Annotated in this window: 51 protein-coding genes, 1 tRNA gene and 1 pseudogene (1 of these 53 only partly in view); 37 read left to right on the top strand and 16 right to left on the bottom strand. The window is 41.9% G+C overall.

Features of this window, described 5'->3' with window-relative positions:
• The 5 genes from nuoM to F899_RS12260 all read left to right on the top strand — a co-directional run.
• Positions 1 to 657, top strand: the 3' end of a protein-coding gene (gene nuoM, locus F899_RS12280) for an NADH-quinone oxidoreductase subunit M (protein WP_004814697.1). The gene continues 957 nt to the left of window position 1, outside the view; only the last 657 of its 1,614 coding nucleotides appear in the window; its start codon lies off the left edge, out of view; it ends in the stop codon at positions 655 to 657.
• A 3-nt stretch (positions 658 to 660) separates the two neighbouring features.
• The gene (gene nuoN, locus F899_RS12275) at positions 661 to 2,205 is read left to right on the top strand and encodes an NADH-quinone oxidoreductase subunit NuoN (protein ID WP_005223070.1); all 1,545 of its coding nucleotides are present in this window, start codon (positions 661 to 663) and stop codon (positions 2,203 to 2,205) included.
• Positions 2,206 to 2,332: 127 nt separating this feature from the next.
• Positions 2,333 to 2,968 (top strand): uracil phosphoribosyltransferase, encoded by a 636-nt coding sequence (gene upp / locus F899_RS12270; RefSeq protein WP_004814701.1) that lies wholly within the window; start codon positions 2,333 to 2,335, stop codon positions 2,966 to 2,968.
• An 83-nt stretch (positions 2,969 to 3,051) separates the two neighbouring features.
• A complete protein-coding gene (locus F899_RS12265) occupies positions 3,052 to 3,345 on the top strand; it encodes a cold shock domain-containing protein (protein ID WP_004814703.1) in 294 nt (97 codons plus the stop codon).
• 209 nt (positions 3,346 to 3,554) lie between these two features.
• Positions 3,555 to 3,917: a hypothetical protein gene (locus tag F899_RS12260; protein WP_004814705.1), complete on the top strand. Its 363-nt coding sequence runs from the start codon at positions 3,555 to 3,557 to the stop codon at positions 3,915 to 3,917.
• An 81-nt stretch (positions 3,918 to 3,998) separates the two neighbouring features.
• Here F899_RS12260 and gigC read toward each other — a convergent pair whose 3' ends face one another.
• Positions 3,999 to 4,877, bottom strand: coding sequence for a LysR family transcriptional regulator GigC (gene gigC, locus F899_RS12255; RefSeq protein ID WP_004814707.1), 879 nt, complete (start codon positions 4,875 to 4,877; stop codon positions 3,999 to 4,001).
• Between the two features lie 85 nt (positions 4,878 to 4,962).
• Between gigC and F899_RS12250 the strand changes: the two genes are divergently transcribed.
• Positions 4,963 to 5,724: a ferredoxin--NADP reductase gene (locus F899_RS12250; protein WP_004814709.1), complete on the top strand. Its 762-nt coding sequence runs from the start codon at positions 4,963 to 4,965 to the stop codon at positions 5,722 to 5,724.
• 178 nt (positions 5,725 to 5,902) lie between these two features.
• On the opposite strand, the gene F899_RS12245 is transcribed toward F899_RS12250, so the two are convergent.
• Positions 5,903 to 6,325, bottom strand: a complete 423-nt coding sequence (locus F899_RS12245; protein ID WP_005223065.1) for a hypothetical protein — start codon at positions 6,323 to 6,325, stop codon at positions 5,903 to 5,905.
• A gap of 150 nt (positions 6,326 to 6,475) precedes the next feature.
• On the opposite strand from F899_RS12245, the gene eat reads away from it, so the two are divergent.
• From eat to F899_RS15680, 7 genes are all read left to right on the top strand, one after another.
• Positions 6,476 to 7,918 carry an ethanolamine permease gene (gene eat / locus F899_RS12240; RefSeq protein WP_005223063.1) on the top strand — a complete coding sequence of 481 codons (1,443 nt, stop codon included), beginning with the start codon at positions 6,476 to 6,478 and terminating at the stop codon, positions 7,916 to 7,918.
• 28 nt (positions 7,919 to 7,946) lie between these two features.
• On the top strand, positions 7,947 to 9,332 hold the full coding sequence (locus F899_RS12235; RefSeq protein ID WP_005223061.1) for an ethanolamine ammonia-lyase subunit EutB: 1,386 nt from the start codon (positions 7,947 to 7,949) through the stop codon (positions 9,330 to 9,332).
• A 9-nt stretch (positions 9,333 to 9,341) separates the two neighbouring features.
• Positions 9,342 to 10,160 carry an ethanolamine ammonia-lyase subunit EutC gene (eutC, locus tag F899_RS12230; RefSeq protein WP_005223060.1) on the top strand — a complete coding sequence of 273 codons (819 nt, stop codon included), beginning with the start codon at positions 9,342 to 9,344 and terminating at the stop codon, positions 10,158 to 10,160.
• 134 nt (positions 10,161 to 10,294) lie between these two features.
• Positions 10,295 to 10,669 (top strand): hypothetical protein, encoded by a 375-nt coding sequence (locus F899_RS12225; protein WP_004814718.1) that lies wholly within the window; start codon positions 10,295 to 10,297, stop codon positions 10,667 to 10,669.
• Between the two features lie 204 nt (positions 10,670 to 10,873).
• A complete protein-coding gene (locus tag F899_RS12220; RefSeq protein ID WP_004891720.1) occupies positions 10,874 to 12,703 on the top strand; it encodes a mechanosensitive ion channel in 1,830 nt (609 codons plus the stop codon).
• Positions 12,704 to 12,771: 68 nt separating this feature from the next.
• Positions 12,772 to 12,939: a hypothetical protein gene (locus F899_RS15685; RefSeq protein WP_005223059.1), complete on the top strand. Its 168-nt coding sequence runs from the start codon at positions 12,772 to 12,774 to the stop codon at positions 12,937 to 12,939.
• Positions 12,940 to 13,063: 124 nt separating this feature from the next.
• Entirely contained in the window at positions 13,064 to 13,216 is a 153-nt protein-coding gene (locus F899_RS15680) for a hypothetical protein (protein WP_005223058.1), read from the top strand.
• Positions 13,217 to 13,246: 30 nt separating this feature from the next.
• On the opposite strand, the gene F899_RS12215 is transcribed toward F899_RS15680, so the two are convergent.
• Positions 13,247 to 14,446 carry a BaiN/RdsA family NAD(P)/FAD-dependent oxidoreductase gene (locus F899_RS12215; RefSeq protein WP_005223057.1) on the bottom strand — a complete coding sequence of 400 codons (1,200 nt, stop codon included), beginning with the start codon at positions 14,444 to 14,446 and terminating at the stop codon, positions 13,247 to 13,249.
• 173 nt (positions 14,447 to 14,619) lie between these two features.
• On the opposite strand from F899_RS12215, the gene F899_RS12210 reads away from it, so the two are divergent.
• The gene (locus F899_RS12210; protein WP_004891726.1) at positions 14,620 to 14,946 is read left to right on the top strand and encodes a DUF4870 family protein; all 327 of its coding nucleotides are present in this window, start codon (positions 14,620 to 14,622) and stop codon (positions 14,944 to 14,946) included.
• Here the strand turns inward: F899_RS12210 and F899_RS12205 are convergent.
• The gene (locus tag F899_RS12205) at positions 14,943 to 15,818 is read right to left on the bottom strand and encodes a 1-aminocyclopropane-1-carboxylate deaminase/D-cysteine desulfhydrase (protein ID WP_005223056.1); all 876 of its coding nucleotides are present in this window, start codon (positions 15,816 to 15,818) and stop codon (positions 14,943 to 14,945) included. The genes F899_RS12210 and F899_RS12205 overlap by 4 nt on opposite strands.
• A gap of 176 nt (positions 15,819 to 15,994) precedes the next feature.
• Here F899_RS12205 and F899_RS12200 point away from each other — a divergent pair, with 176 nt between their 5' ends.
• Both F899_RS12200 and F899_RS12195 read left to right on the top strand, forming a co-directional pair.
• A complete protein-coding gene (locus F899_RS12200) occupies positions 15,995 to 16,174 on the top strand; it encodes an NF038215 family lipoprotein (protein ID WP_005223055.1) in 180 nt (59 codons plus the stop codon).
• Positions 16,175 to 16,285: 111 nt separating this feature from the next.
• Complete coding sequence (locus tag F899_RS12195) at positions 16,286 to 16,909, top strand: LysE family translocator (RefSeq protein WP_005223053.1); 624 nt, start codon at positions 16,286 to 16,288, stop codon at positions 16,907 to 16,909.
• 67 nt (positions 16,910 to 16,976) lie between these two features.
• On the opposite strand, the gene F899_RS12190 is transcribed toward F899_RS12195, so the two are convergent.
• Both F899_RS12190 and F899_RS12185 read right to left on the bottom strand, forming a co-directional pair.
• Positions 16,977 to 18,164 (bottom strand): ammonium transporter, encoded by a 1,188-nt coding sequence (locus F899_RS12190; RefSeq protein WP_005223049.1) that lies wholly within the window; start codon positions 18,162 to 18,164, stop codon positions 16,977 to 16,979.
• A gap of 449 nt (positions 18,165 to 18,613) precedes the next feature.
• Complete coding sequence (locus F899_RS12185; RefSeq protein WP_034434095.1) at positions 18,614 to 19,582, bottom strand: MBL fold metallo-hydrolase; 969 nt, start codon at positions 19,580 to 19,582, stop codon at positions 18,614 to 18,616.
• A gap of 114 nt (positions 19,583 to 19,696) precedes the next feature.
• Between F899_RS12185 and F899_RS12180 the strand changes: the two genes are divergently transcribed.
• Complete coding sequence (locus tag F899_RS12180) at positions 19,697 to 21,577, top strand: P-loop NTPase fold protein (protein WP_005223045.1); 1,881 nt, start codon at positions 19,697 to 19,699, stop codon at positions 21,575 to 21,577.
• Positions 21,578 to 21,591: 14 nt separating this feature from the next.
• Here the strand turns inward: F899_RS12180 and F899_RS12175 are convergent.
• From F899_RS12175 to metG, 3 genes and pseudogenes are all read right to left on the bottom strand, one after another.
• Positions 21,592 to 21,738, bottom strand: a pseudogene (locus F899_RS12175) (hypothetical protein); the annotation flags it as partial.
• 295 nt (positions 21,739 to 22,033) lie between these two features.
• Complete coding sequence (locus tag F899_RS12170) at positions 22,034 to 22,390, bottom strand: hypothetical protein (RefSeq protein WP_004814739.1); 357 nt, start codon at positions 22,388 to 22,390, stop codon at positions 22,034 to 22,036.
• A 138-nt stretch (positions 22,391 to 22,528) separates the two neighbouring features.
• Positions 22,529 to 24,586 carry a methionine--tRNA ligase gene (gene metG / locus F899_RS12165; protein WP_005223043.1) on the bottom strand — a complete coding sequence of 686 codons (2,058 nt, stop codon included), beginning with the start codon at positions 24,584 to 24,586 and terminating at the stop codon, positions 22,529 to 22,531.
• Positions 24,587 to 24,769: 183 nt separating this feature from the next.
• On the opposite strand from metG, the gene F899_RS12160 reads away from it, so the two are divergent.
• The 11 genes from F899_RS12160 to F899_RS12115 all read left to right on the top strand — a co-directional run bounded on the left by F899_RS12160 (position 24,770) and on the right by F899_RS12115 (position 37,844).
• Positions 24,770 to 25,573 carry a hypothetical protein gene (locus F899_RS12160; RefSeq protein WP_005223042.1) on the top strand — a complete coding sequence of 268 codons (804 nt, stop codon included), beginning with the start codon at positions 24,770 to 24,772 and terminating at the stop codon, positions 25,571 to 25,573.
• Between the two features lie 384 nt (positions 25,574 to 25,957).
• Positions 25,958 to 26,707: a hypothetical protein gene (locus F899_RS12155; RefSeq protein ID WP_005223041.1), complete on the top strand. Its 750-nt coding sequence runs from the start codon at positions 25,958 to 25,960 to the stop codon at positions 26,705 to 26,707.
• Positions 26,708 to 26,987: 280 nt separating this feature from the next.
• On the top strand, positions 26,988 to 28,271 hold the full coding sequence (gene apbC, locus F899_RS12150; RefSeq protein ID WP_005223039.1) for an iron-sulfur cluster carrier protein ApbC: 1,284 nt from the start codon (positions 26,988 to 26,990) through the stop codon (positions 28,269 to 28,271).
• Between the two features lie 314 nt (positions 28,272 to 28,585).
• Positions 28,586 to 28,981 (top strand): transposase family protein, encoded by a 396-nt coding sequence (locus F899_RS15440; protein WP_008306679.1) that lies wholly within the window; start codon positions 28,586 to 28,588, stop codon positions 28,979 to 28,981.
• Complete coding sequence (locus F899_RS12145; protein WP_004809604.1) at positions 28,929 to 29,399, top strand: IS5/IS1182 family transposase; 471 nt, start codon at positions 28,929 to 28,931, stop codon at positions 29,397 to 29,399. The genes F899_RS15440 and F899_RS12145 overlap by 53 nt, the downstream gene beginning before the upstream one ends.
• A 229-nt stretch (positions 29,400 to 29,628) precedes the next feature.
• On the top strand, positions 29,629 to 30,222 hold the full coding sequence (locus tag F899_RS12140) for a LysE family translocator (protein WP_004814751.1): 594 nt from the start codon (positions 29,629 to 29,631) through the stop codon (positions 30,220 to 30,222).
• A gap of 125 nt (positions 30,223 to 30,347) precedes the next feature.
• Entirely contained in the window at positions 30,348 to 30,917 is a 570-nt protein-coding gene (gene dcd, locus F899_RS12135; protein ID WP_004814752.1) for a dCTP deaminase, read from the top strand.
• A 235-nt stretch (positions 30,918 to 31,152) separates the two neighbouring features.
• The gene (locus tag F899_RS12130; RefSeq protein ID WP_005223037.1) at positions 31,153 to 33,315 is read left to right on the top strand and encodes a hypothetical protein; all 2,163 of its coding nucleotides are present in this window, start codon (positions 31,153 to 31,155) and stop codon (positions 33,313 to 33,315) included.
• 12 nt (positions 33,316 to 33,327) lie between these two features.
• A complete protein-coding gene (locus F899_RS12125; protein ID WP_005223035.1) occupies positions 33,328 to 34,053 on the top strand; it encodes a hypothetical protein in 726 nt (241 codons plus the stop codon).
• Between the two features lie 29 nt (positions 34,054 to 34,082).
• Positions 34,083 to 36,323: a DUF6160 family protein gene (locus F899_RS12120; protein ID WP_005223033.1), complete on the top strand. Its 2,241-nt coding sequence runs from the start codon at positions 34,083 to 34,085 to the stop codon at positions 36,321 to 36,323.
• A 117-nt stretch (positions 36,324 to 36,440) separates the two neighbouring features.
• On the top strand, positions 36,441 to 37,844 hold the full coding sequence (locus tag F899_RS12115; protein ID WP_005223032.1) for a hypothetical protein: 1,404 nt from the start codon (positions 36,441 to 36,443) through the stop codon (positions 37,842 to 37,844).
• Positions 37,845 to 37,898: 54 nt separating this feature from the next.
• Here F899_RS12115 and F899_RS12110 read toward each other — a convergent pair whose 3' ends face one another.
• From F899_RS12110 to F899_RS12095, 4 genes are all read right to left on the bottom strand, one after another.
• Positions 37,899 to 39,617 (bottom strand): proline--tRNA ligase, encoded by a 1,719-nt coding sequence (locus F899_RS12110; protein WP_005223031.1) that lies wholly within the window; start codon positions 39,615 to 39,617, stop codon positions 37,899 to 37,901.
• A gap of 97 nt (positions 39,618 to 39,714) precedes the next feature.
• On the bottom strand, positions 39,715 to 42,822 hold the full coding sequence (locus tag F899_RS12105) for an efflux RND transporter permease subunit (protein WP_005223030.1): 3,108 nt from the start codon (positions 42,820 to 42,822) through the stop codon (positions 39,715 to 39,717).
• A gap of 21 nt (positions 42,823 to 42,843) precedes the next feature.
• Complete coding sequence (locus F899_RS12100) at positions 42,844 to 43,977, bottom strand: efflux RND transporter periplasmic adaptor subunit (RefSeq protein WP_005223029.1); 1,134 nt, start codon at positions 43,975 to 43,977, stop codon at positions 42,844 to 42,846.
• Between the two features lie 51 nt (positions 43,978 to 44,028).
• On the bottom strand, positions 44,029 to 44,688 hold the full coding sequence (locus F899_RS12095; protein WP_005223022.1) for a hypothetical protein: 660 nt from the start codon (positions 44,686 to 44,688) through the stop codon (positions 44,029 to 44,031).
• Positions 44,689 to 44,995: 307 nt separating this feature from the next.
• Here F899_RS12095 and pilG point away from each other — a divergent pair, with 307 nt between their 5' ends.
• The 6 genes from pilG to F899_RS12065 all read left to right on the top strand — a co-directional run bounded on the left by pilG (position 44,996) and on the right by F899_RS12065 (position 53,570).
• A complete protein-coding gene (gene pilG / locus F899_RS12090; RefSeq protein ID WP_004814763.1) occupies positions 44,996 to 45,379 on the top strand; it encodes a twitching motility response regulator PilG in 384 nt (127 codons plus the stop codon).
• 30 nt (positions 45,380 to 45,409) lie between these two features.
• Complete coding sequence (locus F899_RS12085) at positions 45,410 to 45,778, top strand: response regulator (RefSeq protein ID WP_004814764.1); 369 nt, start codon at positions 45,410 to 45,412, stop codon at positions 45,776 to 45,778.
• 5 nt (positions 45,779 to 45,783) lie between these two features.
• Positions 45,784 to 46,320 carry a chemotaxis protein CheW gene (locus tag F899_RS12080; RefSeq protein ID WP_005223019.1) on the top strand — a complete coding sequence of 179 codons (537 nt, stop codon included), beginning with the start codon at positions 45,784 to 45,786 and terminating at the stop codon, positions 46,318 to 46,320.
• 44 nt (positions 46,321 to 46,364) lie between these two features.
• On the top strand, positions 46,365 to 48,437 hold the full coding sequence (locus F899_RS12075; RefSeq protein WP_004814766.1) for a methyl-accepting chemotaxis protein: 2,073 nt from the start codon (positions 46,365 to 46,367) through the stop codon (positions 48,435 to 48,437).
• Between the two features lie 168 nt (positions 48,438 to 48,605).
• Complete coding sequence (locus F899_RS12070; RefSeq protein WP_005223017.1) at positions 48,606 to 53,105, top strand: hybrid sensor histidine kinase/response regulator; 4,500 nt, start codon at positions 48,606 to 48,608, stop codon at positions 53,103 to 53,105.
• A 3-nt stretch (positions 53,106 to 53,108) separates the two neighbouring features.
• Complete coding sequence (locus tag F899_RS12065; RefSeq protein WP_004891786.1) at positions 53,109 to 53,570, top strand: hypothetical protein; 462 nt, start codon at positions 53,109 to 53,111, stop codon at positions 53,568 to 53,570.
• A 73-nt stretch (positions 53,571 to 53,643) separates the two neighbouring features.
• Here the strand turns inward: F899_RS12065 and dapE are convergent, their stop codons facing one another.
• The 3 genes from dapE to F899_RS12050 form a co-directional block, all read right to left on the bottom strand.
• Positions 53,644 to 54,780 (bottom strand): succinyl-diaminopimelate desuccinylase, encoded by a 1,137-nt coding sequence (gene dapE / locus F899_RS12060; RefSeq protein ID WP_008307515.1) that lies wholly within the window; start codon positions 54,778 to 54,780, stop codon positions 53,644 to 53,646.
• A 124-nt stretch (positions 54,781 to 54,904) separates the two neighbouring features.
• Positions 54,905 to 55,054 carry an entericidin A/B family lipoprotein gene (locus F899_RS12055; protein WP_004891790.1) on the bottom strand — a complete coding sequence of 50 codons (150 nt, stop codon included), beginning with the start codon at positions 55,052 to 55,054 and terminating at the stop codon, positions 54,905 to 54,907.
• Positions 55,055 to 55,191: 137 nt separating this feature from the next.
• Positions 55,192 to 56,040 carry a DUF1853 family protein gene (locus tag F899_RS12050; protein WP_005223015.1) on the bottom strand — a complete coding sequence of 283 codons (849 nt, stop codon included), beginning with the start codon at positions 56,038 to 56,040 and terminating at the stop codon, positions 55,192 to 55,194.
• A gap of 88 nt (positions 56,041 to 56,128) precedes the next feature.
• On the opposite strand from F899_RS12050, the gene F899_RS12045 reads away from it, so the two are divergent.
• The 3 genes from F899_RS12045 to F899_RS12035 all read left to right on the top strand — a co-directional run bounded on the left by F899_RS12045 (position 56,129) and on the right by F899_RS12035 (position 57,653).
• Positions 56,129 to 56,524: a YbaN family protein gene (locus F899_RS12045; RefSeq protein ID WP_004814776.1), complete on the top strand. Its 396-nt coding sequence runs from the start codon at positions 56,129 to 56,131 to the stop codon at positions 56,522 to 56,524.
• A 4-nt stretch (positions 56,525 to 56,528) separates the two neighbouring features.
• Positions 56,529 to 57,035, top strand: a complete 507-nt coding sequence (elsL, locus tag F899_RS12040; protein ID WP_005223013.1) for a cell wall-recycling L,D-carboxypeptidase ElsL — start codon at positions 56,529 to 56,531, stop codon at positions 57,033 to 57,035.
• Positions 57,036 to 57,577: 542 nt separating this feature from the next.
• Positions 57,578 to 57,653, top strand: a tRNA-Val gene (locus F899_RS12035).
• The last annotated feature ends 18 nt before the right edge of the window (positions 57,654 to 57,671 follow it).

The following is a 57,671-nucleotide window of genomic DNA, read 5'->3' as shown; positions in this document are numbered from 1 at the left end:
ACCGACATGAAACGTCTGTTAGCGTACACATCTATTTCACACATGGGCTTCGTTCTACTTGCACTTTATGCAGGTAACGTACTGACTTTCCAAGGTCTGATGATCATGATGCTAGCTCACGGCCTGTCATCTGCGGCATTGTTCATTATGTGTGGTCAGGTGTATGAGCGTGTTCATACACGTGACATGCGTCTGATGGGGGGGATGCGCGGTCAGTTCCCATACTTGGCATTCTTCCTGATGTTCTTCGTAGCAGCGTTGGTGGGTATTCCTGGTTTAGGTAACTTCATCGGTGAATTCCTGATCCTGATGGGTGCATTCGGTCAATATCCGACTTATACAATCCTTGCTGCAATCAGCTTGGTGTTTGCTGGTCTGTACGGTCTGATCATGATTCACAAGTCACTGTTTGGTACGCCAAACGAAGAGCAAAAACAGCATTACACGAATCCGCTGAAAGATTTAAATGCGCGTGAAGTGGTAATTCTGTTGATCTGTGCGTTTGGTCTGTTATGGCTTGGTCTATATCCACAAAGCTTCCTTGATATTTCAAACTCAAGCATGGCGTGGTTAGCAAATAGCTACATTCCTGTGTCTGAAGCAGCTGATGCTGTGCAGCAAGCTGCCGTTTCAGCTGAAAATGTGGAGATCCAATAAGCCATGAACTTCACAATGTCTTTTTCTGAGCTTATGCCCCTAGCACCTGTGATGATCGTGGCGTTGACTGCGATCGTTGCAATGCTGGTGACAGCAGTTAAGCGTAACCATAACCTGGTTGCGACGACGACAGTTATTGGTTTAAACCTGGCTGCGTTATATATGATCTTCGTCCTGTTGGCGGGTAAATTTGCACCTGCCAACGTGATGAACCTGTTCATTGTAGATCCGTTTACGATGCTGTACCAGTTTGTGATCTTGATTGCTGCACTTGCGTGTAGCACACTGTCACATGCATACATTGAAACCTATAAAGACAACCGCGAAGAACTCTACATCTTGATGTTGTGTTCGGTTGCAGGTGCAATGTTGATGGTGGCAAGCACGCACTATGCTTCATTCTTCATCAGCCTTGAGTTAATGTCGATTCCGGTTTACGGCCTGTTGGCGTATACACATCAACGTTCTCAGTCGCTTGAAGCGGGTGTGAAATACTTGGTATTGTCAGCAACTGCATCTGCAATGCTGCTGATGGGTATGGCTTACATCTATGCGTACACAGGTACACTGAACTTCACTGCTGAACCAGGCAAAATGTTCTCTGCATTTAGTCAGCCAGCTGTGGTAATCGGTCTTGCGCTAATTGTCTTTGCTGTGGCATTCAAATTATCGCTTGCACCATTCCACAAATGGACACCAGACGTATATGCAGGTGCTCCATCACCGGTTGCAACTTTCCTTGCGACTGTTGCGAAAGTGGCAATGTTGGGTCTGTTTGTACGTTATGTATTGTCTTCAGGTTTAATCCTGGCAGACAGCTTCGTCACTATCATTACGATCCTTGCAGTGCTTTCGATTCTTGCTGGTAACTTGCTGGCAGTGAAACAGGTGAACCTGAAACGTATCCTTGCATACTCTTCAATTGCTCACTTCGGTTATGTACTGGTTGCCATCGTTTCTGCACGTAACTCCGACTTCCTGCAAATCCAGGGCTTCGCGACATTTGAAAGCGTGAATGTGTATATCATCACTTATGTGTTGACGACAATCGGTGCATTCGGTGTAGTAACCCTGATGTCTAGTCCGTACAACAACACCGATGAAGCAGGTAGTTTGGCTGAGTACCGTGGTCTGTTCTGGCGCCGTCCAGTATTGACTGCTGTATTAACGGTGATGATGCTGTCTCTTGCTGGTATTCCATTAACAGCGGGCTTTATTGGTAAGTTCCTGGTTATAAAAACTGCGGTAGCAGGCGAGTCTTGGTTCCTTGCTGCAATGGTCATCCTGGGTTCAGGTATTGGTCTGTATTACTACCTGCGTGTAATGGTGGTAATGTACATGACTCCACCAGAAACGCCTCGTCTTGACGCTGTAAATCACTGGGGTCAAAAAGTGGGTGGTATTATGGTGCTGGCAGTGGCTGCACTGGTACTGATCCTGGGTGTTTATCCAGATCCAATGATTGCATTCTCTAAGCTTGCTTTCTTTGCAATCTCACCTGAGCTTCAACAGTTCATTTTCACTCTGGTGCAAAGCGGTTATAACTAATTAATCGAAAGATTAGAACGTTATTACAAAAAAAGCCTCCTCGATAGGGGGCTTTTTTATTTATATAAAAACGAAAATCGCTTTATAATAAGCAGCAATTTATCTTTAACCTTTTAGGTGTTCTCCCGTGGCTATCCATGAAATCCGTCATCCTTTAATCCGACATAAACTCGGTTTACTTCGTCGTGCAGACATCAGTACCAAGAACTTCCGTGAGCTGGCTCAAGAAGTGACCATGCTCTTGACTTATGAAGCGACCAAGGATCTTCCTGTTGTTGAGCATGAAATTGACGGTTGGAACGGCTCAGTCACTGTAGACCGTATCGCTGGTAAGAAAATTACCGTTGTGCCAATTCTACGCGCCGGCATTGGTATGCTGGATGGTTTTCTGAACCTGATTCCAAGCGCTAAAGTATCTGTACTGGGTCTTGAGCGTGATGAAGAAACTTTAGAAGCACGGACTTACTATAAAAAACTGGTACCAGATGTACAAAACCGTATTGCGATGATCATTGATCCAATGCTGGCGACGGGTTCTTCTCTGGTGGCTGCAATTGATGTGCTGAAAGCAAGCGGCTGTAAAGACATTCGTGTGATGGTACTGGTTGCTGCACCAGAAGGTATTAAACGTGTTGAAGCAGCACATCCAGACGTGGTGATCTTTACGGCTGCGGTGGACGATGGCTTGAACGAAAATGGTTACATCGTTCCAGGTCTGGGCGATGCGGGCGACAAAATTTTTGGTTCGGTTCAAAAAGACTGATTTTTGAAGATGAACAGGAAAGGGGCTTTTATAGCCTCTTTTTTATATACTGAACAATATAATGGTCAGATTAGGGTACGTAAATGAGTTCTGAACAATATCAAGGCAAAGTCAAACAATACAATGCAGAGAAGGGCTTTGGTTTTATTTCATCTCCAGAAGGTGATGTATTTTTCCATATTTCGGATTTTCCTGCAGACTCAGGTGAGCCGAAGCGTAATGAGCGGGTAAAGTTTAACGTGATTCAAAATGGTGATAAGTACAAAGCTATTAAAATTGAACGCGTAGCTGATAAGTCCAAGAAAGCGAAAAAAGCCAAGGCTGTCGCGGTAAATACTTCAATTACCACTGAATTATTGTCTAGCTTAAAACGTTAAATTTTTACTTTCCATTTAAACTTAAACTGAAAAGGGGCTTTAGAGCCTCTTTTTATTTGATTTTTTATTTAATGTAATTTTATAACGAGTTTTTTAACTTAAATGCTGTGCGATGTTGCTAAAACAATAAAATACCTACTAAAGCTCACAATATATCTTATAGCCTTCCACTTAAAATACCCATCTATGATGATTCAGGGACATATATCATGTTTACAGATGGAAGAGTTAAAACCTATGACTCCCTAAGCGGGACTGGAAGCATTGAACTGGCAAACACGGCACAGGAGTTAGGTTTCCAGTTACAGCAATTACCTTCACCTGAGATAATGCCTCAAGTTGGGGAGCGGCTTAAATTCAGAATCATTGAAGAACAAAATAAGATTCAACTGGAAAATATGGTGCGTCTAGATATTAAACCCCAACAGGAACTTGTTTCTGAAGTAGTCGTACTGCCATCTCTAGCACCTGCCATGGTGGCTGTTCCAGTACGTAACAGTATTTTCTTTAGTCCTACACTCTGGCTGGCTTTTGTATCAGCGCTTGGATTCATGATATTTGGAGAAATTTAGGTCAGTCTTCAGTTTTTAATAAGATATTTGTCCCATTCTTAAAAAAGCGCCTTAAGGCGCTTTTTTAATTTGAACAGAAATTTAGGCTTCACAGAATTTCATAAAAGCTTTTAAACCTGGACCTTGATACTTCTGACGGTGTACCAGCATAAATAATGGACGGGTTAGAGACCAGAAGGGTGTATCAAGAATCACCAACTGACCTTTTTCACGTAAAGGTTCAATTGCCAGTTTAGAAATACAGGACATACCTATGCCACCTGCAACTATCTTCAGAATTGCCTCGTTATGACCGAGTGTCAGACGGATATTAGCATCTGGAACATCTTGCAGAATAGCATTGTCAAAGACTTCGCGCGTACCTGAACCTTCTTCACGAAGAATCCATTCTACAGATTTAAAGTCTTCAGCAGTCAGTGGACGGTTTAACTGAGCAAGTGGATGATCCGGAGCACAGCACACTGCGAGTTCATCATCACGCCAATGGATACATTGCAGCTGTGGTAAGTGACAAGAACCTTCAATTAAAGCTAAATCCAGCTGGAACTGGTTCACAGCTTCAATCATCTGGCGAGTATTACCCACCTGAAGTTGTAAGTGTGCCTGTGGCTGGATTTTTAAAAAATCCGCCATTAGGTCTGGCATCAGATAGTCGGAAATGGTCAGGGTCGCACCGAGACGCAGGTCAATGCTTTGCAGTTCACCTTTAGCAGCTTGTTCAAAAGCTTCACAGCGACCAAGAATTTCAAGTGCTTGTGGGAGAAGAAAACGACCTAAGTCATTCAGCTGTAAACGCTTGCCTAGACGGTCGAATAAAGGTGCGCCAAGACCATCTTCTAAATCTGCTAAAGCCATACTCGCCGCACTTTGGGTGAGTTTGACTGCATCACTGGCTTTGGTGACGGTGCCTTCTTGAGCAACTGCTACAAAAACAGCCAACTGGCGTAGAGTCATGCGCATGAATAGAGCCTTAACATTTAAAAAATATTAATAAATTATGCTGTCATGCTACCATGAGCATAGTCTTTGATGCCACGTTTGAATCATGTCTATTGAAAAATTTAGCTTAGAAAAGGTTTTATCTGTACACCGTTGGACCGATACGCTGTTTAGTTTCACCATGACCAGACCTGCACATTTCAAGTTTACTGCAGGGCAGTTTGCGCGTATTGGCTTGAAGATAGGGGATGAACTCGTTGTCCGGGCATATTCAGTGGTGTCTTCACCTTTCGATGAAACCCTGGAATTTTTCTCAATTGTGGTGCCTGAAGGTAAATTTACTTCAAATTTACAACATCTTAAAGTAGGTGATGAACTTTACCTGGAAAAGATTCCTTATGGCTATCTGACCCTGGCACGTTACCAGCTGCCATTACCACAAGATTTATGGTTACTGGGAACAGGTACAGGTTTGGCGCCATTTTTATCCATGCTGCAAGACTTTGAAACCTGGAATAACTATAAGCAAATTAATCTGGTCTATAGCGTGCGTACGCAAGCTGAACTGGCTTATGTAGAGCGTATTCAGGAAATTGCAGAAAGCTTTGGTGAAGGACATAGCGGTTTTAAATTTATTCCAATTATTACCCGTGATCCTGAAGCAGCATTGCATGACCGTTTACCGGTTCTGATTGCAAATGGTGAACTGGAAAAAGCCGCAGCTATGCAGCTTAATCCTGAAACCAGCCATGTCATGCTCTGCGGTAACCCGGATATGGTTGAAGATACCAAAGAAGCATTAAAAGCACGTGGCTTGACCATGAACCGTCGTGGTGAAGGAAATATTGCAGTCGAGAATTATTGGTAAGCATTATTCTCCCTCGTCCTTTGGGTTGAGCAGCATCGCTGTGCAAGGGAAGGGATTAAGTTAAAAAATATTTCTTGAAATCAGAATCCCCTTAAATCCCTCTTTGGTAAAGGGGGACTTTTATTTTCTTTAAACACAAAAAAACCTCCATGTCGGAGGTTTTTTTACTTTGTATCTCTTAATGGACAAGCATATCCATAAAGTCCCGGATTTCCTGGATCGCTGTCTCTACATCAGAGGTCAGCCACGTCGGTTCAAAGAAACCGGCATAATGTTCGATACGTTCCGCAGGCACCACCAGACGTACCGGACATTCTTCTTCCAGTAAGCGCCATGGAATGATCGGCACGTCATTGTCGAGCCAAGCTGCGACATTACGCACATCAATGATCATTGCATTCACGCAGTCCGGGAATGGCATCACCGACATTTCTTCGGTACGACGACGGAAATATTCTAGATCCTGCCAGCGCAGCAAAAAGCTTGGCTTGCTGAATTCAATAATTCCAATCAGATGCTGATCGCGGGTGTGGTGTAACGCACATTGATGTGTGACGTCAGTGTCAAGATCAAGCGATACACTTTGTTGACGATACGCCATAAAAATCGAGTGTATAAATAGGAGGTGGATGATTATAGCGCATTTCGTACCGATAGGGCAGCGATTCAGTTTGCTTTCCCTGGACAATGGATGAACTGGTACGGCTTATGCATATCCTCAGGGAACAAAGATAAAAACAAAGAGGTTGCTATGTCAGAGTCAAAAAGTGTCATCGATACCGGCGTCACCGAAACAACAGTACAAGAAGATTATTTTGCCCTGCGACAGCTGAAAAAAGGTGCTGTAGGCTGGCTGCTGCTTGTGGGTTTAGGGGTGGCCTATGTAATTTCCGGTGACTTTGCCGGCTGGAATTTTGGTTTGGCTCAGGCGGGTTGGGGCGGGATGTTTATTGCCACTGTTGTGGTGGCATTGATGTATTTATGCATGTGTCTGGCCATGTCGGAAATGTCGACCATGCTGCCGACTGCTGGTGGGGGTTACAGTTTTGCCCGGACTGCTTTTGGTCCATTCGGTGGCTATCTGACAGGTAGCGCGATCCTGATTGAATATGCGATTGCACCGGCGGCGATTGCCTGCTTTATCGGGGCGTATTGCGAAGCCTTATTTGGTATTGGTGGCTGGATTATTTATCTGGTCAGCTATCTGGTCTTTATGGGCTTGCATCTTAAAGGCGCGGGTGAAGCGCTGAAGATAATGTTTATTATTACTGCAATTGCTGCTGTCGCTCTGATGGTGTTCATCTTCGGCATGCTGCCGCATTTTAATAGTGCAAATCTGTTCAATATCGCAGTCAATACCGAAGCTGCTGGTGCCAGCACTTTTCTGCCATTGGGTTATCTCGGCATCTGGGCGGCCGTGCCTTATGCGATCTGGTTCTTCTTGGCGGTTGAAGGCGTACCATTAGCAGCCGAGGAAGCCAAAGATCCGGCCAAATCCTTGCCGCGTGGCCTGATTGGTTCCATGTTGATTCTGGCATTTTTTGCCCTGAGTATTTTGCTGCTCGGTCCTGGCGCAGCTGGTGCAGATACGCTTAAAGATTCTGGTGCGCCATTGGTCGATGCATTAGTCACGGTCTATGGGGCTAATACCTGGATGGCAAGTTTTGTGAATTTTGTCGGGCTGGCGGGTCTGATCGCGAGTTTTTTCTCGATTATTTATGCCTATTCCCGTCAGATTTTTGCACTGTCACGTGCCGGTTATTTACCGAAAAAACTGTCCTTAACCAACGGCAATCATGCGCCGTATCTGGCGATCATTATTCCAGGGATTATTGGCTTTTTGCTGTCACTTTCAGGTGAGGGTGATCTGCTGATCCTTATGGCAGTTTTTGGCGCGACGATTTCCTATGTATTGATGATGATGTCTTATATCAAACTCAAAGTATCTCGACCAAATCTGGCGCGCCCGTATAAAGCACCGGGCGGTATTTTGACCGCATCGATTGCTTTAGTTTTGGCTGCGATTGCAGTGGTCGCTGGCTTCCTGGTCGATCCAAAAGTCTGGTTAATGGCAGCTGCGATTTATGTCGTACTGATTCTCTACTTCCTGTTGTATAGCCGTCATCATCTGGTGGCAGGCACACCGGAAGAAGAATTTGCCCGTATTGAGGCAGCAGAAAAAGAACTGAATTAAAACCAACAAGCAAAGGGAGCACATGCTTATGTTGTATCATATCAATGTGGCCAGTCAGCACTATATTTTTGAAGACTTAAAAACGCTGATGGCCAAGGCTAGCCCTGAACGGTCTGGCGATCAGCTGGCAGGGATTGCTGCCCATGATGCAACTGAGCGGGTTGCTGCACAAATGTGTCTGGCAGAAGTACCGTTAAAGCAGTTTTTGAATGAAGCTTTAATTCCTTATGAACAGGATGAAGTGACCCGACTGATTCTGGATGAACATGATATCGCTGCTTTCTATCCGATCTCGCATTTTACTGTGGGGGATTTCCGAAACTGGCTGTTGAGTGCAGATGCCACTACTGAAAAACTCAGCGCTTTAAAAATGGGCCTGATCCCGGAAATGGTGGCAGCGGTCAGTAAAATTATGCGGAATCAGGATCTGATTCTGGTGGCGAAAAAATGTCGTGTAGTCACGCGGTTTAGAAACACCATCGGGCTGAAAGGGCATCTTTCTACCCGCTTGCAGCCGAATCATCCCACCGATGATCTGATGGGAATTTCAGCATCGATCCTGGATGGGCTGATGTATGGTAGTGGTGATGCGGTGATCGGGATTAATCCTGCGACTGACAACCTGCAAAACCTCTCTGAGTTATTAAAATTATTGGATCACATTATTCATGAATATCAGATTCCAACTCAATCCTGTGTGCTGACCCATATCACCTCTGGCATTCAGCTGGTGAATAAAAATATCCCGATCGACCTAATGTTTCAGTCCATTGCTGGAACTGAAAAAGCCAATACCGGTTTCGGTATTAATCTGGAACTTTTACAGGAAGGTTATGAAGCGACTTTAAGCCTGAAACGTGGCACAGTGGGTCAGAATGTGATGTATTTTGAAACCGGACAGGGCAGTGCTTTGTCCAGTAATGGTCATTATGGTGTCGATCAGCAGACTTTGGAAGCACGTGCCTACGCCGTGGCACGTAAATTTAACCCTTTATTGGTCAATACCGTGGTCGGCTTTATCGGGCCGGAATATCTGTATAACGGTAAGCAGATTATCCGGGCAGGACTAGAGGATCATTTCTGTGGCAAGCTGCTCGGCGTGCCGATGGGCTGTGATATTTGTTATACCAACCATGCCGATGCAGATCAGGATGACATGGATATCTTGCTGACTCTACTCGCCAATGCCGGACTGAATTTTATCATGGGGATTCCGGGTTCAGATGATGTAATGCTGAACTATCAAACTACCTCTTTCCATGATGCTTTGTATATCCGGCAGTTACTGGGCTTAAAACCAGCGCCTGAATTTGACCACTGGCTGCAACAGCAGGGTATTCTTTCTCAGCAAGCCCATCAGTTGCAGTGGCCGACTGAATTACCCAAACAGTTTTCCCGTTTGATGCTGTCTTAAGGAGTGATGATGAAACTGGTTCCTGATGTGCAATTTCAGTCACAGCTGCAAGACAATCCCTGGCAACAGCTCAAAGCCTATACCGATGCGCGTATAGCCTTAGGCCGGGCAGGTGGCAGTTTACCAACCCGACCAAGTCTGGAGTTTCAGCTGGCACATGCCCAAGCCAAAGATGCTGTGCTTAAATCACTTGCTGCTGACCAACTTAAAGCAAGTCTAAGCAGGACTGGTTTAACGATTTTAGACATTGAAAGCCAGGCAGTGGAAAAGGATTTCTATTTAAAACGCCCCGATTTGGGCCGTATCCTGTCTGATGAATCTAAAATGATGTTACAGCAATACCGGAATGAACATCAGGACACTTGGGATGTGGTGATTGTCGCGGGAGATGGGCTATCTGCACGTGCTATTGAAGAAAATACACCACACTTTATTCCTGCTTTGGTAGAAGCTTGCAAAGTACAAGGCTGGAGGATCGCCCCTGTAATTATTGCCCGTGGTAGCCGTGTCGCACTGGGAGATGAGGTTGCAGAAATTTTAAAAGCCAAAATGCTGGTGATGCTCATTGGTGAACGTCCAGGGTTAAGTTCTCCGGATAGTATGGGAATCTATTATACTTATAATGCTTTTAAAGGCTGCCATGATGCACTTAGAAACTGTATCTCCAATGTTCGTCCGACAGGTTTGTCCTATCCGCTAGCGATCCAACGCTTAATCGCACTCATGCAAAAATCCTGTGCATTGCAGCTTTCAGGCGTACAGCTAAAAGATGAACATGAAACATTGGTTGAAGTTCAGCATGAGCCAGGCAAAGGATTATTTAAATAACCTATAGCGTAGAAACTTCTACGCTGTTACAGACTTACACGCCGTCACCATCTCACTTATTTTTGTCACACAAGTTAAAAAATCAACTTGTTATGATGAAATCCACACATGAATAAAAAACAGTGAGGATGGTTATGGCTAATGATTTCAACAAAACACCACCTTCAGGCTATGATGAAGATACACGGCAGAAGAAAAGAATCCCTGTCTATATTTTAATTTTAGTGGGTGTCTTCCTGCTGGCATTGCTACTTTATATGTTTGCCGATATTAAGCCTTCACCAGAAGAAGCACCTCCGGGTCATCCAAATCCGCAAGCTCAACCAGCAACCATGAACAATACGACCCCAGCTCAGTCAGAGGAAGGGCGTAGTCAGGATCTGAATCAGCCTGCGAACTTAAGTGGTGTTACTGGTACGACTGAAGCTACCGCAGAAGATACAGCGGGAGGTATGGATGTTGGTATAGCAACCGACTCAGAAGGATCTAGTCGAGGTGCTGGTCAGTAAGCACCCTCTTAAAAAGCCCTGGTTAAGAATCAGGGCTTTTTTGCAATCTAATGTGCGGATTTGTTGTAGTTGTGCATTTCTCAATTGAATAAAAAAAGCTCCAATTCTAATGTGAATAATGCATGACAGACGGCTTTACAACTTTCCAAAAAAGAAGTCTGTAAATACTTATAAATAAAGTAAAACCATAGAGGGCATGACAACATGAATGAATATATGAGAGGCCCAGGCGGTTATGATGCCATGTACTATTGGGAACAGTTTCATCCCATATTAAGTGCAGTGGCGATCCTGCTGATAGGCTGGGTTATTGCATTACTGGTCTCTGCAGGCGTAAAAAAAATCCTGCAAAAGCTTGGAACCAATGAGCGGCTAAACCATGCGACTGGCCATCGTTCTAATATTGAAAATATCATCACAAGAATTGTCTTCTGGTTAATCCTGATTATGGCAGTTATTGGTGCACTGAATGTGCTGAATCTGACCAATGTCAGTGGACCGTTCAGTAACATGATTCAGCGCTTCCTGCTGTTTATCCCTCAATTGCTTGCTGCGATTGCTGTCGGATTCATTGGCTGGATTGTTGCCAATCTGGTCAAGGTGGGACTACAGAAGTTGCTTGACCGCACTCAACTGGATGAAAAACTCAGTTCAGAAGTTGGTGTAAAGCCATTAAGTGAGAATATCAGTGAAATTATTTACTGGCTGATTCTGTTGTTATTCCTGCCTATCGTACTCTCGATTCTGGGTTTAAGCGGTCTGCTGTATCCAGTTCAGAACATGGTCAATGATGTTGTTGGTTATCTGCCTAATATCTTTATTGCCGGTGTGATTGTTTTTGTCGGCTATATTCTGGCGAAAATCATTCGTGGCATTGTAGAAGGTTTATTGCGTAGTCTGAATGTACAGCAACAGGCAGAAAAAGTTGGCATCTTCAAGAACTCTAATGTTCCTCAGGTGATTGGTTCCTTCATCTTTGCTGTAATCATTATTACAGCGCTGATCATCGCTTTTGAAGCTCTCGGTATTGAGGCGATTTCACAACCTGCAACCGCGATGTTGTATGAGGTAATGAATGCCATTCCAAATATCATTGCCGCAGCCCTGATTCTGATTCTGGCTTATGTCGTATCGAAACTGGTCGCGAAGCTGGTTACTGAAGTTCTGGCAGGTACGGGTGTAGATGAAGTTCCGGCCAAGCTAGACTTACAACGTTTCCTGGGTACCACTAAAATTTCGCATGTCGTGGGCGTCCTGATCATTCTGTTCACTATGCTGTTTGCTGTGTCTGAAGCGGCGAACCGTCTTGGCTTTGAACAGGTAAGTAGCCTGATTGCGATGTTCATTTACTTCGGTGCGAACATCCTGCTCGGCGCAGTGATTCTGGTGGTTGGCTTCTGGCTGGCAAATGTGGTTGCGAATGTAGTGCAGCGCGGTGAATATAACAGTTCACGCTGGTTAGCCAATCTGGTTCGTGTCCTGATTATGGGTCTGGTAGTTGCAATGGGCTTACGCGCAATGGGCATTGCCGATTCGATTGTAAACCTTGCATTCGGTCTGACTCTGGGCGCAGTAGCAGTGGCTTTTGCTCTGGCATTCGGTCTTGGTGGTCGTCAGCCGGCAGAACGTGTTCTGACTGATCTGATTGATAAAGCCAAACGTGAAGGCAAAGAACCAAATCCCTTGAAAAAAGATACCGATATCATGACTTCAGCTTTTGGTTCAGGTAGTGCGACTTCTGCGACTGAACCAGCTACTACAACAGGAGCGAGTATCGTGCCTACTCCAGGTCAGAATGATGACAATGCGCCAATGCGTACGGACTTATCGAATAGTACCCCTGCATCACTTACTACTGCACCGCAGGATGATGAAGCATCGGGTATTGATCAGGTTACTCCAGATATAGATCAGGCTGTACCGGACTCACTCGACGTCGATCCAACTCATCCACCAGCTAATAATCCATTTGGCTCTACAGGTGAAGACGAACCGAATGTCGATAGTCGTCCAAAGAAAGATGACCTGAATTAACCTGTTCCAATCAAATAAAATCGACCACGCTTAAGTGGTCGATTTTGTTCAGTCATGAGGAAAAATGAATGAATGCAAAAAAACCGAATAAAGTTCTAGCACCTTTAGTGATTGCAGGAATTACGATTGGCTTTTTTACTGCTGCCTATAGATTTGTCTTTGTTAAGAGCAAAGCGGATAAGCGCTCTGAACAAGCGCTGGAAAAGAATATGCCGGATACAGACGAATTTAACTGAAAAATCCTGTTAATTCGTTGAAATAGAATTGTCATGTTGAAAATATAGAATATTCAAATGAATACTAAATTAATTTTGGTATTCTTATTGCATTAATAATATAAAGACAAAGGAGATCAACAATATGTGGAAATTAAAACAGTCTAAATTTATTAGCTCTACTGCAAATGCAGCACCGTATTATCTGCAAGAAGCCAGCCGAAAAATGCAGCTGACGATTGACCGTCTTGAAAATACGGTCAATCTTAAGCTGTTTAAAACAGACTATCTGGAGTGAGCTTGAGACTAACTTTAGAGCATTTATAAATTAAACATATTCCGATGCGGCATGCGCCGATGACCATGCCCATTGGAAATTAAAACCACCCAGATGTCCGGTAACATCCAGAATTTCACCGACAAAGAACAAACCTTTTTGTTTCTTGCTTTCCATGGTCTTGGAAGAAACTTCGGTAGTATCTACACCCCCTAGCGTTACTTCGGCAGTACGATAGCCTTCGGTGCCTGATGGTTTCACTTCAAAGCTGTGCAAACGTTTGGCGATCTGTTCTAGTTTATCATCACTGATATTGCCAATCGAGGTTTCTGTAACCTCAGTCCAGATCAGATTCTGTAATTCCAGTACCACACTTTTGGGTAAGTGCTCGGTGAGTAGGGTCCGTAACAAGACTTTAGGCTGGCTTTGTTTTCTGGATTTGAAGAAATCAAACAGATCCACACTTGGCAGGAAATCGACCTTAAAGCTTTGACCAACATCCCAGTAGTTAGACAATTGCAACGAGCTTGGACCACTTAGGCCACGATGGGTAAACAGCAGGGCTTCAGTAAAGCTGTTCAGCTCATTGGATAAAGTTGCTTCTACCGCATTACCACTTAAGCGCGTCGTAACTTCTTTAAAATTATCCGAGAAGGTAAATGGCACTAGACCGGCACGAGTGGGATAGATAGAGTGCCCAAATTGCTTGGCAATCTCATAGCCAATACCAGAACCACCCAGGGTCGGAATTGACAGGCCACCGGAAGCCACCACTACAGATTCAACTTCAAAATATCCCAAAGATGTTGCAACCTGCAAACCTTGATCGTCGACCGCGTTGACTGCTTTGACTTCACAACTGGTTTTAATATCGACCAGACCGGTCTTATCACATTCAGACAGCAGCATTGCCAGAATTTCCTTGGCGCCATTCAGCGTAAACAGCTGCCCATGCTTACGCTCTTCATATTCAATACCGTACTCGCATACCATACCAATGAAATCCCAGTTGGTATAACGGGTCAGGGCTGAAATAACAAAATGTGGGTTATGAGAGATAAAATTTTCCGGCTCGACGTACAGGTTGGTGAAGTTACATTTGCCACCACCGGACATCAGGATCTTTTTACCGACCTTATTGGCCTTTTCAACCACGACAACACGACGACCACGTTGCGCAGCCATATATGCTGTCATTAAACCTGACGCACCTGCACCTATGACTAGAACATCGTATTGCTTGGAAGACATGACACACTCAAGGGAGAAGAAAAGGAAAGCATTATAGACAATTTTATTTCAGCTTTCTCTATTCATCCTTAAGCAAATCGAATTACAGATATTCATCACAACTGATTTGAAATACTGAAAAGCTGCTTCTATAGTTTTATACATGAGGATAGAAAGCCCCGGGAGAAAGACTGATGGCGAATATCGAACAATTAAAACAATATAATCTGATCACTTATATTCTGTATATTCTGGGCTTCTTTGTCGGCCTGACACCGATTGTTGCCATTATTATGAACTATCTGAAACGCAATGAAATGCGCGGCACCTGGCTGGAAAGTCATAGCGACTGGCAGATTCGAACCTTCTGGGTCAGTTTAATCGGTTATCTGATCGGTGGCTTATTAACCACGATTCTGATTGGATTCGGGATTCTGTTTGTAGTGTTTATCTGGCACATTTACCGTCTGGCCAAAGGTTTGATGGCTTTAAATAATAATGAGCCGATTAATCCAGTTTAATTTGCATGCAGCTCAGGGGTTCTGCCTTGCAGGCCTCCAGTATGAATAACCAATAGCTTTGATCCAGTAGGGAAATAACCCTTTGCAATCAGCTCAGTCAGACCCATCAGCATTTTCCCGGTATAAATCTGTTCTAGAGGAATACCGTATTCAGCTTCAAAGTTCTGAATAAACTGAATCAGTTCAGCTGTAGTTTTGGCATAACCACCACAGCAATAGTCATCCATAATCTGCCAGTTTTTCTTGCGGGTCAGTTTGGCGACATCTTCAGTTAAGAATGTCCCTTTCAGGGCAGAAAAACCTAAAACGTGTTGATGATTTTGACTGGCTTCAATTAGTCCTGTAATTGTACCGCCTGTACCCACTGCAGAACAGATCACATCAAACTGTCGATCTTCAGGTTTTAAAATTTCCTGACAGCCTTGAATAGCAAGCGTATTGGTACCCCCTTCAGGAATCACGTAATGATCTGGAAACTGCTGCTGTAATTCTGCCAAAAAATCGGGTTGCTGTTTACGTCGATAATCTTCACGGCTGACAAAATGCAACTGCATGCCAAAGTCTTGCGCGGTCTTTAAGGTAGGATTTAAGGGTTTTTCTTTAAGTTCTTCACCACGAATAATGCCGATACTTTCAAAACCAAACTGATGCGCCGCAAATGCCGTCGCTGCAATATGATTTGAATAAGCACCGCCAAAAGTCAGCAGCTTTTTAAACCCTTGTTGTTGCGCTTGCAGAAAATTATATTTCAGCTTAAAAAACTTATTGCCTGAAATCTGTGGATGCACCAGATCCAACCGGCGCATGGTCAGTTGCATACCGTGTACATTCAGGGTTTGGTCTATGAATTGCTGGGCAATCGAATCAAACATGGCAATCTTAAAAGTGAGAACGGCAACAGTATAACCAAGTTAAGCGTACCCGAAAGTGACTTTATTCCTATTCTAACTGCACTCTTGAATGATGCAGCTTGTCACAAAATAATTGAATAAAAAACAGACATAAAATGCTAATCTAAAACTAAGGGAATCTGTCAGGAGGGTAGCAAATGAAACATCTATCCTATGTTATGCTTGCGTTACTTCTGTCCAGTCTGGCTGGCTGTGGTAATGACAAAATGAATAAACCGAAAACTGAAGTCAGAACCATGATCATAGGCGGAATGCCGGTACATGATCACGACTATCATTTGTCTAAACCGCAATTTATCGCCCAAGAGGTTCAGTAAACCTAAACTGAATATTTATTAGATAAAGTTAAGATTTTGCACCATAAAAATGCAGCATTCGTGCTGCATTTTGCTTAGAATAGCGCAATCAAGATTTAACCGAGTTGTGTTGTGGAATCATTCTGGATTTTGGGCTCAATTGCCTTTGCATTAATGTTAGGCGCAATGAGTCCTGGGCCGACATCGATTTATGTGGCAAAAAATTCAATTGCTATTTCGCGTAAGCATGGCCTGTTTACGGCATTAGGAACCGGTACAGGTGCCGCCGTTTTTGGTCTGCTCGCAGTTCTAGGCTTACAAGCATTTTTACTGGCTGTGCCATCTGCCTATCTGGCTTTAAAAATCTGTGGTGGGATCTATTTGCTCTGGCTGGCATTTAAAATTATTAAACATGCCAAAGAGCCGATTAATGCCAATGAAGACAGCAATACCCAGATGTCACTGCGTCGTGCTTATACCACAGGCTTGATCACTCAATTATCTAACCCCAAAATTGCCATTGTATTAGCCAGTATTTTTACTGCACTTTTGCCTAAAGAAATTCCGGCCTATTTCTATGTCGTGCTTCCGGTCCTATGTTTCTTTATTGATGCAGGATGGTGTTCTTTGGTGGCAGTTGCCTTGTCTGCAGAAAAGCCACGTCGTGTGTATTTAAAATTCAAAGCAGGCTTTGATCGTGCTGCAGGTGCGGTAATGACTGTACTCGGTTTAAAGCTGATTTTTGGTATGAAGTAATCATTTCCTATAATCTCCGCTGCAGATAAAAAAAGCCCCTCGCAATAGGGGCTTTTTTACGAGAGCATTAAAAAATATTTTCTTCAGAATTCGCAGAAATGCGATGAATGGACAGGTCTGCACCTGTAAATTCTTCTTCCCGGGTGAGACGAATACCAATCCATACTTTGAGCAGGCCATAGACCAGGAAGCCACCTGCTAAAGCAACAATAATGGCGAGAACTGTACCAACTAGCTGTGAAATTAAAGAAACGCCACCCATGCCTCCCAGCCATTGCTGACCGAAGATACCTACAGCAAGACCCCCAAAAGCTCCGCATACACCATGCAAAGGCCAGACACCAAGCACATCATCCACTTTGAGTTTATTTTGGGTATACGTAAACAGTTTCACAAAAATCACGCCTGCGCTGATCCCGATAAAAAGTGCACCCAATGGATGTACCACATCTGAGCCTGCACAGATCGCTACTAAACCGGCTAATGGTCCATTATGCAGAAAGCCCGGGTCATCTTTACCTGCCACTTTGGCTGCAATTGTTCCACCGACCATTGCCATTAAAGAATTGATGGCGACCAGTCCAGAAATGGCATCGAGGCGCTGGGCACTCATGACATTAAAACCAAACCAGCCGACAATTAAAATCCATGAACCTAAAGCCAGAAATGGAATCGATGAAGGCGGATGTGCTGTAATCCGGCCATCGTTTTTATAGCGGCCATGACGTGCACCAAGCAGAATTACCGCAGCCAGTGCGATCCAGCCACCCATGGCATGCACCACCACTGAACCAGCGAAATCATGAAAGCTGGCACCAAACGCCTGAGCCAACCAGTCCTGGAAACCAAAGTTACCATTCCAGATCATGCCTTCAAAAAATGGATAGATCAGGGCAACCAGAAATAAAGTTGCTAAAGCTTGCGAGCGCATTTTGGCCCGTTCAGCAATACCACCAGAGATAATCGCTGGAATGGCGGCAGCAAAGGTAAGCAGGAAGAAACAGCGCATCAGGTTATAGCCATGATCAGCTGCTAAGGTATTGGCATCATGGAAAAAATGCTGTCCATAGGCAATATAGTAACCCACTAAAAAGTATGCGATTGCAGAGATGGCAAAGTCAGTTAGAATTTTACTTAAGGCATTGACCTGATTCTTATGTCGAACTGTTCCAAGTTCCAGAAAAGCAAATCCTGCATGCATGGCAAGCACCAGAACTGCACCGAGAAGGAGAAATAATAAGTCTATATTTTGCATGGTGCGTTCCAATTTAGTGCGTAGAATCACAAAAGAAACCCAGTATATAGAGGCAAAATGATTCTAAAAGAGGCACTAGCAAGGGAAATTTTGATGAAGAATTTATTGAAATTAATAAGACTCGATATAAGGCATAATGTGACTTGTTTGCACCAAACTAAGACACTACAAGAGAAGATAAATTTAAAATTTATACCTGATTTTTAAATATTTAGATTTATCGGACTCAATTGAATGCTAGAAATGAGTGCTAAAGGTGCACAATGAATGTAAAGCAATTTTTAAGAAAAAATTTAAAAAGTTAAGTGAAGTAGCGGATTCTAATTCTCAATCTAAATGTGATTTCTGAGTCTAAGATCTTTAATACTTGTTGGTTAGGTGTTTATAAAATAAATGAAACCCTAAAAGCTTAGGGTTTCATAGCTGAATATTGCAATCACAGTATTCAATTAATCTTTAAAGTGTACCGGTATCCACTGATAGCTTTGACCATCTTTTGAATAGATATGCCCAATGCCTGGGAAAGGTAAATGCGGTGCAGCAATCAACTGACCCGCTTTGGCATATTCAGCAAAATGTTTAAGACGTATTTCGACTGCTGCCTTAGGGTCTATATCAAAATCTACCGCTGTTTTTGGCGCATCAAACTGCAAGGTATGTGAATGCAAGATATCGCCAATAAATACCACTTCTTGAGCGTCGGTTTTCAGTTTAAAGCTGTAATGCCCTGGGGTATGACCGAAAGATGGCTTAAATTGAATATCACCCAAAGCGAAAGCTTTATCTGAAAAGACTTTAATTTTTTTGGCTTTTTCATAGGGTGCAAGTGCGGCTTTAATTTTCTCAACTGTGCCTAAAAATTTCTCTTGGTTTTCTTTGGGTAGTTTTTTGATGGTGTTTGGACTGAGCCAGTAGTCATATTCGGTTTTGGAAATATGTAGTGTGGCATTTGGATAATTTGCTACACCGTTATTTGAGATGCCGCAGACATGGTCAGGGTGTAAATGGGTCAGGAAGATGCTATTCACTTGCTCAGGCTGATACCCTGAAGCTTTCAAGTTGTTATAGATTGAACCCAAATGTGCGCCAAAGCAGCTTGCAGCTCCACTGTCGACCATGAGTAGCTGGTTGCCTGTATTGATTAAAAAAGCATTGACTGAGGTTTGTATGCCTTTGTCGTTGATGGCAGCGTATTTTTTAAGAATGCCCGTTTTTTCGCTGTCACTTAAGCCTTTAAATAGCGCAGGGTTTAAGTAGTTTGTGCCATCGAGCAGGGCGGTGATTTGAGTGTTGCCGATTTGGTGATGGTAGTAGCCAGCCACTTGTTTTTGCGTTGGAATAGCGGTTTCAGCCGCTTGAATGGGGAGGGTTGTGGTGCTTAGAATGAATGCAAGGAATAGGGGGTTAAATGTTTTCATAGGGTTCTTATAGCTTTTAAAGAGATAAATCATTTTTAGCATGTTGAGAAATATTTTTCATTGGGTTTTAATTTTAGTAATTCATTCTAATTAAAAAAGAGTTAATCAAAGTTCATGCATAGCTATATTTCAGAGCCTAATAAACATATCGAAGACTACCTGGACTATTATTTCGATGGAAACAAGAATTTTGAATATGCTGTGTTATTGAACGGAGCGTGGGGAAGTGGAAAAACATGGTTTGTAAAACAATACCTAGGGAAAAAAGAAGATCAAGGTAAAAAAATTTGCTATGTAAGTTTAAATGGTATTTCAAAAACTTCTTTGATTGATGAAGCTATTTTTAAAAGTATTCATCCAATTCTTGGTAGTAAAGGTGCAAAATTAGCAGGTCAAATTTTAAAAGGGACATTGAAAGCAACAATTAAAGTTGATTTAGATGATGATAGTAAATCAGATGGAAGTATCGCAGGTGGTATTCCCAAAATTGAGTTACCAGATTATCTAAAAATTAATGATAACTTCATATTGGTTTTTGACGATTTAGAGCGATGTGAATTAAAGAAAGAAGAAGTCTTAGGCTACATTAATTACTTTGTAGAACAAGACAAAATTAAAATCCTTATAGTATCGAATGAAGAAGAAATTAAAGATAATGAGGAATACATTAGGAAAAAAGAAAAACTAATAGGAGCAACTTTTAGCTACATCGAAGACCAAAATATGGCAATTCAGAGTATTCTAGGTGAAATTTCAGATGAAAATTTACAAGATCTTCTTAATTCAGAATTTGAACTAATTAGACAAACATTCAATCAGGTGGGCTATAAGAATTTAAGATCATTTAAGCAGGCTATTTTTGACTTTGAAAGGTTTTATAAAAAAGACTATTTTGACTTAAAAGGTTCTTTTGACTCGGAAATTTTTAAAAAAGTTTTAAAGGCTTTTTTAATTCTTTCATTAGAAAATAAAAAAGGGATTTTTGAAAAACAAATATTAGAATTCAAAAAAGATGAAAAAATAGAGGAAGAAAAAAAGATAGATACTACATCTAAGATATTAAAATCATTTCGTGGTATTACAAGCCTTGATTCTGAAAAATTTATGAATAAATATAATTGTTCACTAAATGATTTTATATTTTCACCAAAACTTTGGAATGAGATTTTAAATCTAAATATTTTAGATGGAAAAAATATAAACAGTGAGTTATATGAGACTCATTTTAGGCTTAAAGAAGAACAGCCTACATGGTTTAAGTTAATGGATTTTTGGGATTTACCTGAATTAGAATTTGAACGATTAATTAAACAGGCTAAATCCGAAATTGAAAGTAATGGTTTACAGCATACCTCTGATGTATTGCATACAATAAGTATGCTAATTTATTTAAAGAAAAATAATTTAATTTTTTTCTCTGTAGAAGATCTACTACCTATTGCTAAAAAACATTGGAAAAGTCTATTTAGTATTAATGAAAGAATGAGAGAGATAAAGGATTTTAGTTTCACTGAACATTCTGGCTCTTATGGCTTTTATGCTAAAGGTATATTGGAATTTGATAAATTTATTAAAGAAGTGATGGCTTCATATGAAGAGAAATATAGTGAGCAAGATATTGAAAGAGTAAAAAATTTATTAGATCTAATGGATACAGATGGTTGGTTATTTGCTCAACGTATTAGCCTTACCAATAGCGAAGAAAATTATTATTACGATTATCCAATTTTAAAAGAAATTGATCCAATAGTCTTTGCAAAAAAACTTTGTGATACAAATAGTAATCATTCTAATAGTATTCTTCATGGACTTTGGAATCGATATTCAATTAAAGGTTCATTTGATATGTATGCTAAAGAAAATAAGTGGTTTGCTAATGTAGAAAATAGTATTAAATCAGATATTTTACCTTCAGCACATAAGATATTAAAAGCAAAAATCAATTTAAGAATTTTGCCTAAAATTTCAGAAATTAAAAAAGAGTCTAATAAATAATAAAAATAAGGCCATTAAGACACTTTATCACCCGGTTTAGAACCAGATTCAGGTGAAATTACCCAAACACCGTCGCCATTATCCGCAGCGAGTACCATACTGTTTGAAATACCAAAACGCATCTTATGTGGTCCAAGGTTATCAACTATTAACATTAACTTAACATTGAATAGTTGAAATTTATAACAGACTAATATTTAAAGTATTTTGAGGCAACATGGATGTCGCCGTTCACTTATGGTACAGGGACGTATCATTAAGTGAACAAAAGATTTTTGTTACTTTTGATCTTTCAAAAGTAAAGCAATTCCTACGCAAAGAAAATATTTTTTATAAATTTAGAATGCGGCAATGATGCAATATGACCTCTCCCTAACCCTCTCCTTTAAAAAAGGAGAGGGAACTTACAGGCATAAAAAAGCCCCTACAACGTAGAGGCTTTTTTACAACTAAAAATTATTTTTTACATTCTGGCTGTGAACGATCAATCACCTGCGTACCTTCAACACGGTAACCGATCTGCCCTACAATAAATGCTTGATTCAGTTGAGTAATAACAACATCAGATAAAGCCACAGCACAACGATCTTTCTCAATTGCACGATCTACCGCTGTTTTGAAGTTAGGAATACCTAATGGGAATAAAACTACCGGAACCTTATCTTCACCTGTGACACGTTGACCTTTCACAAATTGGTTTGAGTTCAAGTTATAGTTCTTTGTAGAAGCTACGGTCATATCTGCCATACGAACTGAACAGCCTGTAAATGCAATTGTTGACATCGCTAGAACTGAAACTAGTAATTTTTTCATGTTTACCCCGAATAGTTATAAAAAATAAAAAGCGCTTTGATTTTATCGATATATTTTTTTAAAACAAGGAAATAAATTATATAAATGGTATAGAAAAGCCCCTACATTAGTAGAGGCTTCTTATTTAAGATCTAAATCTTAAGACACTTTATCACCCGGCTTCGCACCAGATTCAGGTGAAATCACCCAAACACCTTCGCCATTACCCGCAGCTAACACCATACCGTTAGAAATACCAAAACGCATCTTACGTGGTGCAAGGTTGGCCACCATCACCACCAATTTGCCTTTTAAATCTTCAGGCTGATAGAACTCACGGATACCGCTAAACACGTTACGTGGCTCAGCTTCGCCGACATTTAGAGTCAATTGAAGCAGCTTATCAGAACCTTCAACCGTTGCAGCGTCTAATACTTCCGCTACACGAAGGTCAACTTTCATAAAATCATCAATATTAATGATTTCCGCTTCACCGACTTTAGGCTCAGCTTTCTTCTCTTTGGCTTTCTCTTTTTTCTTTTCAGCTTTTGGTGCTTCGGCAGGTGCAGCTAAAGAATCTTTAGATGCATCCACCATAGCAGCCACAGCTTTTGGATCAACACGTTGCATTAACGGTTGGAACAATGCAATTTCGTGCGCTACTAATACTTGCTTACGAGATTCAAAGTTAAAGCTGTCTAATTGTAAGAACGCTTGAACTTGTTCAGCCAATGTTGGCAATACAGGCGCAAGGTAAACCGCCAATTGACGGAACAGGTTAATACCCACAGAACACACGTCATGAACTTGTTGTTCTTCGCCTTCAATTTTCGCTAAAGCCCAAGGCTTTTTCTCATCAATATATTGGTTGGCTTTGTCAGCTAACGCCATAATTTCACGAATCGCAGTCGAGAATTCACGTGCTTCATAAGCGGCAGCGATTGAATCACCTGCATCAATAAAGCTTTGCACCAATTCAGGCTCTGCGCATGTTGCAGAAAGTTTGTTGTCAAACTTCGTATTGATGAATTTCGCACAACGACTTGCGATGTTCACCACTTTGCCAACTAAATCTGAATTCACTTTTTGAACGAAATCATCAAGGTTTAAGTCAGAATCTTCAACTTTATCAGAAAGTTTAGACGCGAAGTAGTAACGTAAATATTCAGGGTTTAAATGCTCTAAATAGGTTTCAGCTTTAATGAATGTGCCACGAGATTTAGACATTTTCTGACCGTTTACAGTCAAGAAGCCATTAACAAATAAGCTTGTAGGCGTGCGGTAGTTTGCACCTTCAAGCATTGCAGGCCAGAACAACGCATGGAAATACACGATGTCTTTACCAATGAAGTGATACACCTCATTTTGAGAATCTTTTTTCCAGTAATCATCAAAGCTGAGGTCAGGACGTTTGGCTTTGATGTAATTTTCAAAGCTCGACATATAGCCGATCGGTGCATCCACCCAAACGTAGAAATATTTGTTTGGTGCATCCGGAATTTCAAAACCGAAGTAAGGCGCATCACGGGAAATATCCCAGTCCGACAAACCTGCTTCAAACCATTCATCCAGCTTGTTGGCAATCGACACAGGCAGACGGCCTTGGTCACGGGTCCACTTTTGCAGGTATTCACCAAAATTAGGCAGCTTGAAGAAGTAGTGATCTGAAGACTTCTCGACAGGCGTCGCACCGCTTAGTGTCGATTTTGGGTTGAGCAATTCAGTTGCGTTGTAGGTTGTGCCACACACTTCGCATGAATCGCCGTATTGATCTTCCGCTTTACATTTTGGGCATGTGCCTTTAATGAAACGATCCGACAAGAACATGCCTTTTTCAGGGTCAAACAATTGAGTCACAGGACGAACTGCAATGTTGCCTGCTTCACGGTTCTTGATATAAATCTCAGAAGCACGAGCTTGGTTTTCTGCACTGTTGGTTGAGTCGTAGTGGTCAAAGTCCACTTTAAAGCCGGAAAAGTCACGCTCATGTTCTTTTTGTACATTGGCAATTTGCTGTTCAGGGGTAATGCCATTGGCTTCAGCACGCAGCATGATCGCCGTACCATGCGCATCATCCGCACATACATAAGTCACGTTATGACCCATTGCACGCATCGCACGTACCCAAATATCAGCTTGGATATAACCGAGTAGGTGACCCATATGGATCGGGCCATTGGCGTATGGAAGGGCGTTAGTGACTAAGATATTACGCACGGATCTGACTCTCTCATTCGTATTTTATGCAATGGGCGGTAATTTTACATGAGATAGACATGACTTGCATAAGGCTTTTGGTGAATTCTTTTTCAATAACAAAGTTGACCTTGATGAAATGCTACTTTATGGCAGGATTATCAGGGATAATAGCCTATCCGCCATTTGCTTGAGTGCTTGACCATGTATGACGATTACGATGATTTTGAAGATGATCAACCAGTCAGACGGATTAAATCGAATATCAAACAACAGACTTTAGGCAAACGTATCCTTGAAGATGCGCAAAGCTATTTAGATCAGATCTCACAAGGTGAACATACATTTTTAATCAATATCTTACGTGAACTGGCACAGCAGGATGAGTATTTTAATGTATGGGCAGATCAGCTTGATCAACCTGTTGGTTCAAAAGTGGCCAATGATGCCTTAAACCTGATGCATTTTTGGCAACAGATTCATGCCTATGAAGATGTTAAAGCCTTTAACCTACTCGATGTCATCAATAGTGAAGATTTCCAAAAAGACGTACTGACTGCTTTTGATGCGATGCAAATAGATGAAGCCCATAAAGCCTTACGCCGTCCCGTGATTGTTGAAGCCTTTAAAATGTATAAATTGGGCTGTTATGCAGGTTGTGTACCTTTGCTCTATGCACAGCTTGAAGGTTTACTCACCGACGTCTTAATCCAACAAGGTTTATTAAAGCAAAACGGCACTAAATTTGTTGATGTCTACAAAATTGTACCAGGTTTGAAAGGCAACGAGATTAAGAGCCTGTGGCATAAATCTAAAATCGCTGCAGAACTGAATCCATACTTTGCAGAGCTGGCTGCCTATAAGATGGATTCTAGTTCGAACGTCACTGCAACACGCCACAACATTTTGCATGGCACAGATGTGGCACATTTCACCCAAGCGCGCAGTTTTATCCTGTTCATCTGGTTGTTCTCGGTAGTAAGTTTTATGAGTACCGTGCGTGCTTAAGCTAAGGTCGCTTGCTATCTTTAGTTTTACTCATCCTGTAAATGTTTAATATAGATCGATCATAAGCATCCTTTAGCTTGAAAAATCAGGCTATAACAGCATTTGAATAGGTAAGCTAAAGGAAATGCAATGTCATGATGACAGTAAAATGCTAACCGATGGTGCAAGAAATAAAATAAATAGAATCTTCAAAGTACAGCGCACGATCTCATCCAGTTGGGGGTGATGAAAATTTGAAACCGTGAGCTTTGTGCTATCTGATGCAATGATCAGCAACAACATGTACAGGCTTTGTTGCAGTTTGCTTAATTCGCCCGATTCATTCTCTGCTTTATGCTAAATAATTGTCTGATGACTTATATGACTTACCTAAGGAGGGTACTCATGACTCAGAATAACCAGACAAGTACTTCTAAGCAGAACCAAGATAAACAGCAACATGCACGTGAAATGCATGATCAAATTGAGAAAGAGCAGAAGCAAAATGAGATAGACAAGCAGCACAAACAGGAACATCAGGAAGTACTAGAGGCTCAGAAGAACGGGTCGGATGATAAATCTGAAAAGCAGAGCGCTAATGACTCAAATAGTGAGCAGTCAGATAAAAAAAATGAAACGACCAAGATGGATGACTTAAAAGCCAAGGCGATTGCCATTGGTGAAGAGTTATTGCAGAAAGGCGAAAAGATTCTGAATGAGCTAAAAAATGGCAAGTCTGAAGCCAAGCAGAATGATGATGCAGATGATTCCAAACAGGCTGCGCATAAAGATGGAAAATCAGACCAGCAACATGGCAATGGTCAAGATCAGCAGGATCGTATGACTCATCTTAAAGATGAAGCCTTACATAAGTTTGATGATACCAAACAGAAGATTACTGAATTGGTGAATGAAGCTTCTGTCAAACTGGCTGAGCTGAAACAGATGGCCACCGATACGATGACTAAAATGAAAGAGAATTCATCTAAAGATCAAGACGCTAAAGATGACACCTCTAAGGAGAATACGTCTGATAAAAAAGAGGCTGCCAAAGATAAGGATTCAGAATCTGATGCAGACCAGTCTAAACAGGATCAAGGCAAAAACACCAAGGACCAGCAAGATAAGTCCGAACACAACAAAAATCATAAATAAGCTTTGATCGCACTGCCACTTCAACCATAACAGGGTTGAGGTGGCTGAATCTAATCAGACTCTTATTATAAAAATAATTATTCGCATACTAAAAACTACCTTATTTCTTATTCTCTTTCACTTTCCATTATTTCTATTCGCCACAAATTAATAAAACCAAGTAAAATGGTTGGAAATTGAAAATATCTCCCTCATCTTAATGGGCAGAATGCTTAACCTTAAGTGAAAAGCCCGTTAAACTAAGCTATTTAGATATCGATCTACATTTTTGGAGTAACCTATGTCGTGGCTTTCTTCGCTTAAATCGGTTTTTTCGCCTTCCAAGGAGGTGAACGAAGAAGCTGTGCAGAATGTACTGCAAAATTATATCTTGCCAAATTCTAACAATGCCTTGAAAGATCGGATTACTCAGGTCAATGTACAAGGTGAGATCTTACAGATCACGATTAATACCTATCCTGAAGAAAAAGAGCAGCTACAGCAGATTCATGATGAACTGGCTGACGCATTGGAAAAATGTGGCATCAAAGAACTCAATATGCATGTGATCCAGCAAAAAACGGGGCATAAAAAAGAGGGCGGGTGCGGGCATCATCATGCTGAAGGTGAAAGCTGCTCTAGCCAGCCGCAAACCACAGTAGCACCAAAATCGAATTTACCACCCGTGGTGGATGCATCTGCAAGCACTGATGCTGTAAAGCAGGCGAATGAAAATTATCAACCGCAACAAGAAGAGGCGCCTATTCAAAAAGCTGCCCCGCAACAGCGTGATGTGCCGAAGCATCCACGTATTCAAAATGTGATTCTAGTGTCTTCTGGTAAAGGTGGTGTGGGTAAATCAACCACAACAGTGAACTTGGCCTTGGCTTTACAAAAATTGGGTCTAAAAGTCGGTGTACTGGATGCGGATATTTATGGTCCAAGTATTCCAACAATGCTCGGTAATGCGGGTAAAACTCCAATGATTGAAGCTGAAAACTTTGTACCATTAGATGCCTATGGCTTGGCGGTGCTGTCAATTGGTCATTTAACCGGTGATCACAATACACCAGTGGCATGGCGTGGTCCAAAGGCAACGGGCGCATTGATGCAATTGTTTAATCAGACACTTTGGCCAGATCTGGATGTCCTGATGATTGATATGCCGCCAGGTACAGGGGATATCCAGTTGACTCTAGCGCAGCGTATCCCAGTCACTGGCGCAGTGATTGTGACAACGCCACAAAATGTGGCATTACTGGACGCTACCAAAGGAATTGAACTGTTTAACCGTGTACAGATTCCAGTCATGGGTGTGATTGAAAATATGTCGACTCATATCTGTTCAAATTGCGGCTATGAAGAACAGATTTTTGGTACTGGTGGTGGCGATAAATTGTCAGAACAGTACAATATTCCACTACTTGGCCGTCTGCCTTTAAATGCTGTAATCCGTGAAAATGCCGATGCCGGAACGCCGTCAGTGATTGCTGGAGATGAGGCTGCTGATAGCTATATGGCGATTGCCGAAAAGATTGCAGCCAAACTGCCAAAGGCTCAAAAAGATCAGTCCCGTATTTTTTAATAGAGATCATTGATTAAAACCTCAGTCCAGGCTGGGGTTTTTATTTTAAAGCTGACAGTAAAATGAAAGTATTTCCTAGCAAGTAGGCCCAATAAAAGCAAGAAAATAAATTAAGACAATAAGTAGAAATAAGCTGAGTGACTTTGAAAGATTTGAAGATGAAAAAATCAGAAATGTATTATTAGATGAATCATTTTAAAGATATAAAAATTTAATTTTTGAGTTAGTAGATCTCTTTCATAAATCAAAAAACGATCTTCTTTTTGGTTAATATTTGCACTTCGGATTTCTTGGCATTCGTGCATAATCTGCGGATGAAATACATCGATTCAAACAAGCTTTCTGATCCTCAGTTCAAGCGATACACAGGCATCTCATGGTCAACTTTCTATTTGATGGTTGAGCAATTGCAGAAGCATGTCTCTGCCAAAGGCAGACCGCCCAAGTTAAGCCTGGAGGATCAGGTTCTGCTCTGTCTGAGCTATTGGCGGGAATACCGAACCTTATTTCACGTTGCGACGAGTTACGGGGTTTCAGAGCCCACAGCCTCAAGAATTGTCCGTCATGTTGAAGACTGCCTGATTCGGTCCAATCTGTTTAATTTACCCAAAGATTTACCCGAGGGCGAAGGCATCGACTGGAATGTTGTGATCGTGGATGCCACGGAAATTCCAATCCAAAGGCCTAAAAAAACAGAAGAAAAGCTATAGCGGCAAGAAAAAGACCCATACCTTTAAAGTACAGGCCATGATTCACTACAAAACTCAGCAAATTCTGAGTTTATGTACCAGTCGCGGTGCAGTGCATGATTTCGAGTTGTTCAAACGTAATTTAAACCAGATTCCTTTTGGGGCTTTTATCCTTGCAGATAAAGGCTATCAGGGGATTTATGTGTTGTATCCGAATAGCCTGTTGCCATTAAAAGCCAAAAGACACTGTAAATTGGATCCTGAATTGAAAATCTATAATCAAGAAATCAATAAAAGAAGAATCGGAATTGAGCATGTATTTGGCAGCCTGAAAACCTTCAAAATCCTTGCTGAACGTTATCGAAATAGAGGTAAAAGGCTTGGTTTGAGATTCAATTTAATCGCTGGAATCTACAACTTGGAACTGAGCAAAAAATGATTTATGAAAGAGGTCTAGTGTTTTCAGTAGAATTTTCTCATGAATAAGTCGGAGTCAACTAAAATGACTCTATCGTATATCACTTAATTTTAGCATTATTTTTATATAAGTTTTTGAATTTAAATTATAATTTAAATCATTCCAAAAAATTATAATTCTTCTTACAAATAAGATTTTGCAGGTAAAAATATTCTGATCTATGCTGCAAGCATTACAGCGAGGTCAACCCATGATTTCTTGGTTATTTATTGGTTTAGTAGTCACAATTTTATTGACTCCAGGCCCAACCAATACCTTATTGGCATCTTCCGGGATCCATGCAGGTTTTAGGAAATCATTTTATCTTATTCCTGCTGAAGCGTTAGGCTATCTGCTTGCGATCAGTTTTTGGGGAATCCTGATTGGCAAGATTTCAACCCATCTGCCAGCTTTACCGAATATCCTGAAATTATTTAGCGCCTGTTATATTCTCTATTTGGCAATCAGATTATGGCGTACAGCAGAAGTTGCTGACAGTTTAAGTCAATTCACCATTCGTGCCAGAGAGTTATTTTTAGCAACTTTACTGAACCCTAAGGCCTTATTGTTTGCATCGGCAATTTTCCCCGTAATTGCATGGCAGAACAGTTATTACTATGTCGTACATATGCTGATGTTTATAGGACTATTAATTCCAATTGCAGTTTTATGGACATTCTTCGGTACTTTACTGGGTCGTAATAATAATCGCTGGCTCAACCAAAAAAATATGCAAAAGACCGCATCATTGGTACTGATGAGCTTTTCTGTACCGCTGAGTTATTCAGCGATTATGAGTCTGTAACTTCACTCAAAAAATCTTATTAAAATTTCAAAGTAGCATCAAGAAAGAACACTTATTTTCATTGAGGTGAATTTCAGTTAAAGTACGTCGCAATAACTGAATTTAAGATTTTTGGATTAGTACCAATGGCAATTAAGTCTGATCGCTGGATTCGCGAAATGAGCGAAAAGCATGGCATGATCGAACCCTATGCAGAGAACCAGGTTCGTTTTGATGAGAATGGTGAAAAACTCATTTCTTATGGTGTATCAAGCTATGGTTATGATGTTCGTTGTGCACGTGAATTCAAGGTATTTACCAATGTGCATTCTGCAATTGTAGATCCGAAACACTTCGATGAAAAAAGCTTTATCGACATCGAATCTGATGTATGTATCATCCCGCCTAACTCATTTGCGCTTGCACGTACTGTAGAATATTTCCGTATTCCACGTAATGTACTGACTGTTTGTCTAGGTAAATCTACCTATGCGCGTTGCGGTATTATTGTGAATGTGACTCCACTTGAACCAGAGTGGGAAGGTCATGTCACCCTTGAGTTCTCCAATACGACGAACCTTCCTGCACGTATCTATGCGGGTGAAGGGGTAGCACAGATGCTGTTCTTTGAATCTGATGAAGTTTGTGAAACTTCATACAAAGACCGCGGCGGTAAGTATCAGGGCCAGACTGGTGTGACTTTGCCAAAAGCATAATTAGTTTAAAGTATTGAATAAACGGGGCTTAAGGTCCCGTTTATTTTTTTGAGTTTTCATTCATCGGAAACTTGGCTATTCAGCACTTTGCTTTTTGCATCTGAATGGAAAATAAGCATAATGGATGCAGAAATCTAATTAAAAGATGCACGATGCATCATTCAAAAATAGAAATTGCAGCTGGGAAGCTGAAAGATAAAGATGCGGAGCATCTGATAATAAAAGGACAGTGAAGATGATTTTGAACGGTAAACATTCCATCTTTAAAAAATCGTGTTTAGCAAGCATGGTGAGTTTGTTATGCATGCCTTCTACCTATGCTTTGCAGCAGTTATCGGATGAATCTTTAGCAGATACGACAGGGGAAGGGATTGCACTTACTCTAAATGATTTCAAAATGGTATTTCAGGCACCGAATGATGTATCGGCAGGCTCTAGTTATACCCGTGACATTGATAATCCTGGTCAAGCAGATACAGGTTTCATTCGCATTATTCCTACAGGGGAAAACTATACCCAGTTAGGACAACGTGCCTATGATCGTGTGTATGCGGATACATACAATAAAAGTGTATTACAGGGGAAAGCAGATCAAAATTATAGTATGCTGTATAAAAATACTTATGACACCACTTATAACTCACAATATTCTACATTATTAACTAGTTATAGCGCTAATATCGAGACTGATGCTGAAGCAAAAAGAGAAACCTTTTTGTTAGATACGCGTGAAGCATTGTTCAAGACTCCTATTATTCAACAATATTACACACAACGTCTTGCAGATTATAGGAATGGAACATGGGGATGGGATGGTATTTATAAAGATGGCCCAGGATTAGCAACAGATGGCACCACAAAACATTCTCTATCATCCGTAAGTCTTGATCCTACAGGTATTTTAGGTTATGAAAAAAAAGCCAAAGAGTATGCCCTTGGTAATACTTATGAAATGATTAATTTACTTTATGGTCCAGGTGCATTGACTGCTAATAGTGATCTTACCAATTCGACATTTTATAAAAGTCTAACTAACTTCGTCAGATCCGATCAAATTACTGTAACAGTTAATAGTCTGATTTCTAATGAAATTACTCGAGAGCGTCTTGCTGCAGAGTTACGTGCAAAATATAATGCCACTCAGCTCGCTGAAGATGCTGCAGACGCAGCAACGCAACAAATCTTGGCATTAATTATTGCGGCTGCTGAAGCCAGCGCATTACAGGCGGCAGCAAATTCCCCGGTCAAATCCTTAAAGACCAAGGCAGATGTTTTTATATACGGTCTGGCATTATCTAAAAGTGATGGCTCATTAAGCACACGTTATAGCAATGAAGGGTTTAACTGGGGTTCAGCTGAAAACCCTTGGTTATTCCGTGCAGGTACAGAGCGAGTTAAACAGTTTAAAAATGCAGATAAAAACATCGGTTATCTAGCACTAGAAGCACCATTGGCATTAATCCCTCAATATGCGACTGCAGATGACAACAATATAAAACTAGGTTTCTGGACGGATATCTTTTCTAGAAGTCTGGATTCAAGTAACCAGATTGATCCAGCAACAGGTGCGCCGACTTCAGGTTTAGAGTTAGATCAACGGCTACGTATGCAAGTGGTGGCCAATGGCTTAAGTCTAAATGGTTCGCAAGTCCGTTTATTCCAAACAGCTGAATCAAATGATGCAAACTATAATAAGACTTTAGGCTTAGCCGCATTATTACGTTTGAATACCAATGATAATCCAGCGACATTGAGTAAACTTGATTCAAATCTGGATGCACGTGGTATTCGTATTAGCTCAGCAGTTGAAAACGAAGATAATACGGTCGTTACACCTGCTATGGTGCGAGGTACACCAGCCCCAATTTTTGAAGAACAGGAAGGCTTGTATTTATATAGTCCTAATATCAATCTTGTCCTCGGTAATATGTATCAGCCTTTTATAGTGGGTTCAGAAGGTAATAATATTATTTTGGAGGTTACCCGTATTCCAGATATTCCAGAAATTTACAATAAAATCTACCAGAATTATAAGAGTAGTAATTTTAAACCGGGTGATACTGCCTATAACACACAATATGGTCTGACTGAATACTTAGGAACCAGCAGCCTAGAAGGGTCTACCTGTAATGTGTATACCTGTGGCACAGCAATTAAAGCCAATGATCGGGATACGGTCACAAAATATCAAGGGCGGAATGCAACTCACAGTAGTATTTCAATTGGTACTGTAGATCATCTGCCAGGCAACCTTTTAGATGCAAATAAAGGCGACAATGCGACGGGAATTATGTTCAAGAGCACCGCAGAAAATGGAACCGAGTTTAAAAACTTTGGTTCAGTGGCAATTGATGGGGTGCTGATCCAACATCTAAAAATTAAAACGACAGGACTATAAAGGGAGTTAGCCATGTTAAAGAAAATGACCTTAGCGACCTTGATGTGTGTATCGTTATCTAGCTATGCCAATTTAGTGAATTTAAATCAACAAGAAATGAAAGAGGTAGTTGGACAAGGGGGGGCAGACCTAAGTTGGACCTTTTCTTTAAATCATCGATATGCTACTAACCCAAATCTTAAAAATATTCATGGAATTGAAAACGGCATTGCAACTGTATATTACGATTTTGATGCAAATTCATGTGGTACAGATAATCTGTTCTGTCGTTTGGCTATTTCACCTAATAATCATGTGGATGAGGATGGCAATAAGAAATGGCTGGTTTTTAAAGATATTCAGGGTACCTTGCAAATTGACCGTTTTTCTATAGATGGGGCTACTATCATTAATTATCGGAATATTCCCCAAGCTGCGATGCAAGTCACTTTTTATGATGAAAGTCCGCTTAAAATACGTAATCTTGGGTTTAGTACCTTAGCGGTTGAAACAGGGACTACAGACGAGGCAGATAATAAAGAAGAAGGTTATTTAAATGTCGATAAATATGACACATACGTAGAAAAAATTACCGATATTAACGGAAACATTACAACTGCAGAAAAAGCAGTTCCTCAATTTGATCTTGGACAAGAAAAAGGTTTTATGGGGCTCAATGTGCATGGCAATATGCATATGTCTGGAAAATTGAAAATCTTTAGCTATAACTGCTCAGGTGGGGCACAAAGCCGTTGCTAAAATCTTAAGTGAAGGATAAGGATATCAATATGAAAACAAAAAAAATGCAATTAAAACTCCTCACTGTATGTGTATTTTTGGCACAACAAACCTATGCTTTAGAGGCTATCCAAGATCAGGACTTAGGACAAGTTACAGGTCAAGACGGGCTTAGCCTTACCCACGAAGTTTCAAAAGTGTACATTGAACAAGCCAACTGGCTTGATCCTACCGGTGATCAGAATGTACAAAGAGGTTTGGGGCTGCATCAAGTAAATGTATTAGGTGTTAATAACAATCCTATAGTGAGCCAATTACATCTTGATGTAGGTGCTACAGAGGTCGGCACAGGGATCAGGCTGGCATTTAGTGTTGATCCATTTAATGCAGAGGCAAACTTAAATATTGTTGAAAAAAACTGTAGTGAAGCAACGTGTCATGCTATCAATCGGAATGTGGCAAATGTAAGTAGCTTGGGTAAGTTGGGTATACAAACCAACTCTCCAATAAAAATGCTTTTAGAAACACAAGCAGGGCTATTTAACAGTAAAGAGCTCGCTTATCTAGATTTTCAATTGCAAAATGCGAATATAAGTCATGCCTTAGGGAATAATAAAACCCTATTAAAAGACTTTAATTTTAACTTCTCTGGTTTTGGATATATGTCTGTAAACCAGCATGAAGGTATTGTCCTAAGTACATACAATACTGCAGAAAAACCGAATATTAATAGTGAAACTAATATTGTGCATTTAGGACGTGTTGCTGATAACACTGATGTGGCAGCGGGACGTTCTGGCGCTACTAATCCTGGTATAAATCTGGATTTGCGTTATGTAACCCAACAAGATGCAACTTCTAAAGCAGTAGTCAAAAATATTATGCGTATGGGCGCATCAGGCGATATAACCAACGCAAAAATATTTATGAATGGTAATCAGTCTAATATTACTAAATTTGGAGTCAATACCAATGGTCAGACTTACAATGCTTTAACAGGTTATGAAAATATCACCAATACTGGTGGCTTGCATTTGGGTATATCCACTGATTTCACCAATGCGTCCAATAGCCAAAATACACCAACAACATTAGAAATAGGTCATACAGGGAAAGGAAGTTATGCAATTGAGTTTTCTAATTTAAGGGCACTTACAAAGCAGCAAAATGCTTATATTGATTTTGGTGATATTTATGTCAATACGATTTCAGGTAAAAGCTTAGATTTTCTGATAAATGAAAATTTAAAAAATACCTTAATGCAGAATGATCATATTCGTAAGCAAAATCTAAAGTCTACTGAAAATTATGCCTTTATAGCAGTACGTGGCATGGACTTTCAGTCAATCGCCAGTAAAGCGCGCTTTATTTCAGACAATTCGATTGCCGCTCTTACAGGCGATGGTGGTTCTTGGGGTATAGGTATTCCATTCTATAACCTGAATGCCAATGTAGCTTTGACCGGTACAACTTATAATGGTAAACAGGGGATAGCTTACAATGTTCTTGCATCAACCGAGGGTTATGGTATTGATGCTAAAACGGGTTTGCCAAGTACCACCTCTATTCTTTTAATTGATGGTCAAAATGGCGTACATGGCGAAGCTGTGAATTATTATGCTGGTTTACGTAACATTGATGCTCTGATTCAAGCTGAAGGTGTGATTAGCTATGAAGATAGTGGACTATATATTCGTGCAGATGATTTATTAATTGCAGCACAAGCGGAATTAGCCATTGGCCAATTGCCTGGTTCAAAATATAACTGTACTTCAGGATCTGCGCTATGTGGTGCTGTAGTTGCTAACGATAGCTTCTCAAAACCTGATGATGTTTTGACTACGATTGCTTTAAAACTAGATGGTTCAGGTGAACTACGCATTATTCGAGGAGTAGATCCGACTCCTGCTGATCCTGATAGTAACTTCCTTGGATTGAAAGGTAATTTCAAATTTAAAGATTTAACTGCTGCGCAACGTAATGATGAGAATTATGTAGGTAGTTATTTTAGTTTAATCAACAAAGATATTGGTGAAAATGGTCAGGTTGTACAAAGTTCAGCATTAACTTTGAACAGTCTGGAAGGAAATTTAGGTTTTAATACAAAAGTTAAATTAAGTACAGATACAGTGACCTTGGATAGTCAGATTGACTTGAATCATACTAAGGATCTGGCAACCCCATTTAGAACCAATTTCGCAATGACCACTAATAATACTATGCAGAATATGGCATCAATTGCGTTAACAGGTGGAACGATGCGTAGTACTTTAGGAATAACGCCACGTTAAAAGGGTCATCTTCTTACAGAAGTGTGCTGTGTCACATACTGGTAAGTAAGATAAATAATGAAATGTTAATGAATTATTGTTCTAAATTGAGTAACTGATACTTCATGGGATTATAAGATGAAAAAAATAATAATGAGCAGTCTTGCATTTGCAATACTAGCAACATCACAGCAAGGGATTGCTCTAACTGCTTTAGCGGATCAGGAACTGGCAGCAGTAGAAGGCCAAGCTCTTTTAAATATGCAGACTAATTATGATTCAGGGCAAGGTATCAAGTTTCATAAACTAGGCCTAGAAGCATTAATGGAACTTAATGTTAATATTAAAAGTCTCCAATTGGGCTGTGGTGGGATGAATGGTGCAAATGCCTGTGATATTGATATTTCCAATATATCATTAAGTGGTCCAGCAACAGGGCAAAAGACCGATGGCTCTCCAAGTTTTACGGGTGAACGTGCTGCAACCAGTGCTCAAATTACCAATCCATTTATTGAGTTTGCAATCAGTGGTAATCAGACAGCTACACGTGAAGTTGTGGGTTTTCGTCTAGGTGCAGAAGAAATTTTAGGCTTACTGACCTTGGGTACGGACAATATTCCAGATCCACAAGACGGAATTAAAAGCTTCAGTGGTTATATGAAAATGGCTCAAACAGAAGGTCACTCCTATACTAAGGCTGCAACCTTTGGTAATGCATCAGATCAGAAAATTAGTGGTACATTAACCGCTTTAGGACAAGACCGTACTTATACCAGTAAACCTGGTGCTGAAGGTCATACTGGAATTACTGTACCTTCGATGCGTGCAGATTTTGTGATGCCAGAAACAGTCGTAACCGGTAAACGTCTTAACTCAGCAGTCGTTTCTGGTATTCGTTCTACCTTAACATCTATTCCACTTGCTGCATCAGAGAGTGGTTCGTATGGGCCTGACGTAAATGGCACACCAGACTTTTCTAAAGACCAGCTATATGTCACGTTTCCTGCTCTAATTTCATTAGGGAGTATTGAGGTCGGAGATCACTCATTCTTTAAAATGGCAAAAGGATCAACCTTAGAAAACTTGAATATGGATATTACCTTTGTTCAAGCCTTAAATATGATTCATAACATTCCATTATCCGGTACAGGTGGATATCTGTCTTTGCAAAGCCGTGATGTGCAGTGGTTAGGCGCTGACGATAAAGATATAGCAAAAGCAGGGTGGTGGATGTCGTTTAAAGATCCAATTGACTTGGGATACTTAGAAACAAAAGATTTGGTAGATGTGTCTGCTGTATTGCCACAAGTTGCTAAAGCACTGACTACTGAGCTGATGGCAAGTTATCATAATGTAGATGTATCAGTGATTGAAGCGCTGGGTTCTTTAGCAGGCACCCCAATTGAACGAAAAATGAATATCAATGTTGGCGCCTATACAGGATATTATACTGGACAGCCTGCGCGATTAACCTTACAAAATCAGGTCTTGCAGAATCAGTCGGTTACATCTAACTGTTTCGGCGGGCACAAGTTCTGTTAATTTCAAACATAAAAAAATCCCGCACTTAGCGGGATTTTTTACTTCAAAGACAAATTATTTCGCAATTTTAGCCAATAACTCTTCTTTAGAAAGGTTGACTGATTCAGCATCACGGCGACCTTTGTATTCAAAAGTGCCTGCATCCAGACCTTTTTCACCAATCACGATACGGTGTGGAATACCAGTTAGCTCAAGGTCAGAGAATTTTACCCCTGGACGTTCATTACGATCATCCAGCAGTACGTCATAACCTGCAGCTTGAAGCTCTGCATAAAGCGCTTCAGCAGCTTCTAAAGTACGCGGTGATTTGTGCGCATTCATCGGCACAATGGCAACTTCAAATGGTGCAATTGCAGCTGGCCAGATGATGCCTTTCTCATCATAGTTTTGCTCAATTGCAGACGCAACCACACGAGTCACACCGATACCGTAACAACCCATCGTTACAGTAAATGGCTTACCATCTTCACCAAGGACTTTACAGCCTAACGCTTCTGAGTATTTTTTGCCTAACTGGAAGATATGACCGACTTCGATACCACGCTTGATTTGAAGGGTGCCTTTACCATCTGGAGATGGATCACCTTCAACTACATTACGCAGGTCATAAACTTCAGTAAATTGTGCATCACGATCCCAGTTTACACCAGTCGCATGCTTGTCAGCTTCGTTTGCACCCGCAACGAAGTCAGACAGTATAGAAGCAGCCCGGTCAGCAATTACTGTAATCCCTTTTTCTACCAGACCTTGTGGACCTACAAAACCTGCCGTTAAGCCAAGTTCAGCAAGTTGAGCTTCAGTTGCAAACGCTAAAGGAGCAGCAATTTGTGGATGCTTTTCAGCTTTAATTTCATTCAGTTCATGGTCACCACGAAGGAACAAAGCAACAACTGGAGCAGGCTGACCAGCTTCTTTTGCAACGCCTTGAACGAGGAGAGCTTTCACTGAATGTGCAGGATCAGTGCCCAAGAAGTGAGATACATCAGCAATGGTTTTTTGATTTGGCGTGTCAACAACTTTTAATTCTTGAGCGGGTGCAGCGCGTTCACCAACCAGAACTGCTTCAGCCATTTCGATGTTGGCTGCATAATCCGATTCAGTCGAGAATGCGATGTCATCTTCGCCGCTTGAAGCCAGGACGTGGAATTCGTGAGAACCTGAACCACCAATTGAACCAGTATCCGCCTGTACTGGACGGAAATTTAAACCTAAACGGGTAAAGATTTTGCAGTACGCATCATACATCTTGTCGTAAGTTTCTTGCAGTGATTCCTGGTCTGCGTGAAAAGAATATGCATCTTTCATGATGAATTCACGTGAACGCATTACACCAAAACGTGGACGAATTTCGTCCCGGAATTTAGTCTGTACTTGATAGAAATTGGCAGGCAATTGCTTATAGCTTTTTAACTCATTGCGCGCAAGATCAGTAATGACTTCTTCGTGTGTAGGACCAAGTACGAAATCATTGGTATGACGGTCTTTGAAACGAAGCAGTTCAGGACCATATTGAACATAACGGCCAGATTCTTCCCAAAGTGAAGCAGGCTGAGTTACCGGCATCAACACCTGTAATGAACCAGCACGATCCATCTCTTCGCGAACGATCGCTTCAACTTTATTTAATACGCGAACGCCCATCGGCAGCCAGGTATATAAACCTGAAGCCAACTTACGAATCATACCGGCACGAAGCATTAGCTGATGTGAAATAACTTCAGCATCGTTCGGGGTTTCTCTCAACGTTGCAAATAAAAAGCGACTCGCGCGCATGGAAACTGTCCTAAAAAAATTAAGCGTTAAAGCAGAGATTATACAATAAAAAATGAGGTGAACATTTCAGAATGTCACCCCACTGTTATGCAATAAATTATGACATGATTTTACGTGTATGACGCAGCATAAAATTTTTAAAGTCATCTAAATAAGTAAAGATGACTGGAACAACGACTAAGGTCAGTAGGGTAGAGGTGATCACCCCACCAATCACCGCATGTGCCATAGGTGCACTCTGTTCACCACCTTCACCGAGTCCAAGTGCCAAAGGAACCATACCCATGACCATAGCACTCGTTGTCATCAGGATTGGACGTAAACGGGTTTTACCGGAAGCGATAATGGCTTCATAGCGATCTTCACCACGGTCCATGGCTTTCTTGATGAAGTCAATCAGCAGGATAGCATTTTTGGTCACTAGACCCATTAACATAATGATCCCGATGATCGAGAACAGGTTCATGGTCGAGTTAAACAGGAACAGGGCTAGGAATACACCAATCAAGGACAAGGGCAACGAAGCCATGATCGCAGCTGGGTGAATAAAGCTGTTGAACTGTGAACCGAGTACAATATAAATGAACACGATCGATAGAGTTATCGCTGTCAGGGCATAACCTGCAGATTCAGCCATATCCGCATTCGAACCTTGGGTATCAAAACTATAGCCGGGTGGTAAGTCAAAATCAGCCTGTACCTTGCTAATGTCCGTACCGATATCACCTGCAGGACGACCAGCTGTATTGGCTTCTACCAGTACTTCACGCGCCAGATCACGGCGGTTAATCTGGGATGCTCCAAGTTTTTCCTCAAATTTTGTCACACTTGAGAGGGGAACCATGATTGGTTGACCATTCGCATCGGCCTTATTTGATGTGAGATACATATTTTGTAAGTCACTTGGTAGAGTACGTTTATCTTCAGTCAGGCGTAGATTCACGTCATAGGTTTCACCTTTCTCATCTTGCCAAGAGGTGACATCATCACCAGCAATTAATGGACGTATGACATTGGCAATCTGATTGACTGAAAGACCAAGATCACTTGCCAGTAATCGATTGACCTGTACACTCAGAGTAGGCTTGGGTTCTTTCAATGAACTCTCAAGGTCAACCACACCCTCTACTTTGCTAATCTCTGCCATAAAGCGGTCAGAAATTTTTTGTAATTCATCCAGATCTGGCCCTTTAATAGAGATCATGATGGGCTTTTGCCCACCAGAAACAGTTTCGTCTGCAGAGGCGACTGAAGTAATGGTAATCCCGCCTACAGATTGCAAGCGCTCACGGAATTCATTGTTAAGCTCGTTCAGGGTTTTTTCACGTTCAGTCCGTGGCGTCACGGTGACGCGCAGACTGACATGGTTTTTGCCCCGATCGGTAACTCCATTAATAACGCCATAAGTCGCACGTACATCCGGATGTTTACGGATGATCTGATCAACCTGCTGGAGTTTGGCCTGAGAATACTCCAAAGATGAATCAACCGGAGTTTCAAATTTAATCCGGATTTCACCTTTGTCTGGTACAGGTACAAATTCGGTACCAATCAATTTGGAAAGTCCGAGAGCACCGAATAGAGAAGCAACCGCAATCAGAATCGTGATCAATCTAAAACGCAGTGCCAGTTTGAGTAATTTCTCGTAGACATCGCTTAAGCCATCGAGCTTATTGGAAATCCAGGTAAAAAAGCGTTTTACCGCGTTGGGTTTTTTATTTGGGTCCTTTTTACGCTCTGCCCAATGCGCAGACAGCATTGGATCCAGGGTAAAGCTGACAAACATGGAAATCAGCACAGCGGTACTTACCGCAACGCCAAACTGGAAGAAGAAACGACCAATAATACCGCCCATAAAAGCAACGGGTAAAAATACCGCAACAATGGTCAGAGTTGTGGCGAGAACAGCCAGACCAATTTCTTTGGTGCCATCCAGAGCGGCAGTGACATGGTCTTTGCCCATATCACTGTGACGTACAATATTTTCCCGGACCACAATGGCATCATCAATCAACAGACCAATACTGAGCGAAAGTGCCAGCAGCGTCATCATATTGATGGTGAAACCAAAGGCCCAGATAAAGGTTAAGGTACCAAGCAGGGCAATCGGTAGAGTGAGGCCTGTAATGACTGTAGAGCGAAAAGAACCTAAAAATAGCAACACGATCAATACTGCAAGCACAGCCCCTTCAATGATGGTTCGTGCCACATCGCCAATCGTTCCACGAATGCTTTTGGAGGAATCAACCACTACTTGCAAGGTCGTACCTTGCGGGAGCTGGGCTTTAATGCTTTCTAAAGTTTTATAAGTTTCATCGACAACTTCAATGACATTAGAGTCAGAACTGCGCAGAATATCGATAGCCACTGCTGCCTTGCCATCCAGGAAAGCACCTGTTTCCAGTTCGGCCTGACTATCCTCAATCTTGGCAACCTGTTTCAGGAAAATAGGCGCACCATTTTTATTGGCAATGACCAGATCCCCAAAGGCTTGTGGATGCAGCACTTTAGAATTGATTTCAATCACCAGCTCAGAATTGCCAGATTTCAGCGTACCACCAGGAACTTCAATATTTTCAGATTTCAGTGTGTTAATGACACTGTCTACACCAATCCTAAAAGCTTGTAATTTTTGTGGTTCAACCTGAATACGGATCTGACGCTGGGCATCACCGAGCAGGTTGACTGTACCCACACCGGGAACAGTACGTAGCTGCGGCACAATACGTTGATCAAGATAAGAACTTAATGATTTGAGATCCATTTTGTCGGATTCAAATACAATCGACATGACTGCATTGGCAGATGGGTCATAACGCTCAACCACGGGTTCCTGAATTTCATCACGAAAATCAGCAGTAACAGACGCAATTTTATCTCGCACATCCTGTGCAGCAGTGGTTGATGGTACATCCAGGTTAAATTCTGCCGTAATCATCGACAGGCCTTCACTGGATTGTGAAATCACCTGTTTAAGGCCAGAAATGGTATTGATCTGGTCTTCCAGTTTTTTGGTGATCTCAGATTCAACCGTTTCAGGAGAAGCACCCGGATAGTTGGTATAGACCACCACGAAAGGAAAATCCACATCTGGAAACTCTTCCACACCCATACGTTGCCAAGAAGCGAGGCCCAGTACCATCAGACAGAACATCATCATGATGGTAAATACAGGAAACTTCACACTAATACGCGTCAACCACATCTTGATAATCCTTTTATGATTTTAGTTCTGGCCAAGGGTGACGGTTTTATTAATATCGGCATTCGTGAAGCTGATTCGACTGATCCGATCACTACTTTCAAGTCCGCGAACGACGGCAAGATTATCGTTATAACGCTGTTCTAGTACATCCACATTTACTTTGATGATCTTATTCTGGCGAACAGCCCAGACATAAGGCTTATTCTGAATATCCCGAATAGTATCCAGAGGTATCAGTTGTCTGGAAATCTGACGAGCACTGAGAATCTCGCCATCCACAAAGGAGCCGATACTTAAAGAAGTAATGGTTTCATTTGGACGAGCAAAGAATTCAATCTGACGACTGGCCTGATCTGCAATAGGAGAGATCCGACTGATACTGGCAGTAAGCAGGTTTGGATTGCCCTGAATACGGTATTCAATTTTACTGCCAGTTTTCAGGTCAGCCTGCATGTCGCTCGGCACTTTAGCCTGAATTTCCAGTTGATCTGGATCGACAATTTCAAAAATGGTTTGACCGGGAGCGACAGTCTGACCTGGCTCAACCTGACGTTGGGTAATTACCCCACTAATCGGGCTGCTAATGATGCCATCCCGATCTGCCTTTTGTGCAATATCGACATTGGCCTGTTGTGCACGAACATTTTCTAATTGTGTTTGATAGTCGACACGGCTTTGTTCATATTCAGCTTTGGAAATAAAACCTTGATTGAGTAGGCGCTGCTTACGTTCCATCATGAGGCGTGCCTGATTCGCCTGTGCTTGAGCCGATGCACGATTGGCCTGGGCCTGTGCAAGACGCGCAGTATTGTCTTGATTATTCAGGCGAACCAGCACCTGACCTTTCTGAACGCGTTGCCCGACTTGAGCATTGACACTGGTCGCTGTAGCGGTCACCTGAGCCTGAATGCTACTTTGATTTACCGCACGGATAGTCCCGGTAAATGCTGTTTTTTGCACAGCATTGCCTGTCTTTACCTCAATCAGGTCTTGAGCAATCAGTTCTACAGTGTTTTGATTTTTTGATGGCGTTGAATCAGCTGTTTCTTGTTTATTACATGCAGTTAAGAGCAGACTCATACAGAGTAGACTCATGACAAAAGTAGAGCGACTGGTATTATTTTTCGAAAAATAAGTATGCTGTGCAGGGTGCATAGGAGTCCTTTTTATAGCGCTGACCACAGAAGCAGCATCAGGAATAAAAGATTATTCAAGCGCTTTTAAACGCTGGATAATTCTGTCGTATTCTGCTTCCTGATTTCGATAGCGGCTTTGTAAAGATTGAATATTTTCTTTTTGTGCAGTCAGGTTTTTTTCATTGGTAACTAAGGTTTTTTTAAGGTGCTCAGGTACATTTTTACCTTTACGCAGAAATTCACGTTCCTGACGTACAAACATAATCCGATCTTTTTGTAGCTGCTTAAGTTGCTCTTGTTGGAAAGCCATTTGCTTTTTCAACTGAGAGAGTACTTCATTCTTTTTTTGTAATGCAATCTGACTATTATTATAGGCACGTTTTAACTTCTGGTCTTCTGCCTGTTGTCTGGCAAGTGCTGCGCGTTGAGGTGCCTGACGAATATCTGCTTCAACATTATAAGGTTTGGCACGCTGAATCACCTGCATATTCTGATCTAGTGCTTCATAGCCATAACGAATATGGTTAGGGGTCACATTGCTGCTAATATTTGCTACCCCCTTATGATCATAATAACGATACCATTTTGCCTTTTGAGGCACGTTATTTGTTGCGGATGCATGGCTAATAGTCAACATAGTTTGCAGCATAAGTACCATTAAAACAGCAGTCTGCCTGATTATGGATTTTCTTTGACCTATATAAGCAGGTTTTTCCCCAAACTGGCGCATTATCGGCTCCGCGAAAAAAGTTTACTAATAAAGTTCTTTTAAAGTTGACTAAATTACTTAATTAGAAGTAATAATATTGGTATATTATTCCTAATTCCGACAATAAAAAGCTATTACCACTCAAAAAAAAATCATTGAAACAGGGAAAGTGTGAAGTCGTTATTGAAATTATAATTTTTTGACTACTTGTGTAGAAAATGCTCGTTGATAATCTCTGGACAGGTATGTTAAAAATAATCGACACTTATATAAAATTCCGCTATAAGCCTGTGGACGCTTATGGTCTCTGAATGGGAAGGGGTAAGAAATGGACGATAAATTCCAAAATCTAAAAGTGATGGTCATTGATGATTCAAAAACCATTCGTCGTACAGCAGAAACTCTTCTTCAGCGTGAAGGTTGTGAAGTCATTACCGCAGTAGACGGTTTTGAAGCATTGTCAAAAATTGCAGAAGCAAATCCCGACATCGTTTTTGTAGATATCATGATGCCTCGCCTTGATGGGTATCAGACTTGTGCCTTAATTAAAAACTCGCAAAGTTATCAGAACATTCCTGTTATTATGCTATCGAGTAAAGATGGTTTGTTCGATCAGGCCAAAGGCCGTGTGGTAGGTTCAGATGAATATCTCACCAAGCCATTTAGCAAAGATGAGTTGCTTACCGCAATCCGCAACCATATCAGTGCTTAATTTATTTGATTTTTTCTTGGGGAAATTGGCATGCCACGTATTCTAATCGTAGATGATTCACCGACCGAAACTTTTCGTTTCCGCGAAATTCTATCCAAGCACGGCTTTGACGTGATTGAAGCAGCAAATGGGGCTGATGGGGTGACCATGGCGCAGGCAGAATTGCCTGATCTGGTGTTAATGGATGTCGTCATGCCAGGGGTAAACGGTTTTCAGGCGACACGTCAGATCGCTCGTGGGGCAACAACCAAACATATTCCAATTGTCATTGTAAGTACCAAGGATCAGGCAACTGACCGTGTATGGGGTAAGCGTCAGGGTGCAGCAGATTATCTGACCAAACCTGTAGATGAAAATCAGTTAATTGATGTGATTAAGCAACACCTCAATGCAGGATAAGCGCTATGGCAGCGAATGGATTTATCGAACTGCTTCGGATTGCGAAACGGGGTAACAAAAACTACGTTTCCAATGACAACGAAGTCAACCGATGGTCAGGCATTGCTTTTGAAATGATGGGGCAATATTTTGTTGCTCCGCTCGGGGAAGTATCGGAAGTTATCTATCCGCCAAAATATACACCTGTTCCCAATACTCAGCCGTGGGTAGTGGGACTGGCAAATATTCGGGGCCGACTGCTTTCAGTCTCAGATCTGGCTCAATACATGTCTGGACATAGAAGCCAGTATTCACCTACTCAAAAAGTATTATGCATTAACCATAATGATCAGTATGTCGGCCTGGTTGTAGATCAGGTTTTGGGGATTCAACACTTTAATAAGAAAAGTTTCTTTTCTAAAACAACTGAATTAGACAAAAATTTACAGGAATATTGTCAGGGGTATTTCCACCAGCATAATCAGAAGTGGCATGTCTTTTTATTCAGTCGTTTGTTGCAAAATCCAAAATACATGAATGCATCTATAAAATTTATAAATTAATTGTCGCACGAAAGTAAAAGGGCGTAAATTCGGGGAGAAGCTTTATGGGCTTTAAGCTTAAGAAGAAAAATACAGGCGAGAGTAGCAGCCGCAGCGGCGGTAATGCTTTTTTAGCCAAGATTCAATCACAAGCAGATCAGCTATCACGTGTATTTGGTGATAGTGAAAAGTCTAAGCCACTCATTTACGGAGCAATTGGCTGTCTTGTTGCTGCAACTATCACACTGTTATACCTTTTCTATAGCGTTCCTCGTGCCAACGAACTTACACAAAGTTTGGGTGAATTGCGTCTACTTTCACAAACCATTTCGCGTCAAGCAACTGAAGCGACTGCTTCCGGCACGCCTGAGGCAATGAAGAAACTGACCGAATCACAGCAGTCATTTGCTGAAAATCTGGAAACGGTAAAAAGTATCCATTCGAATAATGAAGCCCTGCAAGCGGTAGACAAGCAATGGACTGAAGTATCTTCAAGTATTGACCTGATTTCTTCACAACAAAAAATCATTAACCAACTTTACGATACTAACATCGCGATTGGTGAAGCAATTCCAGGAATTCAGGCAGAATATAACCTGATGGTCGATCAGATGGCACGTCAGGACATGCCGTCGAACCAGGTGGTTATTGCCAAAAACCAGGTATTCATTGCAGAACGTATCTTGCGTTCGATCAGCTTGGTGTTAACCGGTACAGATGGTTCACGTGAGTCTGCAGATGACTTCAGTTCGGATACTGAAACATTCGGTGCTTACTTAAATGCACAGTTAGATGGTTCAGCACAACTGGGTGTACAACGTATCGATGATCCGAACTTACGTGAGTCATTAGAAGGTATTAAAGCTGAATATGATGATGTATTACAGTCAGCTGCATCTACAATTTTGAAAAACTCAGCGCAGATTGTAAAAGTACGTCAGGCATCTGCATCTATTTTTTCTCAATCTGACCAACTATTAGATAACCTGAACAAACTGTCAGGTGGTTCAACTTTAAAAACAGTTATTCCGGCAATATTGTTACTTACCTTCCTGGCTGGCTTCATTGTTTGCGTATTCCGTTTGCTTTCATTACGTGGTGCATCGGATAAACAGCGTGTAACTCGCCTACAAGAAGAATATGACCGTAACCAGAATGCGATTCTTCGTTTACTTGACGAAATTGCTGACCTTGCAGATGGTGACTTACGTTCATATGCAACGGTATCTGAAGACTTTACCGGTGCGATTGCTGACTCGATTAACTTTGCGATCGATCAATTACGTGATCTGGTATCGCGTATTACTGAAACATCTCAGGAAGTTGCACAATATACTGCAACTACTCAGAGCATTACCAACCAGTTAGCCGAAGCATCTGAACACCAGGCACAAGAGATTGCCGGTGCATCTGCAGCGATTAACGAAATGGCACTGTCGATTGACCAGGTATCTGCCAACGCCGAAGAGTCTGCTGTCGTTGCGGAACGTTCAGTACAAATTGCAGCAAATGGTGCAGACGTTGTACATCGTTCTATTGAGGGTATGGATACGATTCGTGAACAGATCCAGGAAACCTCTAAACGTATTAAACGTTTGGGTGAGTCTTCTCAAGAGATTGGTAACATCGTCGCACTGATTAACGATATTGCCGACCAGACGAACATCCTGGCACTGAACGCTGCGATTCAGGCATCTATGGCGGGTGAAGCAGGCCGTGGTTTCGCCGTAGTTGCCGATGAAGTACAGCGTCTGGCAGAACGTTCTGCATCTGCGACCAAGCAGATTGAAGGCCTGGTAAAAACCATTCAGACCGATACCAACGAAGCTGTAATTTCGATGGAACAGACTACTGCCGAAGTTGTGCGTGGTGCGAACCTGTCTAAAGATGCCGGTGTGGCACTAGACGAGATTCAAACCGTATCGAATAACCTTGCAAAACTGATTGCGAACATTTCCGATGCAGCAAAACTTCAGGCTGCATCTGCGGGTCATATTGCAACGACGATGAACGTTGTACAGGAAATTACTTCACAAACAACGACTGCAACCTTCGATACGGCACGTTCGGTATCTGAACTTGCCAACATGGCCGATGCATTACGTGAATCTGTATCTGACTTTAAACTTCCAGAATAAGTCAGACAAATTTGGGGGAAGGAGCGTGTCTTAATTCCGGTTAGGACACCTCCACATACAGATCAAGCCTCGACAAGATGTACTTAACTTCAAACGTTAGGTCTCGCGTGACGGTCACAATCAAGTTTGAGCGCCCTTCTTGGCGGCAGAACGTAAGAAGCCTTAGCTATGAAAGAAATATTAAAAGATCTAGTTGAAACAACAGCGCTTCCTGAAGATAGTTATCTTGATCAAGATGCTGAAATTTTAGAGATATTTGTCGAAGAGATTGAAGAAATCTTTGTCGAGTTAAATGCTTTATTGCCACAGTGGTTTGCCACACCAGATCATCAAGAAACATTAACCACCATTCGCCGCCATTTCCATACGCTGAAAGGTTCGGGTCGTATGGTCGGTGCGAAGCAGGCGGGTGAAATTGCCTGGGCAGTTGAAGATACTTTGAACCGCGTACTTTCCGGTTCAATCAAATTAACGCCAGTCATTCAGAAGTTCGCGCAAGCAACTTTAAATATCTATCAATATGTATTGTATCCATGCTTTAAGCAGGTACAGCCATTAACCGTGGATTTACGTCCAGTCGTACTTTTAGGACAACAATTACAACAGCAATTGAGTCCAGAACCGGCACTTGAAGAATTATTGCTACTTGCGGACAATCTGACTGCTGAAGGTCAGCTAACAGGTCTTGAACTTGCGGATACTGCAGAAGCAGATTCATCAGGAGTAGAGATTGCTGAAACTGCTACCGCAGGACGAGTAGAAGTTGCTGAAGAACGTACTGACCTTGAAGAAACGGTGGCGATCTTTGTTGAAGAAGCCGAGGAACATCTTGCGACAATCCATGATTTCCTGAAACACGAAAATAGTGCCAAGCAAGACTATAATGGTTTGATTCGTGCATTGCATACCCTGCGTGGCAGCTCTTCTATGGCACAAATTGATGATATCTGTGAGGCCAGCGTTAAAGTAGAGAATTTATTTAAAACGCTGGTTCAGGATGAAATTGCTTCAACTTCCAAAGAAACAGCACTATTACAGCAATATTCAGAATTTATCGGTGATTATTTACATCTATTGAAACAAGGTAATACTGAAAAGCTGGCAGGGATTTCTGCTACTTTTGAGGATGCCTGGGATACCTATGGCTTTACTGTGACTGAACAGCAGGATGCTGATCAATCTCAAGGTATGGTTACACGTCTGGTTGAACTGAATATTGATCAGTTACTGGATGCCGAATTTGAGTTTGATAAGCGGGTACTTGAAGAATATCCAGATTATATTGAAGCTTTGAGCCAGCAAGCCGCAGAGCTGATGGTACATACGGATAACCGTGCATCGATCGGTATTCATGAATTCGCATCCCAGTTAAAAGCAGCTTATGATGCTTTGCTGGCGAGACCGGTCTTGCTTGAAAGTGATTATGCCTTCGAACTGTTTGCACAGGCACACCAGGAATTTATTCACCTGTTCGATACGCTCGCGGCAGGACAGCGGGTGATTTTGAATGCCGAAGTTGAAAAACTTCTGGCGGATCTGTCTGCCTTTGTACAGCAAGACATCGAAGTATTCGCTACAGACAAAGTTGTTGAAACTGCGGTATCTGCCCCAGTAGAGTCAAATATATCCACAGCAGTTGATTTTACTGGGCTCAGCCAGCGTATTGCAGCGGATCGTCAGCAGCAGGACGCTGAAGATGCCAACCGTGATTTCGATGAAGACTTGCTGGATATCTTCCTGGAAGAAGCAGATGAGTTGCTGGCAGGTATTGATGAAGACCTGAATACCTGGTCCAAAGAACCTGAAAATACTCATTCATTGAACAATCTGATGCGTTATTTGCATACCCTGAAGGGGGGTGCAAACATGATTGCTGCCACGCATATCGGTTCGATTGCACATGAGCTGGAAAGTATTTATGAGCGCGTGATCCGTCAGCAGATTACCGTAACACCTGCATTGATCCAGATTATCCGACTGGTACAGGATAACGTGTCAGACCGTATCCAGAGTATTCGTGATGACAAGATCGATTATCCGGCACCTGAAGCTATTCATATGCTGCAAAATATCCAGGCACTTGTGGCTGGAACAGCTACTGCAACTCCGGTGGCTGCTGTTGAGACGGTAGAAGCAGAGACTTCTGTAGAACTAGAAGTTATTGACGATGCATCGGAATCTGCTGAGATCGTTGTGGAATCACAAGCGCTTGAGCGAGTAGACAGCTTTGAAACTGAATCTGTTCCTGCATCAGATGAGCAAATTCAGGAACATCAGTCAGGCGAAACACTTACGGCTGAGTCAGCTGAATCTATGCTTGCTGATGAAGATGATCTGCAATCGATTGTTGAAGAAACCTTCCTGGAAGAATCGCAAGAGATTCTGGAAAATGCAGAAAAATTACTGAACCAATGGTTCGATCAGCGAAGTGACCGTAGCTTATTGCTGCAACTTCAGCGTGCTGCCCACAGTATCAAGGGTGGCGCCCGCATGATCAGCAATGAAAGCATCGCAAGTATTGCTTATGGTCTGGAAAGTGCATTTGAACAGTTTGCTGTTCATCATTTTAACTCCAATGCCTATGACAGTCTGCTACAAAAGACCCTGAAATGGCTGGGTCAAGCCATTTTTGATCATGATTACAATGGTTTTGAGCAAATCAAAGCAGCGCTGGATGCGATTGAGTTTGTAGATGTCACTGCACAGCTACCTGAACGTCTGACCAAAACTGAAAATCTGGAAGTTACAACTGGTTTCGAGTTTGTCCAGGGTGATGGTACTGAACCACCAAATATGATGGGTGAGTGGAATGAGAACACCTCAAGCGATAGCAATAACGAGATGATCCGTATTTCAGCCGAATTGGTCGAGAAGATGATTGACCTGTCAGGCGAAAATGCAATTAACCGTTCGCGTATCGAGATGGATCTGGGACAGCTCGGCAATACCTTAAATGAGATGGAACTGGCGATCAAACGTCTGGCTGATCAGCTGCGCCGTATGGAAGGCGAGCTGGAATCTCAGATTATTGCCAAACATGGCTCAGAAAACTCACGCTATGCTGACTTCGATCCGTTGGAGATGGACCAATATTCATCTCTGAACCAGTTATCTAAATCTCTTGCTGAATCTGCATCGGACTTGGTCGACTTTAAGACCACGTTGGCAGAAAAAATCCGTGATACCGAAGGTCTGCTATTGCAACAATCGCGTATCCAGGCTGAGATTCAGGAAAGTCTGATGCGTACCCGTCTGGTACCATTTGACCGTATGTTGCCACGTTTACAACGTATTGTGCGTCAAACTTCGACCACACTGAACCGTCCGGCAGAGCTGATTGTTCAGAATACCGAAGGTGAACTCGACCGTACCATTCTGGAACGTCTGGTAAACCCATTCGAGCACATGCTACGTAACGCGATTGACCATGGTCTGGAAGATACTGCAGAACGGCTTGCGCTGAATAAGCCAGAAGTCGGTTCAATTGTCTTGAACATTAGCCGTCAGGGTACCGATGTCATTATCTCCTTTAGTGATGATGGTAAGGGGATTGATGCGGAGAGTATTCGAGCTAAAGCCATCAGCCTGGGCTTGATCAAAGCGGAACAGCAGGTGGATCAGGAAGAATTGCTGCAATTCATCTTCCATCCAGGTTTCAGTACGGCTAAAGCAGTCACCCAGATTTCTGGTCGAGGTGTTGGTCTGGACGTGGTACAAAGCGAAATCAAAACGCTGGGCGGTCACGTTTCGGTAAATTCTGAACTGGGCAAAGGCACGACCTTTACGATTCGCGTACCGACCACTGTGGCAGTCAGTGATGCCTTAATGGTGAAAGCGGGTGACCAGCAATTTGCTATTTCCCTGGCACAGATTGATCGTATTGTCCGTATTGCACCAGCAACACTGGAAACTTACTTCAACAGTAAGGATGATTACTTCAAGATTGATGGTGTGAACTACAAGCTGCGCTATCTGTCTGAGTTTGTCTCTAATCAGCCAATTCCACGTTTGAATAATGTCGCACATTCATTACCAGTACTCCTCATCAAGGGTAATGGTGGTCAAAGTATCGCTTTGCTGGTGGATCAATTAGTTGGCTCACGTGCACAGATCGTAGTGAAACCGATTGGACAGCAGTTTGCCAGTGTGGGTGTGATTGCAGGGGCAACCATTCTTGGTGATGGTCAGGTCTGTCTGATTCTGGATGGTCAGAATATTGCTCGTCAGGTTCAGGCGACTCAGCGTATCAAACAGTTATCTGATCAGCAGGATCTGTCACGTCGTGGTAATGCACGTCGTCTGGTCATGATTGTCGATGACTCGGTAACTGTACGTAAGGTAACGTCACGTCTGTTAGAGCGTCAGGGTTATGATATTGTCACTGCCAAAGATGGTGTCGACGCGATTGAACAGCTGGAAAATGTCCGTCCAGACCTGATGTTGCTGGATATTGAAATGCCACGTATGGATGGTTTCGAAGTAACTAACCTGGTTCGCCATCATGATATTCACCGCAACTTGCCAATTATCATGATCACCTCACGTACTGGGGAGAAGCATCGTGAGCGTGCCTTCAGTCTGGGTGTAACACACTATATGGGTAAACCGTTCCAGGAAGCGGAGCTGCTTGCCAATGTTCAAGAATTAATTGCTGCTCAACAGGGGTAATGAATGAATAGTCAGACTAATGTGAACGCAGTGTCGGCCGATAAAATCAGCCAACAGGAGCTACAGCATCTCATTACCGTATCTACGGGATTTATTGATGCGTATATCATCGACTGTCATGGCAAGGATCCGATGTTGCTGCCGCAGAACATTGTTCTGTCAGCGCTGGATAGTGCTACACAGGTAAAAACTGTAGAGTGGCATGATGCACAACTTCCGGTTTATGCAGTGAATGATCCAGACCGTAAGAATGGTGTAGCATTAGTTATTGAAGGGGATGAAGCGAATCAGCGTTTTGCTCTGATGTGCAATGAAATGCCCAAGACCATCCGTTTACGTATTTCGGAAATTGTCGATGATGAACGCGAAGTGACAGATCCGACGATTTTCCAGTATGTACGTATGGGCGAGGAGATGTACCATATTCCGCAGATGGCACATATTCAGTCCCTAGTCGGCCATTAAGCTATATAGATCTAAGAATATAAAAAAGGAACTCAACGGAGTTCCTTTTTTATTTGGAGCTTTTCAATTTGGCTTAGTTTGCCAACAGATTGATCAGGATTTTTTCGTAAATTTCAGCCAGTGGTTCTAGATCTGCAATATCGACATGCTCATTGATCTGGTGGATGGTGGCATTTAATACGCCTAGCTCAAGGACTTGAGCACCGGTAGGGGCAATGAAACGGCCATCTGAAGTACCTCCAGAAGTTGACAGTTCGGTTTCAGTACCAGTGACATCACGAATCGCATCTTTTGCAGCATTCACCAGTTCACCGACTGGTGTCAGGAATGGCAGGCCAGATAAAGTCCACTGAATGTCATATTCCACACCATGACGATCCAGAACTTCTAAAGTGCGTGCTTTTAATTCGTCAGCAGTCACTTCAGTTGAATAACGCCAGTTGCACAGCAAATTCATTGTGCCTGGAACAACGTTGGTTGCACCTGTGCCAGCATTGATATTGGAAATCTGGAAAGAGGTTGCCGGGAAGTATTCATTGCCATTATCCCAAACAGTTTCACAGAGTTCAGCGATGGCTTTAGATGCAGTATGAATTGGATTCACAGCAAGATGCGGATAGGCCACATGACCTTGTTTACCTTTGACAGTCAGGTTGGCATTCAATGAGCCACGACGGCCGTTTTTAACAATATCACCAAGTTTATTGGTACTAGATGGTTCACCTACCAGACACCAGGTAATTTTCTCATTACGCGCTTCTAAGGCCTGAATGACTTTTACTGTACCATTGATTGATGGACCTTCTTCATCAGAAGTGATCAGGTAAGCAATTGAACCTTTATGATCTGGATATTTCTCTACAAAGCGCTCAGTAGCAACGACCATGGCTGCCAATGCAGTTTTCATATCTGCACTGCCGCGACCATAAAGTTTACCATCACGGATTTCTGGCAGGAACGGGTCAGAGTTCCAGGCATCCAGATTGCCGGTTGGCACTACATCTGTATGACCTGCAAAACAGAACACCGGGCCTTCCGTCCCTTTGCGCGCCCAAATATTATCGACATCTTCAAAACGCATGTTTTCGATGTTGAAGCCTACCTTTTTCAGGCGTTCTGCCATGATGTTCTGGCAATCATGATCGACTGGAGTAACGGAAGGCTGACGTAACAGTTGCAGGCTTAAATCGAGAGTTGCGGAAGATGTCATATGAGATTCATTCATAAATCAAGAATATTGTGTGCACTATGATAGGCGAAGAAATAGTAATTTGGGAATCTCAGGCATAAAAAAACCCTGGCAATGACAGGGTTTTTTTATTGGCGCAGTCGAATTAATTGCGACGGATTTCTTCAGAAGTTTTTTCTGCTGTACCTGTTACTGCATCACCAGCTTTAGATACATCTTTACCGAAACCCTTAAAGGTGTTACAGCCTGTTAATACAAATGCCATTACTAAAGTCGTAGCTAAAATTTTTTTCATCATCATCTCCGTATTATCAATAATAAAATTATTATGATGTGGAACTTAGATTAGAAAATATACGAAAGAAAAAATATATGGTTTTCATAGTGCTTGAGTAAATTAATGTAATATTTATCAAATTTTCCAGTAATCAGTTAGAGCAAGGTAGGAATCCGAAACATATAAAATTCTTCGCTCAGTGCCGATTTATATAAACCATTGGTCCACCACTGTGGATAGTCACTGCTCATATGCAGGTTCGGATAGATCCATTCATGCCGTTGCAGGCGATAAAAGTATTTCTCCTGGGTGGGAATCTGATAGCCCCAGCGACCCAAACGCCGTCCGGTATTGACCCAGTCTGGAATAGGCGCGATATGGTGAATCGGTAAATACAGTTGACCTTTCAATACACAGAAACGCTGATCAATTGGATAATCCAGCGCATCCTGAAACTGGAACTGCTTTTGGGTGAAATGCTTCAGCTTGCGATTCAATGTATCGCTTCGGTTTAATCCATACCAATGCGGCAAGCTAAAGTCTGCTTCAGCCAGATAATATTTTAAAGCAATTTCCCAGTGTTCGATTTTTCCGGTGAGTTTATTGAACAACAGAAAATCAAGTTCACCTAAGGTTTTGGGTCCATCAATCTTCTGAATACTATGTCCAAGCAGGGTATAGGGATGATAACCCTTATCCAGCAGCCAAAACCAGATCAGCATTTCGAAACGCAGTCCAAGACGGGTACTTTTGAGTTGTGCAACAAAGTTTTCCAAAGCCTGTGGATTTTGATCCAGTTCTAAAAGTCGTGGATGATAATTTTCCAGATATTGTTGCCACATTTGATCTGAATGCAAGTCAAAGGCATGCTCTAGTTCAAGTTTGTCAGGCACCTGAGAAAGGATATTTGGACTGCCAACAGCGAATGCCAGCTGACGTACCAGTGGATGCTGATACTGTTGCCACGGTTCAATAAAGTCCTGAGTCAGGCAGGGTACAGGCATGAAGAGTCCTAGCTAAATATGCAGAAATACAACGGATAAGAATCAAAAACACCTTATACTACCCCAATTCCATGGTTAGGGTTGCTGTATGAAAGTGTTGTTTTGGCGAAGTCTGGTGGTCATTTTTGTGACATTAGGCTTTATAGGTGCGGTTTTGCCTGGCATGCCAACAACGGTTTTCTTGATTCTGGCCACATGGGCTGCCTCTAAAGGCTGGCCGCAGATGGATGAGTGGCTGCTGAATCACCCTAAATATGGACAGACTTTACGCGACTGGCGTGCCAATCGGACCGTGCCGCGTAAAGCCAAATGGTTTGCCAGTATCATGATGCTGGTTAGCGGGATTATCATGTTATTTACCAATGCACCGCTGGCTGTCAAAATCTTTACTGATCTGACCATGCTAATCGTGGCAATCTGGTTATGGTGCCGCCCGGAACCCAAGCCAATCTTTGAAAAGCATATACCGTCTGAAAGGGAATAAATGTATGCAGCAATGGACTATAGAACAAGCCGATATTCAGATTGATCTGGCTGCACAAAAACTGTATCTACCTCGTTTTGCCAAGAGTTATTCAATTTCAAGTGGTAAAAATGGTATCGGAGAAATAGAAAATAGTGGTAAAACGCCTCGAGGCTGGCATAAAGTTGCGCAAAAAATCGGGACTGATACACCATTGAATAGTGTATTCATTGCCCGTCAGGCTACAGGAGAGATTTATTCTGAATCACTGGCAGCAGAATTTCCCAATCGGGACTGGATTCTGACCCGGATTTTATGGCTGAGTGGTTTGGAAGACGGTTTTAACTATGGTGAAGGTTGTGATACTTACCGCCGTTATATCTACATTCATGGCACGCCAGATACAGAACCGATGGGGATACCAATGTCACATGGCTGTATCCGTATGCGTAATACCGACCTGATCGAGCTGTTTGATCTGGTTAATGAGCAGGCTCTGGTTTATATCTCAGAACATTCTTTAGAAAAATAGTCTCTTACCAATGTTTTCATGGCTCCTATTTTAAATCTCTACAGAGAGTGAGATAGGGTAGAGAGCGTAAAAGGATTTTATCTCACTATTCACCTTTAAATATGAGTAACCAGGCAGCTTTAGAGCATAATGAAAAGCATGGTTTGCCTTTGAAATAAGCTGAATTTCCTCCTGAATCGAAAAATATGGCATAAATCCCGACTTATTTTTGATTAAAAATAATTGCAGATACGTTTTTACATGATCACAACGTGTCCTTAGATAAAGCTTTGTATACTATTTCAGTGAAATAGCGGCTTTTGGACCGTATGGTGTATATAAGGAACGATCCAGCAAGCAATGAATACCGCCTTATCTGAGTTCGAGATTCAATAAATTTCGGTATAGACTTAAAAAATAAACAAAAAGTGTTGTTTTTTTTGGCGATCAACCTATTTTTTAATCACTCGAACCTAAAAAGTGGAAAACATTCGGAAAAGCGTTTGACACGCTGTGAAGATTCTCTATAATGCACCTCATCAAGCGATGAAGTCGATTTGAAAGGGCGCTTAGCTCAGTTGGTAGAGCGTCTGCCTTACAAGCAGAATGTCGGCGGTTCGATCCCGTCAGCGCCCACCAAGCTTCTTTCAAAGTTGA

This window comes from Acinetobacter sp. CIP 101934, from assembly GCF_000369585.1.
Classification (GTDB): domain Bacteria; phylum Pseudomonadota; class Gammaproteobacteria; order Pseudomonadales; family Moraxellaceae; genus Acinetobacter; species Acinetobacter schindleri.
This window is presented reverse-complemented; position numbering and strand designations above follow the sequence as displayed.

Bases quoted from the DNA above. Each gene is read 5' to 3' on its own strand.
- nuoN (WP_005223070.1), top strand. From the start codon at position 661: ATGAACTTCACAATGTCTTTTTCTGAGCTTATGCCCCTAGCACCTGTG.
- F899_RS12265 (WP_004814703.1), top strand. From the start codon at position 3,052: ATGAGTTCTGAACAATATCAAGGCAAAGTCAAACAATACAATGCAGAG.
- F899_RS12260 (WP_004814705.1), top strand. From the start codon at position 3,555: ATGTTTACAGATGGAAGAGTTAAAACCTATGACTCCCTAAGCGGGACT.
- gigC (WP_004814707.1), bottom strand. From the start codon at position 4,877: ATGCGCATGACTCTACGCCAGTTGGCTGTTTTTGTAGCAGTTGCTCAA.
- F899_RS12250 (WP_004814709.1), top strand. From the start codon at position 4,963: ATGTCTATTGAAAAATTTAGCTTAGAAAAGGTTTTATCTGTACACCGT.
- F899_RS12245 (WP_005223065.1), bottom strand. From the start codon at position 6,325: ATGGCGTATCGTCAACAAAGTGTATCGCTTGATCTTGACACTGACGTC.
- eat (WP_005223063.1), top strand. From the start codon at position 6,476: ATGTCAGAGTCAAAAAGTGTCATCGATACCGGCGTCACCGAAACAACA.
- F899_RS12235 (WP_005223061.1), top strand. From the start codon at position 7,947: ATGTTGTATCATATCAATGTGGCCAGTCAGCACTATATTTTTGAAGAC.
- eutC (WP_005223060.1), top strand. From the start codon at position 9,342: ATGAAACTGGTTCCTGATGTGCAATTTCAGTCACAGCTGCAAGACAAT.
- F899_RS12225 (WP_004814718.1), top strand. From the start codon at position 10,295: ATGGCTAATGATTTCAACAAAACACCACCTTCAGGCTATGATGAAGAT.
- F899_RS12220 (WP_004891720.1), top strand. From the start codon at position 10,874: ATGAATGAATATATGAGAGGCCCAGGCGGTTATGATGCCATGTACTAT.
- F899_RS15685 (WP_005223059.1), top strand. From the start codon at position 12,772: ATGAATGCAAAAAAACCGAATAAAGTTCTAGCACCTTTAGTGATTGCA.
- F899_RS15680 (WP_005223058.1), top strand. From the start codon at position 13,064: ATGTGGAAATTAAAACAGTCTAAATTTATTAGCTCTACTGCAAATGCA.
- F899_RS12215 (WP_005223057.1), bottom strand. From the start codon at position 14,446: ATGTCTTCCAAGCAATACGATGTTCTAGTCATAGGTGCAGGTGCGTCA.
- F899_RS12210 (WP_004891726.1), top strand. From the start codon at position 14,620: ATGGCGAATATCGAACAATTAAAACAATATAATCTGATCACTTATATT.
- F899_RS12205 (WP_005223056.1), bottom strand. From the start codon at position 15,818: ATGTTTGATTCGATTGCCCAGCAATTCATAGACCAAACCCTGAATGTA.
- F899_RS12200 (WP_005223055.1), top strand. From the start codon at position 15,995: ATGAAACATCTATCCTATGTTATGCTTGCGTTACTTCTGTCCAGTCTG.
- F899_RS12190 (WP_005223049.1), bottom strand. From the start codon at position 18,164: ATGCAAAATATAGACTTATTATTTCTCCTTCTCGGTGCAGTTCTGGTG.
- F899_RS12185 (WP_034434095.1), bottom strand. From the start codon at position 19,582: ATGAAAACATTTAACCCCCTATTCCTTGCATTCATTCTAAGCACCACA.
- F899_RS12180 (WP_005223045.1), top strand. From the start codon at position 19,697: ATGCATAGCTATATTTCAGAGCCTAATAAACATATCGAAGACTACCTG.
- F899_RS12170 (WP_004814739.1), bottom strand. From the start codon at position 22,390: ATGAAAAAATTACTAGTTTCAGTTCTAGCGATGTCAACAATTGCATTT.
- F899_RS12160 (WP_005223042.1), top strand. From the start codon at position 24,770: ATGTATGACGATTACGATGATTTTGAAGATGATCAACCAGTCAGACGG.
- F899_RS12155 (WP_005223041.1), top strand. From the start codon at position 25,958: ATGACTCAGAATAACCAGACAAGTACTTCTAAGCAGAACCAAGATAAA.
- apbC (WP_005223039.1), top strand. From the start codon at position 26,988: ATGTCGTGGCTTTCTTCGCTTAAATCGGTTTTTTCGCCTTCCAAGGAG.
- F899_RS15440 (WP_008306679.1), top strand. From the start codon at position 28,586: ATGAAATACATCGATTCAAACAAGCTTTCTGATCCTCAGTTCAAGCGA.
- F899_RS12145 (WP_004809604.1), top strand. From the start codon at position 28,929: ATGCCACGGAAATTCCAATCCAAAGGCCTAAAAAAACAGAAGAAAAGC.
- F899_RS12140 (WP_004814751.1), top strand. From the start codon at position 29,629: ATGATTTCTTGGTTATTTATTGGTTTAGTAGTCACAATTTTATTGACT.
- dcd (WP_004814752.1), top strand. From the start codon at position 30,348: ATGGCAATTAAGTCTGATCGCTGGATTCGCGAAATGAGCGAAAAGCAT.
- F899_RS12130 (WP_005223037.1), top strand. From the start codon at position 31,153: ATGATTTTGAACGGTAAACATTCCATCTTTAAAAAATCGTGTTTAGCA.
- F899_RS12125 (WP_005223035.1), top strand. From the start codon at position 33,328: ATGTTAAAGAAAATGACCTTAGCGACCTTGATGTGTGTATCGTTATCT.
- F899_RS12120 (WP_005223033.1), top strand. From the start codon at position 34,083: ATGAAAACAAAAAAAATGCAATTAAAACTCCTCACTGTATGTGTATTT.
- F899_RS12115 (WP_005223032.1), top strand. From the start codon at position 36,441: ATGAAAAAAATAATAATGAGCAGTCTTGCATTTGCAATACTAGCAACA.
- F899_RS12110 (WP_005223031.1), bottom strand. From the start codon at position 39,617: ATGCGCGCGAGTCGCTTTTTATTTGCAACGTTGAGAGAAACCCCGAAC.
- F899_RS12105 (WP_005223030.1), bottom strand. From the start codon at position 42,822: ATGTGGTTGACGCGTATTAGTGTGAAGTTTCCTGTATTTACCATCATG.
- F899_RS12100 (WP_005223029.1), bottom strand. From the start codon at position 43,977: ATGCACCCTGCACAGCATACTTATTTTTCGAAAAATAATACCAGTCGC.
- F899_RS12095 (WP_005223022.1), bottom strand. From the start codon at position 44,688: ATGCGCCAGTTTGGGGAAAAACCTGCTTATATAGGTCAAAGAAAATCC.
- pilG (WP_004814763.1), top strand. From the start codon at position 44,996: ATGGACGATAAATTCCAAAATCTAAAAGTGATGGTCATTGATGATTCA.
- F899_RS12085 (WP_004814764.1), top strand. From the start codon at position 45,410: ATGCCACGTATTCTAATCGTAGATGATTCACCGACCGAAACTTTTCGT.
- F899_RS12080 (WP_005223019.1), top strand. From the start codon at position 45,784: ATGGCAGCGAATGGATTTATCGAACTGCTTCGGATTGCGAAACGGGGT.
- F899_RS12075 (WP_004814766.1), top strand. From the start codon at position 46,365: ATGGGCTTTAAGCTTAAGAAGAAAAATACAGGCGAGAGTAGCAGCCGC.
- F899_RS12070 (WP_005223017.1), top strand. From the start codon at position 48,606: ATGAAAGAAATATTAAAAGATCTAGTTGAAACAACAGCGCTTCCTGAA.
- F899_RS12065 (WP_004891786.1), top strand. From the start codon at position 53,109: ATGAATAGTCAGACTAATGTGAACGCAGTGTCGGCCGATAAAATCAGC.
- dapE (WP_008307515.1), bottom strand. From the start codon at position 54,780: ATGACATCTTCCGCAACTCTCGATTTAAGCCTGCAACTGTTACGTCAG.
- F899_RS12055 (WP_004891790.1), bottom strand. From the start codon at position 55,054: ATGAAAAAAATTTTAGCTACGACTTTAGTAATGGCATTTGTATTAACA.
- F899_RS12050 (WP_005223015.1), bottom strand. From the start codon at position 56,040: ATGCCTGTACCCTGCCTGACTCAGGACTTTATTGAACCGTGGCAACAG.
- F899_RS12045 (WP_004814776.1), top strand. From the start codon at position 56,129: ATGAAAGTGTTGTTTTGGCGAAGTCTGGTGGTCATTTTTGTGACATTA.
- elsL (WP_005223013.1), top strand. From the start codon at position 56,529: ATGCAGCAATGGACTATAGAACAAGCCGATATTCAGATTGATCTGGCT.